The organism is Ensifer adhaerens (assembly GCF_001270265.1).
Lineage (GTDB): Bacteria > Pseudomonadota > Alphaproteobacteria > Rhizobiales > Rhizobiaceae > Ensifer > Ensifer adhaerens_B.
On record NZ_LGAP01000017.1, the window covers coordinates 1 to 57,671 of the forward strand.

Below are 57,671 nucleotides of genomic sequence, written 5' to 3' on the forward strand. Positions count from 1 at the left end.
ATCGGGCTTCGCTTGCGCAAGCGGCCCTGGCGACTGTTCGGGTTCGATGGAACGGCGGGCGAGGACCCAAGCTCTCCCACGGGCTTGCTGTCCCAAAGGTGCTTCGGTCTTTCGCCCGCTACCGCATTGTCCATTACACCTGCGAATGCGGTGATAGGGAAGTTACAAAGGTGGCCGGCAGGCCGGATGAGAGGCAACCGGATACGGCGCGGCTCGCGACCGCCAGCAGATCAGGCGTTGATCAGCGCGAGCTTGGCGCGGGCGTCGAGGATCTGGGCGCAGGCATTGGCAGCCTCTTCGCCCTTGGTGACGAAGTGCTCGCGGAAGAAGGCGATCAGCGGCGCGCTTTCCTGGAAATTGTGCGGGGTCAGCACGGCCGAAAGCACCGGCACGTCGGTGTCGAGCTGGACGCGCATCATGCCGTCGAGCACCGTGCCGGCAACGAAGTCATGGCGGTAGATGCCGCCGTCGACGACGAAGGCGGTGCCGAGGATCGCGGCGTAGCGGCCGGTCTTCGCCAGCTTCTGCGCATGCAGCGGGATTTCCAGCGCGCCCGGCACATCGAAGATCTCGACGTCGGCCGCCGTGCCGCCAAGCTTCGTCCACTGGGCGACGAAGGCATCGACGCAGCGGTCGACGATGTCGGCGTGCCAGCGGGCACGGACGATCGCAACCTTGGCGGTGGGGTGGGAAAGAATAGTCATGGTCTCAAGCCTTCCAGGGTTTGGCGTTTCCAATTTTCCCGTCGGGCGAACATGCATGCGCGCGAAACCCCGGCGCGGGGCCCACGTTCCTGCTTGCTCTCTTCCATCCGGACTGTGACCGTCGGCTCCGGAATCTGACCGGATCTGCTGACCTTCAAAGAAAAACCTCGAAGCGCTCGCGGGCTTCGATCTTTCGATCGCTACCGCCGGTGGGGAGTTTCACCCCGCCCTGAGAACAGGAGCGACTATATAGATCGGCCACGCGTGGTCAAACGCGTGTCGCGACGAAAATATCGGCAATCACGACAGATTTTTCCAAGGTCTGCCGCCGCCGGGCGAAAAGATTCCGGCAGCGGGAGATCCTTTCAGGCCCTTGGCTATTCTCGAATGACCAACAAGTCCTTGGCGGCAAACCGCAGCGTGACGTTGTCGCCGGAGGCCGGCGGCGTCAGACCGGGATCGTTGAACATGTCGAAGGAAATGACGTCGCCGCCAATGCGCAGCTTGGTGCGGATGACCGAGCCGAGGAAGCTGGTCGATACCACCTGACCGGCAAGCGTCGTGTCGCCCTTGGCGCTGTCGGCAATCGAGCCTGCCTCCGGGCGCAGCGCCAGCGAAATGTTGTCGCCACCCTTCATGCCGGCGATCGAATCCCTCAGGGAGACCTGCTGGTTGCCGATGGTGACGGCGCCTGCGGCCGGATCGGCAACCTTGCCCTCGATGATGTTGAGCGTGCCGACGAAGGAGGCGACGAAGCGGGTCGCAGGCGTGTTGTAGACCTCGAACGGCGTGCCGATCTGGTCGGCGCGGCCGGCATTCATGACGACGATGCGATCGGAGATCGACAGCGCCTCTTCCTGGTCATGGGTGACGAACACGGTGGTGATGCCGAGCTGCTGCTGGATCTGGCGGATTTCTTCGCGCAGCGACACGCGGATCTTGGCGTCGAGTGCCGACAGCGGCTCGTCGAGCAGCAGCACCTGCGGCTTGACGGCGAGTGCGCGGGCGAGCGCGACGCGCTGCTGCTGGCCGCCGGAAAGCTGGTAGGGGAAGCGGTCGGCCAGGTGCTCGAGCTTGATCAGGCTCAGCATCTGCTTGACGCGTGTGTCGATCTCCGTCTTCTGCGCGCCGGCGACCTTGAGGCCGAAGGCGACGTTGTCCTGCACGTTCATGTTGGGAAACAGCGCATAGGCCTGGAACACCATGCCGATATTGCGCTGGTTCGGCTTCAGCGTTCCCTGGTCCTTGCCATTGATGACGATGGATCCGCCGGAGGGCGTCTCGAAGCCGGCGATCATGCGCAGGACGGTCGTCTTGCCGCAGCCTGACGGGCCGAGGAAGGACACGAACTCGCCCTTTTCGATCGCCATGTCGAAGCCATGCACGACCTGCACGGGGCCGAAGGATTTCTGGATGTTGGTCAGTGTCAGGAAACTCATGCGGAATGATCCTCAGGCCTTGGGAGGCGCGCTTTTTTGGAAGCGCGAGACGAGTTGGATGAGGCCGAGGCAGCCCCAGGTGATGCCGAAGGCGATCACGGCGAGCGCGGCGGGCTCATAGGCGCGGTTGGCGCCGAGAAGCTGCATATACGGACCGAAGGCTGGCCTGTTCAAAAGCGCTGCCATGGTGAACTCGCCAATAACGATGGCGAAGGTCAGGAAGGCGCCCGAGAGCACCGCGACAAGAACATTCGGCAGGATGATCCGTCCGAGAATGGTGACCCATCCCGCCCCGAGGCTTTGTGCGGCTTCGGTCAGTGTGGCGATGTCGATTGTCCTCAGCCCCGTGTCCACCGCCCGGTACATATAGGGGAGTGCAAGCGTGGCATAGCCGAACATCAGCAGCATGTTGGTGCCGGTGAGCGAGCCGGTCAGCGGCAGCCAGCTCGAGGTGTTGTAGAGCCGGATATAGCCGAAGACGATGACGATCGCCGGGATGACGAGCGGCAGCAGCGTGATGAACTCGACATAGGGACGCAGCCGCGGCAGCTTGAGCCGAACCCAGTAGGTCGTCGGCACGACGAGCAGCACGCCGAAGACGATGGTGAACAGCGCCTGCATGATGGAATAGGTGAAGGTCTCCTGGAAGCGCGGGTCGCCAAAGACCTTCGCGTAGGCGTCGAAGGAATACTCGCCGCGGCGCATCTTCAGCGAGAAGTTGGTCATGCCGATGAGCGGCAGGGTGAAATAGAGGAGCCCGAAAAGGAGGGCGCCCCAGGCCCAGATCTTCTTCATTTCAGCCACCTCTCGCTGCGGGCGCGAAGCCAGATGTAGATCGCGTTGGCGATGCCCGTCACGACGATCATGCCGAAGGCGAGCGCGTAGCCGAGGTTCGGGTTGCCGAGAACATCGCCGCGGATCTGGGCGAAGAGCAGGATAGGCACGATCGAGAGCGACGAACCGGTCAATGCGATGGCGGTCGCGACCGCGCCGAAGGCGTTGGCGAAGAGAAGCGCCAAGGTGCCAAGCAGCGAGGGCAGCAGGATCGGGAAGGCGACCATGCGCCAATATTGCAGGCCGCTGGCGCCGAGGATCTCGGCCGCCTCGCGCCACTCGCGCTTCAGCCCGTCGAGCGCCGGCGTGATGATGAGGATCATCAGGGGAATCTGGAAGAAGAGGTAGGTGACGGTCAGCCCCCAGAAGGACAGGAGGTTGAAGCCGAGCATCCGCAGATCGACACCAAGTTGCGAGCGCAGGAAGATGGTGACAATGCCGACCGGCCCCAGCGTCGCGAGGAAGGCGAAGGCGAGCGGCACGCCGGCAAAGTTGGAGGCAACGCCGGAAAAGGTCAGAAGCGGCCCGCGGATCCCTTTCGGCAGCCCGCCGAAGACGATGGCCGAAGCCATGGCAAAGCCGATCAGGCAGCCGAGGAGCGCCGAGGCGATGCTGATCTTGATGGAGATCCAATAGGCCGCAAGGATCGAAGGCGTGAACAGGCCCCGGATATTGTCGAAGGTGAAGCTGCCGTCCGGTGTCTGAAACGCGCCGACCACGATCTTCATCGTCGGCAGAATGAGAAACAGCGTCACGAACGCGGCAAAGGGCAAAATACCCAGCCAGTGAAGCGGTAGGCGACGCGCAGGCGGACTGGCGTCGGGTTTAGCAGATGACATTCCGTTCGCCCCGAAAAGCCGCGTTGCGGACGCGGTCGTTCATTGAATTTTCTACAGCGCCGCGCGTCTTATCAGACGCGCAAAGGTCGCTGTAGCACTTTGAATTCCTGCATGTTTTTGTCCTTAATTCGGCTGGGATCTAAGGAAACATTCAGCAGTAACGTATCCGTCCCGGCCGGAAAACCGGCCGGGACGGCATGGTTGCGGAAAGGCTTACTGGACGTTCGCGCCGACGACGGAGTCCCAGCCGCCGGTGACGGCAGCCTTGTTGGCGTCGACTTCTTCGAGCGTCGGGAAGTAGGCCTTTTCGTAAGCCGCTGCCGGCGGCAGGGCGTCGATCAGCGCCTGCGGAACCTTGCCGGCCTTGACCATGGCGTTGAAGCGGGCCGGGTGGCAGAAGCCCTTGAGCCAGCCGAGCTGACCTTCGTCGGAGTAGAGGTGCTCCATCCAAAGCTTCGCTGCGTTCGGGTGCGGCGCATAGGCCGAGATGCCCTGAACGTAGACGCCGGCGAGAACGCCGCTTGCAGGAACGACGACTTCGGTCGGCGGGTTGCCGGCCAGCGTCTTGGCCCAGCCGAGTGCGTTGTAGTCCCAGGCGACGATGATCGGGGTCGAGCCCTGGGCCAGCGTGCCTGATTTGCCGATGACCGGAACGAAGTTGCCGGCCTTGTTCAGTTCGGCGAAGTAGCCGAGACCAGCTTCACCGGCTTCCTTGCCCGACTTTGCACCCTTGGCGAGACCGGCAGCGAGAACGCCGAGGATCGCCTGGTTCGAGGCGCGCGGGTCGCCGGCAAGCGCGACCTGGCCGGCATATTCCGGCTTCAGCAGATCGGTCCAGTCCTTCGGTGTATTCTTGACGAGGTCCTTGTTCACGAGGAAGGACATCACGCCGTAATAGTCGCCGTACCAGTAGCCTTCCGCGTCCTTGACGCTATCGGGAATTTCGTCCCAGGTGGATACCTTGTACGGCTGGAGCAGGCCTTCGGCCTTCATCTGCGGACCGAAGGCGAGGCCGACGTCGACAACGTCAGGCGCCTGCGGGCCCTTGTTGTCCTTGTTGGCCTTGACTGCCTCGACTTCGTCGGCAGAGCCGGCGTCGGGGTTCAGTTCGTTGACCTGGATTTCCGGGTACTTGGCCTTGAAGGCGGCGATGACGTCACCGTAGCCGCACCAGTCGTGGGGCAGAGCGACGGTGGTGAGCATGCCTTCCTTCTTGGCGGCTTCGATGAGCTCTGCGCTCGGCTCGGCAGCGGCAATCGCCGTCGTTGCCAGAAGAATGGCGGTGGAAAGCGAGAGCAGGCGTTGAATCTTTGAAATCACTGGCGTTCTCCTTATGGGTTTCAGTCAATTTCGGCGATGCTGTTAATGAGATGCGATGAAGCTTGTGTGACAGCGATCTGTCTGTTCGCGCCGCGCATGTCGTTGGAAGAACAATTCTTTTTCCGACACGGCGACTTCACTGAAACACACGTGCATAAAATTCCGTGAACGTGCCGGCTATTCCTCCTAAACCGGTTTGCGAAAGATGCGGGTCGAATCGAACAGCCCCTCGAGCGTCTTCATCCGGTCGCGGGTCGCGTCCCAGTTGGTGCTCTGAACGGCTTCGATCAGCGCTTCGACCAGAAACAGGATCACCACCGAACTGTCCCAGGCCGAGGGAACCTCGATCTGCGAGCGGAAGACCTTGGAGGCGGACTTTGCCACCGGCGAGCTCCAGCGATCGGTGAAGAGCACGATCTCGACTCCGCGCTCGCGTGCGGATTTCGCCAGCGTCTCCATTTCCTGTTCGTAGCGGCGGATGTCGAAGAGAATCAGCACGTCGCCGGCGCGCATGTCGAGCACGTAATGCGGCCAGGCGCTGGCATTCGACGCGATCTCGGTGACACCAGATCGGATTACCTGCAGATGCGTGAAGAGATAGTCGGCAACGGCACGGGTGATGCGGCCGCCAAGCAGATAGACGTTGCGCTTGCGGTCGGCGACGAGGGCGACTGCCTCGTCGAATTCGCGCGGCTCGATCTGCGCCAGCGTCTCGCGCATGTTGTTCATGGCGGCATCGGCAAAGCGATTGAGCGTGTGGGTGCCGGGCGCGCTCGCGGCCCAGCGGTCATGCTTGCTGATCGGGTTGGAAATCGTGGCTTCCAGCTCCTGGTGCAGCCGCGATTGGAAATCGGGAAAGCCTTTGAAACCAAGCTTTTGCACCATGCGCGCGACGGTCGGCGTCGATACGCCGGCATTCTCGGCGACCGTGGTGATCGAACCGAGTCCCGATACCGGATAATTGTCGAGAAGTGTCTCGGCCAACTGTCTTTCCGCACGGGTCAGTGCGGCGAAGTGGGCATTGATCACATCCGACACCGTCGTGGATGTCGCCTTGCTGGTCAAATTCGTTCCCCTGAACCGGTCTAACGCCAGTTTGTGACAGATTAAACATCGCTGTCACAATTGGAGTCAATCGCAATTTTGAAGAGATCGTTTCAGATTTCGATTGACACTCGCTTATCTCTGAACAAATCTTTTCATTAACGAACGTCTAACGGGGCAAGAGGGGATGCCGGTGTTGACGCGACTTTTGACCGATACAGATGGTGATCCGGTTGCGATCGAGAATGCGGCCGGGAGAGGCGATCTCGTTCTCGTTTGCGAACATGCGTCACGCCGGGTGCCGGAGCGTCTCGGTTCGCTCGGCCTTTCCCAGCAGGCGCTCGAAAGCCACATTGCCTGGGATCCGGGCGCGCTTGCGGTTGCCGAGTTCTTGTCACGCAAACTCGACGCGGCCCTGATCTATCAGCGCTTTTCGCGTCTTGCCTATGATTGCAACCGGCCGCCGGAAGCCGATGGCGCAATGCCGGCTGTCAGCGAAGTCTACGAGGTTCCGGGCAATCGCGACATGACGGAGGAGGAGCGCCGGGCACGGGTCGACGAGATCTACCTGCCGTTTCGCGACGCCGTCAGCCGGTTCGTCACCGAGCGCAAGGCCAAAGGCCGACCGCCGGTGGTCGTCACCATGCATTCGTTCACGCCCGTTTATTTCGGCAAGCCGCGGGCGGTCGAAATCGGCATCCTGCACGATGCCGACAGCCGGCTTGCCGACCGCATGCTGACCTTCGCAACCAAGGGCAAGGTCGCCTACGACATCCGCCGCAACGAGCCCTACGGGCCGGCCGATGGCGTCACGCACAGCCTGATCGAATACGGCGTCCACAACGGACTGCCGAATGTGATGATCGAGATCCGCAACGATCTCATTCGAAACGAGATCGGCCAGAGGGTCATGGCCGATTATCTGGAAGGGCTGCTCGCCCAAGGCGTGGCAGCACTTTCAAAACAATAAAAGACCCTGGGGAGCGGCCTGGCCGCGGTCCTGTTCCGGCTTGCCGGGACAGGTGGTGATGGGACCCTGCCGCAATGGGGCGGTCGGGTCTGAGTAAATCAGGGGAAGAAAAATGTCAGACTACAGTGATCTCGACAAAAAGCAGGACATGCAGGTCCTGCATTCGATGGGCTACGCCCAGGAGCTCGAGCGGCGAATGAGCCAGTTCTCGAACTTCGCGGTGTCGTTCTCCATCATCTGCATTCTCTCGGGCGGCATCAACTCGCTGGCGCAGGCCACCGCCGGCGCGGGCGGGGCGGCAATCGGCATCGGCTGGCCGCTCGGCTGCTTCATTTCGCTCGTCTTTGCCGTTGCCATGGCACAGATCAGCTCGGCCTATCCGACGGCCGGCGGCCTCTATCACTGGGGCTCGATCCTCGGCAACCGCTTCACCGGTTGGCTGACCGCCTGGTTCAACCTGCTCGGCCTTGTCACCGTTCTCGGCGCCATCAACGTCGGCACCTACTACTTCTTCATGGGCTCGTTCGGCACGCCGTATTTCGGCCTTGCAGATACGACGCTGACCCGCATCGTCTTCCTGGCGATCATCACGGGTGCGCAGGCGCTGGTGAACCATATGGGCATCGGTCTGACGGCCAAGCTCACCGACTTCTCGGGCTACCTGATCTTCGCGACGTCGATCCTGCTGGCCCTCGTATGCCTGGTGGCTGCCGACAGCTACGACATCGGCCGGCTCTTCACCTTCTCGAACTACTCGGGCGAAACCGGCGGCAACGTCTGGCCGGCGACCTCGGGCACCTGGGTCTTCCTGCTTGGCCTGCTGCTACCGATCTACACGATCACCGGTTATGACGCATCCGCGCACACCTCTGAAGAAACCGTCAAGGCGGCGGAATCCGTGCCGCGCGGCATGGTCTCTTCGGTACTGTGGTCGGCGCTGTTCGGTTACATCATGCTGTGCTCCTTCGTGCTGATGCTCCCGAACATGGACGAAGCCGCCAAGCAGGGCTGGAACGTGTTCTTCTGGGGGATGGACGCGCAGGTCCATCCGGTGATCAAGGACGTGCTCTATCTCGCCATCCTCGTCAGCCAGTGGCTTTGCGGCCTTGCAACCGTGACCTCGGCGTCGCGCATGATCTTCGCCTTCTCGCGTGACGGCGGCCTGCCGGCCTCCAAGGCGCTTGCCAAGGTGAGCCCGACCTACCGCACGCCGGTCGCGGCGATCTGGACCGGTTCGATCCTCTCCGTGCTCTTCGTCTGGGGTTCGTCGCTGGTTTCGATCGGCGCGACGCCCGTCTACACCATCGTCGTATCGTGCACCGTCATCTTCCTGTTCTTCTCCTTCGCGATCCCGATCACGCTCGGCCTGTTCGCCTGGGGGTCGTCGAAGTGGGACAAGATGGGTCCGTGGAACCTGGGCGAAGGCATGTTCAAGCTCTTCGCGGTACTCTCGATCATCTCGATGGTGCTGATCTTCGTTCTCGGTATCCAGCCGCCGAACGACTGGGCGCTCTACATCACCGTCGGCTTCCTGGTGCTGACCGCAATCATCTGGTTCGGTTTCGAAACGCGCCGCTTCCGCGGCCCGCCGATCGGCGAGGAAGTGGCACGCCGCCAGGCGGAAATCGCCGCTGCCGAAAAGGCGGTCGGCCAAGTCTAACCAATAATAAAATGGGCGGGAGCGCATGGGCTGCTCCCGCTTTCTTTTTGCGGCCACGGGAACGGCCGCTTGCCGAAACATGGGATGAAATTTGATGAGCTATTCGTTCGAGCAATTGAAAGAGGATGTCGCCGCAGGCCGCATCGATACGGTTCTCGCCTGCCAGGTCGACATGCAGGGCCGGCTGATGGGCAAGCGCTTTCACGCGCAGTATTTCGTCGACAGCGCCTGGCAGGAAACGCATAGCTGCAACTACCTGCTGGCGACCGACATGGAGATGGAGACCGTCTCCGGCTACAAGGCGACGAGCTGGGAGAAGGGCTACGGCGACTACACGATGAAGCCGGACCTTTCGACGCTGCGGCGCATCCCGTGGCTCGAAGGCACCGCACTGGTGCTGTGCGACATGCTCGACCATCACACCCACGCCGAAGTGCCGCATTCGCCGCGCGCCATATTGAAGAAGCAGATCGCGCGGCTGGAGGCGATGGGCCTCAAGGCCTTCATGGCAAGCGAGCTTGAATTCTTCCTCTTCGATCAGACCTATGACGATGCGCGCCGGTCCGGCTATCGCAATCTGCAGCTCGTCAGCGGTTACAACGAGGACTACCACATCTTCCAGACCACCAAGGAAGAGGATGTGATGCGGGCGATCCGCAACGGCCTGCAGGGCGCCGACATCCCGGTCGAGAATTCCAAGGGCGAAGCCTCCGCCGGCCAGGAAGAGATCAACGTGCGCTATGCCGACGCCCTGACGATGGCCGACCGGCACGCGATCATCAAAAACGGCTGCAAGGAAATCGCCTGGTCGCGCGGCAAGGCGATCACCTTCCTTGCCAAGTGGAACTATTCGGCGGCCGGCTCGTCCTCGCATGTCCACCAGTCGCTATGGAGTGCCGACGGCAAGACGCCCAAATTCTTCGACCAGGACGGCAAATACGGCATGTCGGAGCAGATGCGCCAATATGTGGCCGGCTTGCTCAGCCACGCCAGCGAGATCACCTATTTCCTTGCGCCCTACATCAATTCCTACAAGCGCTTCATGGCCGGCACGTTCGCGCCGACCAAGGCGGTGTGGAGCAAGGACAACCGCACGGCCGGCTATCGCCTGTGCGGAGAAGACACCAAGGCGATCCGCATCGAGTGCCGCGTCGGCGGCTCCGACCTAAACCCCTATCTCGCTTTCGCGGCTTTGCTCGCAGCCGGCATTTCCGGTATCGAAGGCAAGATGGAACTGGAGGCGCCCTTCGTGGGCGACGCCTATGGCGGCAAGAACGTGCGCGAAATCCCGCACACCCTGCGTGCGGCGACCGAGGCGCTGACGGGCTCCGAGATGCTGCGCGCCGCCTTTGGTGACGACGTCATCGATCACTATGTCCGCGCGGCCGAGTGGGAACAGGAAGAATACGACCGTCGCGTCACCGACTGGGAGGTTGCGCGCGGCTTCGAGCGGGCCTGACATAGGGCCGAAAATTCACACTTCGGTGGCCGGTCCGTAACCAGGGCCGGCCACGCCGTCATTCGAAATGGAAGCAGGAAGACGATCATGAGCATGATCAAGTGCATTTCTCCGGTGAACGGAGAGGTTTATGCCGAACGCCCGGCGATGCCGCTGGAGCTGGCGAAACAGGCTGTCGCCCACGCCCGCCAGGCACAGAAAAGCTGGGCCCGCCGTCCGCTGGACGAGCGCGTCAATCTGGTGTTGGCCGGTGTCGCCCGCCTCAACGAGATGGTCGACGAGGTCGTGCCGGAACTGGCCTGGCAGATGGGCCGGCCGGTGCGCTACGGCGGCGAGTTCAAGGGGTTCAACGAGCGCTCGAACTATGTCGCCTCGATTGCCGCCGACGCGCTGCAGCCGATCCTCGTCGAGGACAGCGACCGCTTCGGCCGTCGTATCGAGCGCGAGCCGCACGGCGTGGTCTTCGTCATTGCGCCTTGGAACTACCCCTATATGACCGCGATCAACACGGTCGCGCCGGCGCTGATGGCCGGTAACACCGTCATCATCAAGCATGCCAGCCAGACCATCCTCGTCGGCGAGCGCATGGTGCGCGCCTTCGTCGAGGCCGGCGTTCCGGCCGACGTGTTCCAGAACGTCTTCTTCGACCACGAGACGACGGCAGCCTTGATCGCGGCCAAGAGCTTCGACTTCATCAATTTCACCGGTTCGGTCGAAGGCGGCCGGTCGATCGAGCGCGCGGCTGCCGGAACCTTTACCGGTCTCGGCCTCGAACTTGGCGGCAAGGATCCGGGCTATGTCATGGAAGACGCCGATCTCGATGCGGCCGTCGATACGCTGATGGATGGCGCTACCTTCAATTCGGGCCAGTGCTGCTGCGGCATCGAGCGCATCTATGTGCATGAATCGCTCTATGACGCCTTCGTCGAGAAGTCGGTCGCCTGGGTGTCGAACTACAAGCTCGGCAATCCGCTCGATCCGGAAACGACGCTGGGGCCGATGGCGCACAAGCGCTTTGCGGCGACCGTGCGGGAGCAGATCGCCGATGCGATCTCGAAGGGCGCCAAGGCGCTGGTCGATCCAAAACTGTTCCCGCAGGACGATGGCGGTGCCTATCTCGCCCCGCAGGTGCTGGTCGATGTCGATCACTCCATGGCCTTCATGCGCGAGGAAACCTTTGGCCCGGCCGTCGGCATCATGAAGGTGAAGAGCGACAGCCAGGCGATCGAGCTGATGAACGATTGCCAATACGGGCTGACCGTGTCGCTGTGGACCCAGGATGCGGACCGCGCCTCGCGCATCGGCCGCGATCTTGAAACCGGCACCGTGTTCATGAACCGCGCCGACTATCTCGATCCGGCATTGTGCTGGACCGGCGTCAAGGAAACCGGCCGCGGCGGCTCGCTTTCGGTCATCGGCTTCCAGAACCTTACCCGCCCGAAATCCTACCATCTGAAGAAAGTCACAGCATGACGATCACCGCGAACTGGAGCTATCCGACCGCCATCAAGTTCGGCGCCGGCCGGATCAAGGAGCTTGCTGACCATTGCAAGGCCGTCGGCATGAAGAAGCCGCTCTTGATCACCGACCGTGGCCTGGCGCCGATGGCGATCACGCAGAACGCGCTCGATATCCTCGAGGCCAACGGGCTTGGCCGGGCGATCTTCGCCGATGTCGATCCGAACCCGAACGACGTCAATCTCGATGCCGGTGTCAAGGCGTTCAAAGACGGCGGCCATGACGGCGTCGTCGCCTTCGGCGGTGGCTCCGGTCTCGACCTCGGCAAGTGCGTGGCCTTCATGGCCGGCCAGAGCCGCCCGGTCTGGGACTTCGAGGATGTCGGCGACTGGTGGACGCGTGCGAGCGTCGAAGGCATCGCGCCGATCGTCGCCGTGCCGACGACAGCAGGCACCGGCTCGGAAGTCGGCCGCGCCAGCGTCATCACCAACTCGGCCAGCCACGTCAAGAAAGTGATCTTTCACCCGAAGTTCCTGCCGGCCGTGACCATCTGCGATCCGGAACTGACGGTCGGCATGCCGAAGGTCATCACCGCCGGCACCGGCATGGACGCCTTCGCCCATTGCCTGGAAGCCTACTCCTCGCCGTTCTATCATCCGATGTCGGCCGGTATCGCGCTCGAAGGCATGCGCCTGGTCAAGGAATACCTGCCGCGCGCCTACAAGGACGGCACCGATATCGAGGCCCGCGCCAACATGATGAGTGCCGCCGCCATGGGTGCCGTCGCCTTCCAGAAGGGGCTCGGCGCCATCCATTCGCTCTCCCATCCGGTCGGCGCGATCTACAACACCCACCATGGCATGACCAATGCCGTGGTGATGCCGCCGGTGTTGCGCTTCAACCGCTCCGCGATCGAGGACAAGATCGTCCGCGCGGCCGCCTATCTCGGCATTTCGGGCGGCTTCGACGGCTTCTACGATTATGTGCTGAAGCTGCGCGAGGAACTCGGCGTTCCCGACAAACTCTCCGCACTTGGCGTCGGCACCGACCGCATCGACGAGATGTCGGAAATGGCGATCGTCGACCCGACGGCCGGCGGCAACCCGGTCGAGCTGACGCTCGATGCGGCCAAGAAGCTGTTTAGGGAATGCATCTGAGCCCAGGCGTATCGCCCAACAACCTCTGAGCGTTAATTTTCTTTGAGCCCGGAAACCCTTGGTTTTCCGGGCTTTTTCGTGGTCCTGCCCGCGGATCGAGCAGGGCGGTGTTAATCTTCGCCAGCGAAAATTTCCGATTCGTTAACCATGTTCTGAAAGGTTCTATTAAGCGGCATTGCCCCGCCGAAGCATCGGTTGGGTGAGCCACGGAACACAGGACAGAATGAGGAATACGATGGCGGTCATCACATTCGCCAATGCAAAGGGCGGCGCAGGCAAGACGACGGCGGCGCTGATCCTGTCGACGGAACTGGCGAGACAGGGACACCGCGTCGTGGTCCTCGATGCCGATCCGCAGCGTTGGATCACCAGCTGGGCGGAAAACTCCGGCCAGATCGCCAAACTCTCCGTCATCTCGCATATCACGCCGGCATCGCTGGAATGTCATATCCGGGAAATGAAGGACGAGGCCGATTACATCATCATCGATCTCGCCGGTGCCAAGGACCAGATCGTCGCCTTGGCGCTCGCACTTTCCGATCAGGTGCTGATCCCGGTGCAGGGCTGTGCCATGGATGCGCGCGGTGCCGTGCAGATCCTCGAGCTCATCCGCCAGATCGAAGACAGGTCCCGCGTGCGCATCAACCATTCCGTCGTTCTGACGCGCGTCAATTCGCTGGTGACGACGCGCGCGCTGCAGACCATCAAGGCCCTGCTTGCCTCGCGCGGCGTTTCCGTTCTCGACACGCCGATCGTCGAGCGCGTTGCCTATCGCGAGATTTTCGACTGCGGCGGAACGCTGCAGTCGATGGATGCGACCCGCGTCAGCAACCTCGACAAGGCCCGCGAAAATGCAGCAGCACTTGCCACGGAAGTGCAGGCCCTGACACCGGTGAAGGCGCGGCGCTCCTGGGCCTCGCGGGCGCCATCCTGGGCGGTGCGGCGCGCAGCCTGATCAAAGGCTAGGCTCGACTTCACCTGATTGAACACCCCTCGCAACCGGAATTGATGTTCGTCAATTCCGGTTGTGTCGCGTTTCAACCTCCCGAAAAGGCTGTCGCCCGTAAGGCTTCCTTTACCATGGGCTTATACCTGTGCTGATGGAAAGTGATTGCACCTCATGGCGGTTTGCCGAGGTGCAGGTAGCCGCCATGATTGCGGCAATGATTGTGGATCTGACCTTTCTCGCTTGGTCTCCCGTCCAGTTTCCATGATCCAGCAAGAGCATGCAGGGAAGTCGCGCATGAAAACGGAACACGTCGCTGCCGGCAAGGAAGACATTGCCGGTCGTCTCAATTTCATGGCGCTTGATGATGCAGCCAAGACGAGCCTGAAGGCGCTGAAGCCGATCCTGGAGAAGGAACTGGCGCCGGCGCTCGACACGTTTTATGCCAGGGTCAAGAAGACGCCGGAGACGAACCGCTTCTTCTCGTCGGATGCGCATATCAACCGCGCCAAGGGCGCGCAGGTCGGCCATTGGGCCAACATCGCCGACGCCAACTTCAACGACGAATATGGCGCGAAGGTCCGCACCATCGGCCAGGTGCACGCCCGCATCGGTCTTGAGCCGCGCTGGTATATCGGTGGCTACGCGCTGATCGCCGAGCACCTCATCACTGAAATCGTTAGGGCGCATTGGCCGAAGGCCGGCCTGTTCTCGCGCCAGACGACGTCGGCGGAAGAGATGAGCGCGATGCTTTCGAGCCTCGTCAAGGGCATGTTCCTCGACATGGACCTGTCGATCTCGGTCTATATGGACGCTTCCGACGTGACGAAGCAGCGCGCAGTTCAGGAAGAGGTGCTGGCGACCGAGCGCAAGCTCGTCAGCCAGACTTTCGGTGTCGCCTTGAAGAAGATCTCCGACGGCGACCTGACGGCGCGCATCGCCGCCGATCTGCCGACTGCCTATGAAGAACTCGGTGAAAACTTCAACCACGCGATCAGCGAGCTTGCCCGCGCGATCGGCGGCATCGAGGCCGGTGCCAGCCAGATCCATATGAGCGCCAAGGAGATTGCGGCCGCGGCCGACGACCTCGCCAAGCGCACCGAGCGCCAGGCGGCAAACCTCGAAGAGACGGCAGCGGCCGTCGAGCAGGTAACGCGCACGGTCAAGCAGACCGCCGAAGGCGCCGACCAGGCGAACTCGACGGTGATTGCCGCCCGCGCCAACGCCGAGCAGAGCGGCGAGATCGTCACCCACGCGATCGAGGTGATGCAGGAAATCCAGACGTCGTCGGCAAGCATTGCCCGCATCGTCGACGTCATCGACGAGATCGCCTTCCAGACCAACCTTTTGGCGCTCAATGCCGGCATCGAGGCGGCGCGTGCCGGCGAGGTGGGCAGGGGCTTTGCCGTTGTCGCCTCGGAAGTGCGGGCACTTGCCCAGCGCTGCGCCGACGCGGCCAAGGACATCCAGGGGTTGATCGCCAAGTCGCGCGGCCAGGTGGATGACGGCGTCAACTCGGTCAACCAGGTCGCCCAGTCGCTGCAGCAGATCGTCTCGCAGGTGGTCGAAGTCAGCTCGGTCTTCGGTTCTATCCGCGCCAGCACGGCCGAGCAGGCAACCGGCCTGCAGGCGGTCAACACGGCAATCGGCCAGATGGACCAGATCACCCAGCAGAACGCCGCCATGGTCGAAGAGGCCAATGCGGCGAGCCAGGCGCTGACGGTGGAATCGGAGCAGATCGCGCTGAAGCTGAAGGCGTTCCAGACCTCCGCTCAGGTTCACGTCGGCACCGCATCCGGCTACCGCCGCGCCGCCTGAGCCAGCATATCGCAGTATGACCAACAGCGCCCCGGATCATCACGGTCCGGGGCGCTGTTTGTTGTAGCCACAGTTTGATGGGAAAGCGTGGATTGCCGACGAAATTCGTGGTGCGTTCCGACCTCAGCACTCGTCATCCTCGGGCTTGGCCTCTCCGCCCGTCATCCTCGGGCTTGGCCCGAGGATGACGGAGAGAATGGGTTGCCACTTGCACATGAACGCGCGCCGCCATTTTGAGCCCGTCTCTCAGACGGCGTGCAAGATCATTGATCTCTGCAATGCAGGCCGCGCCCCAGATGGCCGAAAGCGCTCAGAAGCGGCGGTCGACCGGATGCTTCGCCCGCGCGCCGGCATGGTAGAAGGCGGATTTGACGCTGCGCCAAGTGTCGGGGGTGACAGGCGTTTCTGCCGCCGGGATCGCCGAGGACACAGTCTTATAGAGAGTTTGGATTGCTGGCGAAATTCGGGTTGCGTTGCGACCTCTCCACCCGTCATCCTCGGGCATGACCCGAGGATCCGGCTCTTCGACAAGACATGCCTATTTCGCGTGGGCCACCTTGGATCCTCGGGTCAAGCCCGAGGATGACCGAGAGAATGGGTTGCCACCTGCGCCTTAACGCGCGCCGGCATTTGAGCCTGCCTCTCAGACGGCGTTCAAGATCATTGATCTCTGCAATGCAGGCCGCGCCCAACATGGCCGGAAACGCTCAGAAGCGGAGGTCGACCAGATGCTTCGCCCGCGCGCCGGCATGGCAGAAGGCGGATTTGACGCTGCGCCAGGTGTCAGGGGTGACAGGCGTTTCTGCCAGCGGGATCGCCGAGGACACAGCCTTATAGAGAGTTTGGATTGCCGGCGAAATTCGGGTTGCGTTGCGACCTCTTCACCCGTCATCCTCGGGCTTGACCCGAGGATCCAGCTCTTCAACAACACATGCCTATTTCGCGTGGGCCACCTTGGATCCTCGGGTCAAGCCCGAGGATGACCGAGAGAATAGGTTGCCACCAGGGCCTCAACGCGCGCCGGCATTGAGCCTGCCTCTCAAACGGCGTTCAAGGATCTCTACACCGCAAGCCGCGCCTCACGTGGCCGGAAACGCTTAGAAGCGGCGGTCGACCAGATGCTTCGCCTGCGCGCCGGCATGGTAGAAGGCGGATTTGACGTTGCGCCAGGTGTCGGGGGTGACAGGCGTTTCGGCAAGCGGGATTGCCGAGGCCTGACCGGTGACGTGGTTGGCGAGCGCCTTGCCGAAGACGGTGCCGGGGGCGATGCCGCGGCCGTTGTAGCCGCTGACCGAGACGACGTTCGGCGCCAGCGTATGCATGGCCGGCAGGTTGTTGGTGGTCATGCCGATGCGGCCATCCCACCAGTATTCGAAGCGGAAATCGCCGATATAGGGGAAGAGTTTGCGCACCGAGCGGGCGGCGAAGGCGCGGTGCGTGCCCTCGGCCATCGCATCGAGCCGGCCGATCGAGCCGAAGATCAGGCGGTTCTGCTGGTCCATGCGGAAGGAGGTCATGACAAGGCCGGTATCCCACGTGCCCTGGCGTTCCGGCAGGATGCGGCCCGCGACCTTTTCCGGTAGCGGGTTGGTGGCGAACTGGAAGTAGGGCAGGATCGTCAGTTCCTGCGTGTGTTCCTGCCATGGGGTTTGCGCGAACATACCGCCATAGGCATTTGTCGCGAGGATCACCTGCTTTGCTCTGACTGTGTTCTGCCCGGCCTTGAGCACCCAGGTCTCGCCCTTGCGCTCGGCGCCGACGAGCGGCGTGTCGGTGTAGATCTCGGCACCGGCGGCAAGGGCGGCACGAGCAAGGCCGCGCGCATAGGCAAGCGGCTGGATCGTGCCGGCGCGGCGATCGAGAAGCGCGCCGGAGAAACCTTCGGCGCCCGAAAGCGCGCCCGCCCGCTCGGCCGAGAGAACCTCAACCGGTGCGCCGCGTTTCTTCCACTGGGCTTCGCGGTCGCGGATATCCTTCACCCCCTCGGCGCCGACGGCCATGTGCAGGGTGCCGTTGCGAACCGCTTCGCAGGAAATGCCGTGTTTCTCGACGAGGGCATAGACCATTGCCGGGCCGTCGCCGAGTTCGCCGAGCAGGCGGTTGCCGGCCTCTAGCCCGAGCGTTGCAATCAGGTCGTCCGGCTTCACCCACATGCCGGCATTGACGAGACCGACATTGCGGCCGGAGCCGCCGAACCCGATCATCTTCGCCTCGATCACCGTCGCCTTCACGCCTTTTTCGGCGAGGTGAAGTGCGGCCGAAAGGCCGGTGAAGCCGCCGCCGATGATGGCGACATCGGTCGTAATGTCGCGTGCGAGCGGACGCGTATCCGGCGCTGCCGGTGCCGTCGCATGCCAGAGGTTGGGCAGGGTGCGCTCGGTCGCCATCGCGGACATTCCTTCGGTAAGGGCCTGAAATTTAGAGGTGGCTAAGTGATAGGACCATCGCCTCGAAATTTCTCATGACAATGTTTCATGAGGTCATGAGGGCGATGCGCGCCTTGGCTGGCGCAAGCGTGACGCTCGGGGGCGGCCGCAAAAAGAAGTGACCGCAGCCGGTTCGTGGGCGGCCGCGGTCTGGGTCGTGTCGGTGGAGTAGTCGGATTTAAATGTCTTTGCCGGGACGGTGGTCCGCCGTACCGGCCCTATGGGTTCCGATGAAAATAGCCTGATCAATCACGTCGTTGATCAGACAGGATCATTTTCAGTTGGGGGCGTGCCGGTGTCACTCCCCCAATTGGGGGATGGGACACGCAAAAAGCTGCGATTTCAATGAATTCGACCAAAATTCGCAGCGCTTTGCCGGAGGAGGGCGGCGGCTATGCGGACCTTCGGGCTTCTGATGGCGCCATGCCTAATGCAGGCAGGACGCCAGGTAAGCTCGGAGACGGCCCAAAGTACCTCATTCCTGTGCTTGTCACAGGAATCCAGCCATCCCAAGTCCTTGGGATGAAAAGCCTTTTGACCTGACGGACGTCAGGTTGCTGGATTCCGGCACAAGGCCGGGATGAGGGAGAGGGGGTATGCCTCTTGCTCAAGAGGCATTGTCGGGCTTGTCGGCAACTGGAAGGCCCGCGCATACGCTCGGGCTCTGATCGGCTTCGACATCTGTCAGATACAACGCCTCAGTCGGCGAACTCGACCGTGACGCCGACGCTCACCATTTTGGCGAGTTCCGTGGCGTCCCAGTTGGTCAGGCGAACGCAGCCGTGGCTCTGGGTCTTGCCGATCTTCGAAGGCTCCGGCGTGCCGTGAATGCCGTAGGTCGGCTTCGAGAGCGCGATCCAGACCGTGCCGACCGGGCCGTTCGGGCCCGGCTGCAGCGTCAGGATCTTGTCGTTGTTGCCCTGCTTGAAGTTGATCTTCGGGTTGTAGGTGTAACCGGGATTGAGCGCGATGCGCTCGACATTGACGGTGCCCGACGGCGATGGCGTGTCGGACGAGCCGATCGTTGCTGGGTAGGCGGCGACCAGCTTGCCGGCGGCATCATAGGCCAGAACCTGCTTGCGGGCCTTGTCTGCGATGATCCGCGCGACCTTTTCCTTCCGGTTTTCGCCGGGGTTGATGACCTTGATGATCGTGCCTGGAATGGTGAAGTCGACGCCCGGATTGAGCTCGCGCAGATAGGTCTCGTCCATGTGGAACTTCTCGCCGAGCATTTCCGTCGTCGAGGTGAAGGACATGTGCGGCAGCATCGCCTTGTGGGCGTAATCCTCAGGGATCGAAGCGACATAGGGGCCGGCCGCATCTGCAGCCGTGATCGTGTAGCTGGTGATCGGCAAGCCGCCGTTCATGCGCAGCCGCTCGAGAATGTCTTCGGTGTTGTTCGGATCGAGCGTTTCGCCGGTTGCCTGCTGCCAGGCCTCGATTGCCTTGGTGACGTTCGAGCCCATCTTGCCGTCGATGACGCCAGGCGAGAAGCCCTCGCGGTCGAGGAACACCTGCAACGCGGTGATTTCGGCACGCGACTTGGACTTGACCGACATGGCCGGCGGCATGGTCTGTCTCAGCGGCTGCTCGTATTGCGGGTCGATTGCCGCCTGTTCCTCGCCGTCGATCAGGCCGGGTAGGCTGTTGGGCAGTTCGTTGCGCTCGACCGACGGCGGCACCACGTCGCGATAGTCCGGGTCTCGGTAATCGGGAACGGAGCCGGTGACATCGCCCGGCTCGGAATAGCCGTAGCCGCGATCGCGGCTGCGGCGGGTGGGATAGACGCGACCTCGCCCCGGCCGCGCGACCCGCCCTAGCCGTCGGACGGCACGACGGGTGCGGCCACATTGCCCCCGTTGTCGACCAGCACCGCGCGGCCGCGGTTATCACGCATGGTGCGCACTTCGTCCGAGCCAGGCATATAGTCGAGAATTTCGCCTTCCGGCGTCACCAGCATGACGTCGCCATTGCCACGGCGATTGCGGCCGTAACCTTCCTGAGCAAAGGCGGATGCAAGATCCACGGCGAGGAAGCCGGCTGCGGCGAGAAGCGAGAGGCCGGTGCGGGTCGCTGACGTCACGATAAAACCTGTTCTCATGGTGGTTGATGTGGCGCGGTACATTCGGATTTCGACGTTAATGTGAAAAAAATGAATTCATCATGAATAAGCGGTTAAATTCTATCTAGGCGCCCTCTTAGCAGCTTTCAATCGATGAAAAACAGCCCCTGTCGGCTATCATGTCTTTGTGATCGCTGTGATTCCCGTGGGTTGGGCTGGAGGCCCGTGCATGCGAACGAGATTTGATGCACCAGATGACGCACAGGAAAACCATATCCTGTTCGACCGTTCGTCGGCGCTCGACATCGCTGCCTTCGTCGTCGATGGCGTCGATCTTTCGCCGGGTACCGCGATCCCCTCCGATGGTGATTCGCGCATCGACCGGGCGCTGGCGGGCTTTCTCTTCACCTGCGGACCCGAGCACATTCGCCATCCCGAGCCGATTGCCGGCGGCGAGGGCGCACGCTATCCCTTGCACGGTTCGCTTGCCGGCACGCCGGTCAAGCACACGCACATGTCCGCCGACAGCACGCTCTGCATCGCCACCGTCGAGATCAACCTTGCCGACGGCGGCCATGCGCTCTTGGAGCGGCGCTGGCATGTCGATGCGGACCGATACGAGGTGATGCTGGAGGACCGGCTGACCAACACCGGCGCCGGCGCCTTCCCGCCGATGATGATGTATCACCTGAATATTGCCGGCCGGCTCGTCGGCGACGATACCCGCATAATCAGCCGCTCCTTTGCCGAGGGAGCGCGCGGCTGGCGCTTCGGCGAGGGCGAGAGCGCGCATTTCTGCATTCCGGCTGACGTCGGTGCGGAGGGCTGGTCCGAGGTGGCGCTTTCGCCGCTTGTCGGCGCCGGCGGCAAGCAGCTGACGGTGCGCTTTCGCGCCGATACCCTGCCTTATCTGCAGATGTGGCGCTGTCAGCGCGGCATGGCCGACGTCATCAGCATCGAGCCGGCGTCGCATCGTCTCGCCAAGCGGCCGGAACTTGCCGGGGCCGGTGAACTGCATCTGCTCGAGCCCGGGCAGACGCGGACCTATGCGCTTGCCTTCGGCGTCTCCTGACCCAAGCGTTTGGAATTGACGCCGGCGGGCGTCGCGCCTACATCAGAGGCCAAGGTTTTTTGCAGGGATTAAGCGACCATGGACATCCGCCCGATCAACGATGAATACTCGGTTTCCGGCCAGATCACGGTCGAAGACCTCGACCAGATCAAGGCGCTTGGCTTCAAGTCCATCGTCTGCCACCGCCCCGATTTCGAGACGCCGGACCAGCCGACCTTCGATTCCATTGCAGTGCGCGCGCAGGAACTGGGCATCGAGACCATGCATATTCCCGTCGGTCCGATGGGCGTGACGGCGGACGCGGTTCAAAAGATGGTCGACGCCCTCGACGAATTCCAGCGGCCGATGCTCGGCTATTGCCGCTCCGGTGCCCGCTCGACGGCGGTCTTCCAGCAGACGCAGCATATTCGCGGCTGAGCCGGCTCACCGCAGCATAGGGGCGCACTGCGCCCTATGACGCCTTGCGCTTCCGGGAACGCATACCACCCTCGGGATGCATACCACCCTCGGGATGCGTAGCACCCTAGGGGATGCGTAGCACCCCGGGCTGCCGGCTCGACAGCGGTTCGAACGATCGAGCGGCGGAGGATGCGGCATGGCGGGAATACATCTGATCGAGCGCGAGCAGTGGGCCGAAAAGCCCGATGTCTGGCAGGGCGAATTCCAGGGCGGCGCCTATGGCGCCGACGTCTCGGTGGTGTTCTATACCACCGACAAGATCGGTGGCGGACCGAAGCTGCATCGCCATCCCTATCCCGAGACCTTCATCATCCGCACTGGGCGCGTGCTGTTTACCGTCGGCGACCGCAAGATCGAGGCCGAGGCCGGACAGATCGTCGTGGCGCCGGCCAACGTGCCGCACAAGTTCGAAAACCTCGGACCCGGGCGTCTGGAAACCACCGACCTGCATGTGGCCGGCGCGTTTTCGACGGAGTGGCTGGAGGAGTAGCGTCAGTCACGCCTCCGTCTGTCTCAAATGATCGGCCGTTCGACGTCGACGCTATCGCCGCCAGCGTGACATCTCGTCCCTTAAAGCCTGTTTGAGTGAACATACTAGGTATGTGTCGAATGCCACCGAGGTCTTTCGTAGGTAATGTTTGATTCTGTACAGCTTCTGGTGGCAAATGGACTCTACTAATAATTTTGAGAATATTTGGCATGACGAAAAGACCGCTGATCCAAAAAGGTGTGGCAGAACTTGAAAAGTTATTCGATCAACGGCGCAATGATCCGCAGTTCTTGGACAATCTGATTGAGGAGCTTTCCGAGCGAAAAACTCAGCGCGCGCAAGAACTACGGCGACGGGTGATACAGGCCAGAGGAACAACTGCTCAACGAGCTACATTACGCGTTGATATCCGGGAACCTGCTCGGGAAAGCCTGCCTATTGTTGCTATCGCACCAGCAGAGCGGCCAGCCCCCCCGATTCCAGGACCAGCCGCACCCACGACAAGGACGGATCGTCCCACTCTTGAACGCCCTTCTGTCCGCAACGATCCCGGAAGCATCCTGTCGGCATGGACGGCGATGGAGGTCCTTTCTCCTCCGTCTTTCCGCAAACCCGAGGATTTGGCGAGCGGCGATCGATACCGTATCGCCCGTCTCGACAAGGATGCGCTGCCTTGGGAGAATGGTGGCGAGAAGAGCCTCCCTAATCAGAAGCTTTATTATCAGGTCATTCTCGGCAGCATCGACATGGAAGCCGCCGTTTCGGTGCTGTTGGCGGTTTACACCGACAGCCGGGCCGAGCGCCCTCAAGCGCGCGGAGAGGCGGTGCTTGCCACGATCATGGTGGACCGGGATGGCCGTCCGGTAGAGAGCGAAGCCGTTTCCATTTCCAGTTTCGGGTGGGGAATACCCGTGGCGCTGGGCGGCAAGCTCCGCGATCTCGGGCAATGGTCGCAGGCGGAAAAGGCGCTCGTGAAGGGACTATCGGCAAAGACGGCCATTGCCGACAGAGATGGAAATCCGCTTCCTCTCACCCGCAAGACAATTCAAAACGCTTATGAATGGCTCGTCCAGACCATAGGTCTATCAGCGCAGTTCGCCAAGCCACCGGCGTTTGCAGTTCGGTCATATCAGTATTTCAGGCTGCAAGACCCACCTGAAGCAATTCTGCTCAATTCGTTCTTCCTTGACGACCTGGCGGCGGCACGCGTGCTTGTCACTTCCGGCAAGGCGACGCCAAACCTCAAGCGGTATCTGGGCGTCCTCAAGCCTCGCCACCGCCGTAACCTCATGAAGGACAACGAGGCGCTTTCAGAGGCGCTCGAACCTCAGAAATTTCCATTGGGATCATGGCCGGGCGAGGGAAGGCATCCGCTCGCACTCCTTCAGCAATGTGCGGTCAACCTTGGCCTTCACGACCTGAAAACGGATGGAATTCTGGCGGTGAATGGTCCACCCGGCACGGGGAAAACAACGCTTCTTCGCGATATCATCGCCGCCCTTGTCACTAAGCGGGCGGAAATTCTTTGCAGCTATGACGAGCCTGAAAGTGCGTTCATCCACTCTGGCCAGAAGCTGAAGAAGGGGAAATCCTTCGTTCACCTCTATCGCTTGGACAACAAAATCAGGGGGTATGAAATGATCGTTGCCTCCTCGAACAACAAAGCCGTCGAGAATGTCAGCGCCGAACTACCCGCCATGCAGGCGATAGCGGCAGACGCCGGCGGCCTTCGATATTTCAAGACCGTGTCAGACGCGCTGTTACAGCGTGAGACCTGGGGTGCTGTCGCAGCAGTGCTCGGCAATGGCAAGAACAGGAGCGATTTCCGGCAAACCTTTTGGTGGGACGACGATGTCGGGCTCCAGAGGTATTTGCAGCAGGCTAGCGGCAATCCTCAGCTGATCGCCGAAAAGACCGAGACAGGAACGAAACAAAGACCGCCACATATTATCTCAAGGAAAACGCGCCGGAGGATCATGACGAGGCGCTACGGCGCTGGAAAAAAGCCCGCCAGCATTTCCGCAAGGTGGCGGCATCCTCGAAAGCCGCGTTGGCCGATTTGCAGAAGGCCCACGATCTTTTGAGATCCGTGCGGCAGAAGCAAGAGACGGTTGATGGTCTCACGATCGAAATCCAGGCGATGGGCCCGGTTTTGGCGCAACTGTTGGAGTGCGCCCGGAACGCGGTATCCGCTTTTGAGAGTCAAAAGCAGACCGTAGAAGCGCTGGAACGGAACCAGGTCGCTTCCTTGAAAGCCCGTCCAGGCTTCCTCAGCCGGCTGTTCGGCACGCGGGCTTATCGCTCATGGCGTGAAACATACGATATCCTCTCGAAAAATCTTGCTGTTGAGAAGACGACGCTCTCGCGCTTGTCGAGAGACGCCGAGACGAAAAGGTTGGAACATGCGCGGGCGACCGGCGAGCTGCAAAAAATGCGAGCCTCGATCACCGGACTGACCGAGGCGCTCAAGCGCGAGCGGAGTGCTTGCGAAGACCTTGCCCGCCAATATCCCGGCACGTTCATTTCAGAAGAGTTTTTTGACCAGCGGCATCAGGCGAAGCAGAAAAGCGCGCCTTGGCTGGACACGGCGACAGCGCGTTTGCGCAACGATGTTTTTGAAGCAGCGATGGCCTTGCACAAAGCATTTGTTGACGCCGCCGCAAAGCCGATCCGACATAACCTCAATGCTCTAATGGATGGCTTCGGCACACGCTCGCTGGGAAATTCGGAAAAGGATGCGCTGATCCCGGATTTGTGGTCAACCTTGTTCCTGTTGGTGCCGGTGGTTTCCACCACATTTGCTTCGGTCTCCCGCATGTTTGGTAAAATCGGACCGGGCGCGTTCGGCTGGCTGCTCGTCGACGAAGCAGGCCAGGCTTTACCGCAGGCGGCCGTGGGTGCGTTGATGCGAACTCAACGGGCGATGGTAGTGGGTGATCCGATCCAGATCGAGCCAGTCGTTGTTCTACCTGACCAATTGACCGAAGCGATGTGCGAGCAGTTCGGCATCGATCCGCTGATCTACAATGCGCCCGGAGCTTCGGCGCAAACATTAGCTGACAGCGCCACAGAGTATTACGGGACATTCGAGACGAAGTACGGAACCCGCGAAGTCGGCGTACCTCTTCTTGTACATCGACGCTGCACCGAGCCGATGTTCAGCATTTCCAATTCCATCGCCTATGAAAACCTTATGGTACAGGCAAAATTGGCAAAGCCCTCTGCCATCCGGGATGTGCTTGGCCCGTCTCGATGGATCGATGTCGAAGGGCGCGGGCAGGAAAAATGGTGCCCGCAGGAAGGGGACGCGCTGCTCGCCCAGCTACGCAATCTACGGGCCAAAGGATGCGTTCCCGACTTCTACGTTGTGACGCCGTTCGTGGTGGTGCAGGATCGCATGCGGGAAGCGTTGCGGACGAGCGGCTTGCTCGACGGATGGGTCGAGAACCCATATCAGTGGGCCAGGGATCGCGTCGGGACGGTCCACACTGTTCAGGGCCGTGAGGCGGAAGCTGTCTTTTTCATTTTGGGTGCCCCAGACATACAGCAGCGAGGCGCGCGCGGCTGGGCCGGTGGGCGCCCCAATTTGCTGAACGTCGCGGCAACAAGGGCAAAGGAAGCTCTTTACGTGGTGGGCAACCGGAGTCTCTGGAAAACCGCAGGTGTTTTCCAGTCACTTGATGACTTCCTCGCCTGACCGTGCCTCGTTGCAGATTTTGTAACCTAGATCGATAGCGTTCTCAAACTGACTTAGCGAGGCGATCTATCTCTTTTTTCATGCACTTCATGAGGGGAAGCGGCTTCGCGCTTCCCCTGGAAATGCCCTAGCCCTTCCTGATTTCGCTCAGCGTGCGCGTCGGGGTGATGGCTTCCGGGTCGAGCTTGATCTCGATGATGGCCGGCTTACCGCTGGCGCGGGCGCGAAGAAACGCATCGGCAAACTCTTCGGTCTTTTCCACCGTCTCGCCGTGACCGCCATAGGCGCGGGCGAGGGCTGCGAAATCCGGATTGGTCAGGTCCGTGGCGCTGACGCGGCCGGGATAATCCCGCTCCTGGTGCATGCGGATCGTGCCGTAGATGCCGTTGTTGACGACGACGGTGATGATTGGCAGGCGGTAGCGCACGGCGGTGGCGAACTCCTGGCCGTGCATCAGGAAGCAGCCGTCGCCGGCAAAGCAGATCACTTCACGCTCCGGGTGCAGATGCTTGGCGGCAACGGCTGCCGGCAGGCCGTAGCCCATGGAGCCTGAGGCAGGCGCCGCCTGCGTTGCGTATCTGCGGAAGCGGTGGAACCGATGGACCCAGGTGGCGTAGTTGCCGGCGCCATTGGTGAAGATGGTGTCTTCAGGCGTGTTCGCCTCGATCCAGTTCATGATCGGGCCCATCTGCACCGCGCCGGGCCCGGTTTCCGGCGGCGTCGACCATTTGAGATAGGCGGCGTGCATGGTCTCCGTGCGTGCCGACCAGGCGGGTTCGCCTGCGGGCGCCAGGTCTGCGAGGGCGGCGACGAAATCGCGCGGGCTGGCGGCGATCGGCAGTTCCGGCCGGTAGACGCGGCCGAGTTCGGAAGCATCCGGGTGGACATGCACCAGCGTCTGGCGCGGGTAGGGCGCATCCATCAACGTATAGCCTGACGACGGCATTTCGGAGAAGCGTCCGCCGATCAGCAGCACGAGATCGGCCTCCTTGATCTCCTTGGCGAGCGCCGGGTTGATGCCGATGCCGACATCGCCGGCATAGTTGGGGTGCAGATGATCGAACAGCATCTGGCGGCGGAAGGAGCAGCCGACCGGCAGGCTCCAGCGCTCGGCAAAGCGCTGGAATTCAGCCACGCTTGTCGCCGTCCAGCGCGTGCCGCCGAGGATGGCGATCGGGCGCTTGGCGCCTTCGAGCAACGCGCCGAGCTTGTTGATCTGGGACGGACCGGGATGGCCCTCGACCGGCTGGTAGGGTTTGGCTGCCGGCGCCTCGGCGCTCCGCGTCAGCATGTCCTCGGGCAGCGTCAGCACGACCGGACCCGGCCGGCCAGAGGTCGCGACCGCAAAGGCGCGGGTGACGAATTCGGGAATGCGGGCAGGGTCGTCGATCTCGCCGACCCATTTGGCAACTTCGGTGAAGGCGCGACGATATTCGATCTCCTGGAAGGCTTCACGCTCGCGCGCATCGCTCTGCACCTGGCCGATGAACAGGATCATCGGGATCGAATCCTGCCGGGCGACATGCAGGCCGGCCGAGGCATTGGTGGCGCCGGGGCCACGGGTCACCATGCAGATGCCGGGCTCGCCGCTGAGACGACCCCAGGCATCGGCCATCATCGCAGCGCCCCCCTCTTGGCGGCAGACGACGACATCGATGTCGGTGTCATAGAGCGCATCCAGCACCGCCAGATAGCTTTCCCCAGGTACGCAGGCGATGCGTTTGACGCCGTTGGCGACGAGCGCGTCGACGACGAGCTGACCTCCAGTTTTCATGCTTTACCTCCCGATAGTCTTTCTTTTGTTTTCAGATTGCCTGTGTTCAGATCGCTGGCGAAACCGGAGCGATGCTCGCGGTCTTGTTGACCCGGCGTTCCCGCCAGATGATGTAGAGGCCGGAGCCGATGATGATGGCGATGCCCAGCCATTTCAGCGCGTCGGGCAGATCGCCGAAGACGAGCCAGCCAAAGATCGTCGCCGAGACGATTTCGAGATATTGCAGCGGCGCCAGCACCGAGGCGGGGGCGGAGCGATAGGCATAGACCCCGAGCACGCCCGAAATGGTGGCGGTGACGCCGACGCCGAGCAGGTAGTACCAGGCGTTGCCCTCGGGCCAGACCGGATCGAAGACGCTCGATCCGCTGCCTTCGCCCAGCCAGAGCAGAACGAGACAGAAGAGGCCGCCCCAGATGCCGGCATGGAACTGCATCGACCACGGGTCTTCATTCTGCGCCACCATGCGCGTCACCAGCAGGAACACCGCCAGACCGAAGGCGGCGACGATCGGCAGCAGCGCGATCAGGCCCACTTCCTGCATGCTTGGTTGGATAACGAGAAGCGCTCCGAGGAAGCCGACGGCGCAGGCGGTGTAGCGCCGCCAGCCGATCGTTTCCTTCAAGAAGATGCTGCCGAGGATGGTGAGGATGATCGGCTCGACGAAGAAGATGGCGATGGCGTCGGCCACCTCCATCACCTTCAGCGTGGTGATGAAGGAAAGCATGGTGACGACAAGCAGGCCGCCGCGCAGCGCGTGCAGCCCGGTCTTGCGCCAGGTGAGGTCGAACAGGCTGCCGCGCACGAGCACGATCGGCAGGATGAAGACGACCTGCAGCAGGAAGCGCACGGCGGTGATCTGCGCCGAGGGCACGGTGGAGATGGCAAGCTTGGCGAAGATGTCGATGAGCGGCGACAGCAGCACCGAAAGGACCATCAGCGTCAGGCCGAAGGAGATGCGGTCGTTTGCGGTGGCGATCTTGGGAAGGGACATGTCTGCCATGGTGATTTCGGATCAGGACCTCTTGCCGGCCGCAGCCTTGGCGCATGCGGATTGGCACCAGGCGGCAAAATCCGCCGTCGCCTTCTCCCGGCCGATTTCGTTGAGCGTCTCGTGGCGCATGCCCTCATGGATCGTCACGGACACATCCGTCATGCCGCGCGCCCTCATCCGGTTGCCGAGCCAGCGGATCGCGCCGCCATTTTCAGTCGACGGGTCGGCGCTGCCGCCGACGAGATGGACGGGCAAGCTGGCGGGCAGGCGGGCCAGCCGGTCGGCCCGAGCGCCGGCAAATGCCAAACGCATCAGGTCGAGCCAGAGCGACACCGTCGCGTCGAAGCCGCAGAGCGGATCGGCGATATATTTCGCCACCTCCGCCTCGTCGCGCGACAGCCAGTCGAAATCGGTCTTGCGATCCTTGATCGCCTGGCCCCAGGCGCCGAAGGTGAGCTTGGACAGAAGTGGGCTCGGCACGTCGGAGCCTTTGAGCGCCTTTTCGATCTTCAGGATCATCTGGCCGCCGCGCCCGGCGATACCAGGGCGAAAATTCGAGTTCCAGACGGCAAGCGCATCGTAGAGACCCGGATCGGTCTCGGCGGCATTAAGCGCGATCAGCCCGCCCATGGAGTGGCCGAAGAGGATGATCGGCAGCCCCGGATGGGCCTCGGCGGCGAGGGTGCGCATGGCCTTGATGTCGGCGAACACCTTGTCGAGACCTGAGCTGTTCGAGAACATGGCAAGCGGCGCATCCGGCGCGCGCGTTTTGCCGTGTCCGCGATGATCATGGGCATAGACGTGGAAGCCGTGGGCGGCCATCGCTTCGGCGAAACGGGCGTAGCGGCCGGAATGCTCGGCCAGGCCATGGCTGACAAGAAGAATGCCGCGCGTGTCGGCGGTGGCCGGAAAGTAGCGCCAGCTCAGGTGAGCGCCTGTCGGGCTTTGATGTGTCCTCACCTGCCCGAACATGCCTTCTCCCGGACCAATCGTCAGACTCTGCCGATATCAAATCGATTTGCAGGCGAAAGGCAATCGATGCTTGGTGATCGTTGCGCATGAGGTCACAAGCGATTTCCCGGACCTGTAATTAACAGTTGCAATTTTCCCGTTTTGAGCGATATTTGTTCTCGTTTTGTTTTTGCGGGAGAGTGTCATGGCATGTTGGAGTAAAGCGATTTCAAGTCCAATGACAATTGTTGCGATGGCGCTGGCGATGCTGCTTGCCCCGTCGTCCTTTGCCTTGGCGCAAGAGAAGGTCGACGCCGCGGCGGAAAATGCCTCGGGCCGGACGGAATATGTGCTGGCCGTCAGCTGGCAGCCGGGCTTCTGCGAGACGCGGCCGCAGCGCAAGGAGTGCGCCAGCCAGACGGCCGAGCGTTTCGATGCCACGAACCTGTCGCTGCATGGGCTTTGGCCTTTGCGCAAGAGCTATTGCGGGGTGGCCGCGGACGTGCGCAGCCAGGACCGCAAGGGCGATTGGCTCGATCTGCCGAAGCTCGCCATGGCTGATGATACGGCAGCGCGGCTGCAGGTTGCGATGCCGGGCGTTCAGTCCGGGCTCGACCGCCATCAATGGCTGCGCAGCGGCACCTGCCAGGGTGGCACGGTCGATGATTATTTTGCCGTGCAGCTCCGTATGCTGGACGAACTCAACCGGTCGGCTGTCGGTGCGCTCTTCAGAGGACGCATTGGTTCAGAGCTCGACGAGAAAGCAATCAAGCAGGCATTCGACCAGAGCTTTGGCACTGGTGCCGGAGACCGGGTTCGCATGCGCTGCCAGACGGTCGCGGGACGCAGCGTCATCACCGGGCTGACGATCGGCCTGACGGGGGACGTGTCGGGCAAGTCCAGCCTTGCGCCGCTGATCCAGGCGGCAGGGCCGACCGAGTTCAAATGCGCCAAGGGCATTGCCGACGCGGCAGGTCGCGGATAGCGGCGGACAAGGCCGGCCGGCATGGGATAGGCGGGGCAAGCGCCTTTGGCGATTGCCCCTTCGCACTAATTCGCCTACATAGCGGGCAAATTTCCTTCCCATGCGGAGCATTCCTTTATGGCACGTCAGTTCATCTATCATATGGCCGGACTCAATAAGTCCTATGGCGCTAAGAAGGTCCTGGAGAACGTTCATCTGTCGTTCTACCCGGACGCGAAGATCGGTATCCTCGGCCCGAACGGCGCCGGTAAGTCGACGGTGCTGCGCATCATGGCCGGCCTCGACAAGGAATATACCGGCGAAGCTTGGATCGCCGAGGGTGCTACCATCGGTTACCTGCCGCAGGAGCCGCAGCTCGATCCGACCAAGACCGTGCTCGAAAACGCCATGGAAGGCGTTGCCGCCAAGACGGCGATCGTCGAGCGCTACAACGAACTGATGATGAACTATTCCGACGAGACGGCGGAAGAGGGCGCAAAGCTCCAGGACATCATCGACAGCCAGAACCTGTGGGATCTCGAGAGCCAGGTCGAAATGGCCATGGAAGCGCTGCGCTGCCCGCCGGGCGATGCCGACGTCACCAGCCTTTCGGGCGGTGAAAAGCGCCGTATCGCGCTTTGCAAGCTGTTGCTGTCGCAGCCGGACCTGCTGCTGCTCGACGAGCCGACCAACCACCTCGACGCCGAGACGATCGCCTGGCTCGAAAAGCACCTGCGCGAATATCCCGGCGCCGTGCTGATGATCACCCACGACCGCTACTTCCTCGACAACGTCACCGGCTGGATCCTCGAGCTCGACCGCGGCCGCAGCATTCCCTACGAAGGCAACTATTCCGCCTACCTCGTTGCCAAGGCCAAGCGCATGCAGCAGGAAGGCCGCGAAGAGGCGTCCCGTCAGAAGGCGATCGCCCGCGAGCAGGAATGGATCGCATCCAGCCCGAAGGCCCGCCAGGCCAAGTCCAAGGCGCGTATCCGCTCCTATGACGAACTGGTCAACGCCGCAGAAAACCAGCGTCCGGGCGACGCGCAGATCATCATCCCGGTCGGCGAACGTCTCGGCCAGGTGGTCATCGAGATGGAAGGCGTTACCAAGGGGTATGGCGACCGTCTGCTGATCGACGGCCTGTCGCTGAAGCTGCCGCCGGGCGGCATCGTCGGCATCATCGGCGCCAACGGTGCCGGTAAGACGACGCTGTTCCGCATGATCACCGGCCAGGAGCAGGTCGATAGCGGTTCGATCCGCATCGGCGACACCGTGCATCTGGGCTATGTCGACCAGAGCCGCGACGCGCTCGACGGCAACAAGACCGTCTGGGAAGAAATTTCCGGCGGCGCCGAAGTCATCAAGCTCGGCAAGTACGAAATGAACTCGCGCGCCTACTGCTCGACCTTCAACTTCAAGGGCGGCGACCAGCAACAGAAGGTCGGTAACCTCTCGGGTGGTCAGCGCAACCGCGTTCACCTCGCCAAGATGCTGAAGAACGGCGGCAACGTGCTGCTGCTCGACGAACCGACCAACGACCTCGACACCGAGACGCTGGCGGCGCTGGAAATTGCGCTGGAAAACTTTGCCGGCTGCGCCGTCATCATCAGCCACGATCGCATGTTCCTCGACCGGCTGGCGACCCACATCCTCGCCTTTGAAGGCGACAGCCAGGTCGAATGGTTCGAAGGCAACTTCGAAGACTACGAGAAGGACAAGATCCGCCGCCTCGGCCCGGACTCGGTCAACCCGAAGCGCGTCACCTACAAGCGCCTGACGCGCTAACGTTCTGGCGCGTCGCGTGAGCCGAGGCTTGCGCGACGTGCCTACCGCCTAACGCCTTGGATCGGAAACGATTTGGAGGCGCTATGCCGCAAGTTTATGGAGTTACATTGCCCCTGGCGCCCGGTACTCGACGCGCGGTTCGGTAAGTCTCTTCGCTTGCGCGGCACCTGCGTGCAAACTGAGCGCTGCACGTAGCGCACGATATCTTCATCACTGTCTTCTCGTCGAACGGTCGTTATTTTCACCGTCGTCCGCTCGCCGAGCATTTCCCGGTTTAGACCGAGTTGCGGAGTGTTCTACCTCTCTGTTTCTTGCGCATTTCCGCACGGAGAACCGCTTTGCGCTTCTCCTGCAAATGCTCGCCGCAGCGCTGATATCGCCGGTGTTGGTCGTGTTGACGAAAGATGAGGGTATCGCGGCACATGAGGTGAGCGGCGCTGTAAGCTGAAGGCCCACCCCAGCCGCACCAAGAAGCCGTCGGCATCGGGCGGGGCGCAAGCTTCGCCCGTCGCCTGTCGGAACGGTGGAAATCCCTGTTCCTGGAGCGGCATAGTTTGGTCTCTTCGCGCAAATTTGCTTGCGCTGCATCCGCAAATCACATAAACATATCTTTATGTGTTGATGGGGATTGGTATGGCGGAGCAGAGAGAACTGAATCTCGACGCGCTGGTGGATGTGCTGAAGGCTGCAGGCGAGCCGACGCGCATGCGCCTTCTCGCGCTGCTTGCGGCAGGCGATCTCACCGTCACTGATCTTACCGAAATTCTCGGGCAATCGCAGCCCCGCATTTCAAGGCATCTGAAGCTCTTGGCCGAGGTCGAGCTCGTCGACCGCTATCAAGAGGGTGCGTGGGCCTATTTCCGCCTTCGCCAGGAGGGCGCCCGCGTGGCGCTGGTGCGGGCGATGCTTGCATCCGCCACCACGGACGACGCGGTTCTGTCGCGCGATGCATCCCGGCTCGTCACCTTGAAGAAGGCGCGGGCCGAGAAGGCGCAGGCCTATTTCAGCCGCAACGCGGCCGGCTGGGATGAGCTTCGCCGCCTGCATGTCAGCGAGCGGGACGTGGAAACGGCGCTGCGCGATATGGTCGGCGACGAGCCGGTCGAAAGCCTGCTGGACCTGGGGACCGGCACGGGGCGCATCCTGCAACTGTTCGAAGGGCTCTATAGACGTGGCATCGGCATCGATGCCAGCCGCGACATGCTGGCCGTCGCCCGATCCAATCTCGAGCGCGCCGGCATCACCAAGGCGTCGATCCGCCACGGCGATATCTTCAACCTGCCGCTTGACGGCCAGGTCTTCGATCTCGTCACCATTCATCAGGTGCTGCATTTCCTCGAGCAGCCGGAAGCGGCGATCGCCGAGGCAGCACGCATGCTGACGCCGGGCGGACGGCTGGTGATCATCGATTTTGCCCCGCATGGGCTGGAGCACTTACGCGACGAGCACGCTCATGCGCGGCTTGGCTTCTCGCATCAGGCGATGACCGACTGGCTGGCAAAGGCCGGGCTCGCCCTGGAAAAGACGACCGATCTGTCGCCGGAAGGCACGGACGAAGGAAAACTGACGGTGACGATCTGGCTGGCCCGCGATCAGCGGGCCGTCGAGGAGAGCGAAGCGCCACATCAGCGCATGCAAGCAGGGGGAAATTGAGAATGACCGCACAGACGCTTTATCCCGCCGAGCGCGGCAATCTGCGGCTCTCCTTCGAATATTTCCCACCCAAGACCGACGAAATGGAAGCGCAGCTCTTCCAGACTGCGGAAGACCTCTCCGTCTTTTGTCCCGCCTTCGTGACCGTCACCTATGGAGCAGGCGGCTCGACCAAGGCGCGATCGCTGACAACAGTCAAGCGCATGGTCGAGGAGAAGGGCTTTGCCAACACGGCAGCGCACCTGACCTGCGTTGGTGCGCCGAAGGCCGAGGTGGACACGGTTATCGACGAGTTTCTCACCTTCGGCGTTCGCCACTTCGTCGCGCTGCGCGGCGATCCGCAGGGCGGTATCGGCAGCACCTATCAGCCCTTTCCCGGTGGCTATGAGAGCAGTTCCGATCTCGTGCGGGCGCTGCGCGATCACGGCGACGTCGAGATCTCGGTGTCGTCCTATCCGGAAAAACACCCGGAAAGCCCCGACGTGGCCGCCGACATCGACATGCTGAAGCGCAAGGTGGATGCGGGCGCGACGCGGGCGCTTACCCAGTTCTTCTTCGACAACGACGATTTCGAGCGCTACCTCGAGCGCGTCCGCCGTGCAGGCATCGAGATCCCGATCGTGCCGGGCATCCTGCCGATCAACAATCTGGGGCAAGTGCAGAAGTTCGCCGGCCTTTGCGGCGCCAGCGTGCCGGAGGTGATCGTTACCCGGCTCTCGCATCTGGAAGACCAGCCGGCGGAACGCTTCAAGGAAGCGACGCATATCGCCGCCGAGCAGATCGTCGATCTTGCCCGCCGCGGCGTCAGGGACTTCCATCTCTATACGATGAACCGTTCGCCGCTGATTACCGCGGTCTGCGATCTCGTCGGATTCGAGCGCGCCGACGAAGTGTCGCGGGGAGAGGACGTTTCGCTGAAGGCAGTTGCCGGCGCGGCAGCCTGAACGAAAAACCATTCCGAAAAAGCGAAAGCGCATGAAGGGTGTCCTTCATGCGCTTTCTTTTTTCCTGCAGCGTCGAGGCAGATTGCTCTTGTCGGCCTACCTCAAAGATTTCTGCTGCAAATTGGATTTCCGGAAAATTTAAGTCCCTATTTCGGTTTGGACTCTCAGCGGCCTGACTTCAGATGAAGAGCATTGTGGCCACGAATACGAACGCTGCACTAATCATGAGGACATTCAACGAATGTGTAAGTCCCATCGAAGACCCTCCTTGCGCTGACGGTTAAAACATAGGGCGAATTAACGGCGCTTGAAAGGGAAACTTGTGCTGCAGTGCGAAAGCGCGTGATCACAATTGCCTTATCAACAGGGCTATAATCTTGAAATTGCAGCGGATTTTGTGCTGCCACATTTTTTTCACAATCGCTGCCGGAAGGTTAATGTAAACGTCTGTAACCATGCGTGAGTGCTTCGGAAGGGCACGTTTGCCGCCGCATCCGGCGCTTACGATTCCCGCTGCGCGGCGCGTTTCAGCCGCAATATCCGACCGTCGAGTACGGCAAGGCCGGCGGCAATCAGCGCCATGCCGCCTACATCCGCCGGCTGCAGCGTCTCGCCCAGGAAGAGATAACCGAGCAGGATCGCGCTTGGCGGAACGAGAAGCGTGACCAGAGACGCGTTGGTGGCGCCGGCCTCGCCCATGATGCGGAAGAACAGGATGTAGCCATAGGCTGTCGAGACGAGCGCCAGCGCCAGAATGGCGAGCTTCGCATCGAGCGGCGGCATCGGCAGGGCCCAGGGCGTATCGACGAGCGCTGCCACCGGCAGCATCATCAGCGTCGATGCGGTCAATTGGCCGGCTGCGGTGACTGGCGGAGCAAGGCCGCGAAAGCGCTTGCCGTAGGTTGCCGCCAGGCCATAGCTGACGGCGGCAAGCACCGGCAGCATCAGCGCCCAGAGCGGCACGCTGCCGGCGTTGCCGAAAAGCCCGGCGATCGCGCTCGGACCGATCAGCACCACCGTACCGGCGAGGCCGAGCAGGCAGCCGCCGATCTTGGCGGAGCTCAGTTTCTCGTCATCGGTTGCCATGTTGGCGATGATCACGGTCCAGACCGGGGTGGTTGCGTTCAGGATCGCCGCGAGCCCGGCGCCGATATGGGTCTGCCCGAGGAAGATGAAGGCATGCGGGATGGCGTTGTTGATCAGGCCCATCAGCAGGAATTCGCGCCAGCGGCCGGCGAGTGCCTGATAGATGCCGAAGCACCCGCGGATGTAGAGGTGCAGCGCCAGTGCGGCGAGGCCGAGCCGCAGGAAGACGAGGGTGAAGGGTGGCACGTGCGCGACCGCGACGCGGGCAAAGAAGAACGATCCGCCCCAGATGAGCCCGAGAAGGGCCAGGAGGGCCCAGGTCCGCATGGTCATCTGCTGGCCGCCGGCCGGTGCTGGTGCATTCATGATGCTGCTCGCGCTCTCTGCGCGGCCGTTGCCGATCAAATCGACCGGTCGGGATGCGCAATCCAATTGGGCCGCTTTCACCGCCGCATGCCCATAGGGACTCGAAAGGCTGCGTGAAGAGGCGTCGAGCAGGTCTAGCGCGGCGCGTTGAAGTGCACCACCCACTTCTTGCCATCCGCGGCGCGGTACAGCGCCAAGCGTCGATGTCTATGATCGTTCGATAAGGGAGAACGCCTGTCCGCGTCGACGAATTTCGATCGAAGCGGACAGGCGAAAAGTCGCCCGGCCAAATCCTGGCCGGGGGCGTGCGCTTAGAGCGAGTTCAGCAGTTCCAGCGTCGCCCAGCCGTCGGCCGGGCGGCCAAGACGCAGCTGTTCCTTCTGCAGCGCCGCACGGGTGCCGGAGCCGAGAATGCCATCGACCTTGCCGACGTCATGGCCGAGCGTCTGCAGCTTGGTCTGCAGCGCCTTCATGCCGGTGTCGTCGAGGCCCTGTTCAGGATTGCCGCCCTCATAGGTCGGCGCGCCGCCGAGGCGGGTTGCGAAATAGGCGGCCGAGGTTGTGTAGATGAACGACTGGTTCCACTCGAGATAGACGTTGAAGTTGGGGTAGGTGAGGAAGGCGGCACCCTTGCGGCCCTGCGGCAGCACCAGCGAGGCTTCCAGGTTGCCGAAGGCGGTGTCGCCGTTGCGCGGCTTGACGCCGAGCGCGAACCAGTCGCTGGCCTTCATGCCCGGCTGCAGGCCGGTTTTTTCCCACGGCAGCTGCTCGGGCACGCTGACTTCCTGGATCGCCGGCTGGCCGGCCTTGAAGCCAAGGCTCTGGATGAACTTGGCGGCGGTCAGGATCGCGTCCGGCGAGCTCTTCTTCAGATTGACGTGACCGTCGCCGTCGCCGTCGACGCCATGGGCGATGATGTCTTCGGGCAGCATCTGCACCTGGCCGATTTCACCGGCCCAGGCGCCGGTCGTCGTTGCCGGGTCGAGGTCGCCATGCTGGACCATTTCGATCGCGGCGATCAGCTGCGGGCGGAACATTTCCGGCCGGCGGCAGTCATGGGCGAGCGTCACCAGCGCATTGCGGGTGTTGAAATCGCCCTGAACGGCGCCGAAGTCCGTTTCCATTGCCCAGAATGCGGTGATGACAGGGGCCGGTACGCCGTATTCCTTCTCGGCACGGGCAAAGACGTCGGCATATTCCTTCATCTTCTGCGCGCCGATATCGAGCCGCGACTTGCTGACGGTGCGCTTGGAGAATTCGGTGAAGGTCTGCTTGAACACGCCCTGGGCGCGGTCGCGGCTCAGCACCTTCTGATCGATGGCGGCACCGGCAAGCGCACGGTCGACGACATCGGCCGGAACACCCTTGGCGACCGCTTCGGCCTTGACGCCTTGCAGGAAGGCCCCGAGATCGCCACCGCATGCCGGCGCTTGCTGCGCGAAAACGGGGGAGGCTGTCAGCGCGAGAAGCGCGACGGATGCAAGAGCATGCCGGGCTTTGAGGATCATCATAATTCCTTTCTGTCGCCGCAGGGCGCGATGCGCCGCCGCTGGCGGTCAATGTACCAAAGACGCAATCTGCTGCTGCTCTCTCAGAGCATTATGACGGAATGAAGAAAATGGGTCGGTTTGCCGCGCTTCTGCACAAAACCGTTGCGGCCGTCACTTCGGCTTGGAAACAGCCGCGACCCAGTTCTTCCAGTTCTTTGCCGAGCCGGCAAAGGCGTTGATGTCGGTGGCGCCATCGATGCCCGGTATCACGCCGGTGCTGGTGTACTGCCAAAAGGCCCAGCGGCGTTCGACATAGACTTCGCCTGGATGCTTGGCGACGGAGCGGACCCAGAAGTGGTGCTCCTTGAACTGGTCGACGAGATTGTCGCGGTGGAAGTCGACCGAGGTATAGATGATCGGCCGCTTGCCGTAATGGGCTTCCAGCCGGTCCATGAAACGCTTCATCTCGGCACGGACTTCGTCGGGCGAGGGGCGGTGGCGGCAGGTCTTCGATTCGCCGTTCCACTCGACGTCGAGCACGGGCGGCAGGTAGACGGCGCTCTTCGGCACATTGGCGATGAACCAATCGGCCTGGGCGTCCGCGGTCGAGCAGAAATAGTAGAAATGATAGGGCGCATAGGGAATGCCGGCGGCGCGGGCGCGCTGCCAGTAGTCGTTGAAGCGTGTGTCGACCCTGTCCTTGCCTTCCGTCGCCTTGATGAAGGCGAAGGAGACGCCGGAGTTCTTCACCTTCATCCAGTCGATATCGCCGTTCCATTTGGAAACGTCGATGCCGTGGATATTGTGGTGGTGCGGCGTGCGGCCGCCGAAATCCTGCGGGTCGGTATCGCTGAAGCGCGGCGGGATCGATGCGGTCTGCATCAGATCGTAGTCGGTCGACGAACAGGCGGAAAGGAGGGTGGCAATAGGCAGCAGTGCCAGGAGAAGCCGGCGCATGGAGGTCCTGTTTCGAAACGAACGACGATCCTGCCTCACACGGTGGCTTTCATGATGGTGATGTCCCCCAGCGAGGCGTGAACCTCCTTTTCACCATATCATCGTAAAAATTGAGTTAGCTCAAGCGGGAATTGCGGCAGCAGCCTGGTCGTCAAGCCTTGCCGTGGCCGGATTTGTCACTGACACCGCTGTAGCGGCCGGGCGGTGATAGACCGCAAGCCAGGCATAACCCCGTCCGATGGCCCGGCGCTCGAGCTGGGCGCCGTTGCGTCTTGCCCGCTCAGCCAACACTTCGAACAACGCTTCGCGCGGCGTGACATGGAAGCGCGTGAGCCAGCCGCGCAGCAGGCGACGGAAGCTCGCCGGCAGCCGTTCCTGCTGGCCGAAATCGGCAATATGCAACGAGCCGCCCGGGTTGAGAGCGGCAATTGCCGCGTCGATCGCGCCCTGCCAGTCCGGTATCATCGACAGGGAATAGGAAATGACGATCCGGTCGAAGCCGGTTTCGCCGAAAAGCTGGGGCTCGAAGCTGGTGGCGTCGGCGATGCGCAGCGTGGCCGCCGATCTGCCGCGGCGGCTGAGCTTGGCTTGCGCCGAAGCCAGCATCTCCGAGGAGATGTCGAGGCCGAAAAGCCGGGCGGCGGGGAAACATTCGCCGACGAGCGCAAGGTTGCGCCCCGTACCGCATCCGACTTCGAGCACGGAGGCGCCCGCGCCTGCATTCAGCTCGCGGATCAGCGTATCACGGCCGAAGAGATAGTATTTCCGCGTCAGATCGTAGACGTGCCGTTGATAGCGGTACATGTGGTCCATGCGCCGCTGGTGGCTGATCTCGGAATGCTGCACCCCGCTCATGTCTTTTTCCGGTAAATGTGGAAACCGCCATAGATGGCCGAGCGATCGGCGTTGCCGAGCTTCAGCGATGTCTCGGCATCATAGTGCCACTGTTCCATCAGCACAGGCGAGAGGCGACCGGGAAGGATGCTCTCTTCGGCTGCGGTGCGGAAGATCACGGTCGCGCCCGTATCGGCGGTGCGGGTGATCTCGGTCCACAGATCGTTCAACTGCTGATCGTTCATCCAGTCCTGCGCGTCGAGCAGCACGTAGCGGTCGACCGATCCGGCGGGCTTCTTGGCCAGAAGCTCGGTGAAGCTGGCGTGGTGGACGTCGACGTTTTCGGCGCGATTGCGGATCGTCTCGTAGTTGTCGGCATGGAGGTAGGCCGGCAGTTCGCCCTCGTGCGGCAGGGGATAGCGGCGTGCGAAGGCCTGCCAGGCAAAATAGTTTTCCCTGAGCGGGAAGTGGCAGGTCAGCTTTTCCAGGCGATGGCGAAGCACTGCGGCCAGCGACTTGTCGGCGCTCAGGCTTGCCAGCTCGTCGAACTGCTGCGGCGGGATGCCGAGGCCGAACAGCGAGCTCTTCTGGCTGGTGATCCAGCGAATGAATGGGCGCTCGAACAGCGGCGCCAGCCGCGTGTCGAAGAACTGGCGCTGCTCGCGTATGGAGCGGGCCTGGACGAATTCCTCCGGGTTGACGCCATGCAGACGCGCCAGGATATGGCTGGCAGCGATGAAGCGGCCGAGCAGCCCGGTGCGATAGATGTTGCGGCCGAAGACACCGATGCGCCGGCGCCCGGTGACGTCGCGGCCGTTCCAGTAGCTGCGGGTGGCCTGATCGATTTTCGGGGCGATGAACAGGTCGAAGGCCTGGACATTCGATTGCGTGCCCTGCGTCGCCAGGAACCGCGTGACGTCCTTGTGGCTCGGCAGATGGCGGAAGGCGGCCAGCTTCAGCCGGTTAAGCGCAATGTGGTGCGGATTGAGATCGACCACATCGATACGATCAGGGCCGGCGGAGAGATAGGTCAGCATGTTGCAGCCGCCGGATCCGATGGTGACGATGCGATGTCCGGGGCGAAGCTGCATCGCCTCCATGTCGACGATCGGGTCTTCCCAGATCTGCGGATAAACGAGACCGGAGAAGAGCAGGCCGAACAGGCGCTCGGACAGGCCGGCGAGCGAGAAGGTCTTGTGTTGCAGGAGCGCGTTTTTCAGCTTCGGATTTTTTCTGCCAAAGCCGACATCAGGGGCAAGTTCGGTCATCTCTGCCGCTCATCCAGTTGAAACTTAGCCGCTTCTAAAGTGACTCCGCTACACTTTGATGACGGGTTTTTTCACAAGCCCCGCGCTGCACAAAGATCGCCGACTACGATTTTTCACCCATAAGAATTCATTAAACCCTAGCGTGCTAGCTCCTCCTTATATTCGGGGGGCGTCGACATGATGTTAAGAACGTTTCTGCCGAAGCCCGAGCAGCGATTTGCGGCTGCCGGCGCGGCACTGGGGGCTTTGTTTCCGGCGATCTGGCTGACCACGGAAACGTTGTTCATCGATCGATCTTTTGCACATTGGAATTTTTCCGGAGCGCTTGCGGCGGGCGTCATGCCGTTTTTCGTCGGAGCCTCCTTCTATCGCTGGTCGTATTCACGACGACTGGAGCGCGAGCTCAGGGCGGCCCGTCGCGCCGAGCGGCGGTTGCGCAACGAGGTTCACCGCGACCGGTTGACCGGATTGGAAAACCGCTCGGCGCTGGAGGTGGACGTCCTTCGTGCGCTTCGCTCCGACGGCACGCCGTTCGAGCGCAGGCCGCTGCTCCTCATCGACCTCGACCGGTTCAAGGCAGTCAATGACACAATGGGGCATGACGCCGGCGATCGACTATTGAGCGGCATCGGCACACGGTTGAGGCGCGCATTTGCCGGAGAGGCGACCGTCTATCGGCTCGGCGGCGACGAGTTCGTGCTGGTTGCGCCGGGCTCGCCGTCGGATGCCGAGGTCGCGGCGCTTGCGAACCGCGTGAAAGCACTGTTCGACGTGCCTTTCGATCTGGAGGATGGCCAGGCGGCATCGGGTTGCAGCATTGGCGTCACATTCCTGGAACCGGGCGATTTGTCGACCGGTGCCGTGTTGAAGCGGGCGGATCTGGCACTTTACGAAGCCAAGGAGATGCGCGGCAACAGCCATGTATTTTATGCACCGCACATCGCACAGGCGGCGGAAAGTCGCGCCGAGGCCGAGCGGGACCTGGCCCGCGCGGTTGCGCAGCGGGAGTTCTTCCTGGAATATATGCCGATCGCCGGTGCCGCGAGCGGCGCCATCCGCGGCTTCGAAGCGCTGTTGCGCTGGTTGCACCCCGTGCGCGGCGTTATCGGCACGGAGGCTTTCGCCGAACCGCTCGAACAGGGCGCGCTTGCGCTCTCGGTCGGCAATTGGGCGCTGCGACAGGCCTGCAGGCAGGCGGCGAGCTGGCCGTCTCCGGTGGGTTTGACGGTCGCGCCCTTCGCGCTGCAATTGTGGGACCGCGATTTCATCGGTCACATCAAGACGTGTCTTGGTGAAGCCGGATTGGCACCGGGGCGACTGACGATCGAAGTGCCGGAAGCGTACTCGGCGGGCGACATGGCCCTGATCGGCGAAAATCTGCACGGCTTGCGTGCGCTCGGCGTGCGCATCGCGCTGAGCGGTGGCGTTGCGGCTTCATTGCCGCTCAGCCTCATTGGAGAGCTGCAGCCGGACCAGCTGACGGTGGATCTGCCGGCGATCCGCACGGTGCATGGCAGCGAGCGCAGCGTCGCGCTGCTCGCCTGCCTCGTCAAGACGGGCCAAGTGCTGCGGCTGCCGGTGGCGGTGCGTGGCGTGGCCAGGGAAAGCGAGATGGATTGCGCCCGCACCGCCGGGGCGGTGGAGGCCTGGGGGGTATGGATATCCCCGGCCTTGCCGGCGCGCGATCTGGCGGCCCTCTTGCGTGATGCGGGTGGCGAGGACACCCGTCGGCTGGCGTAGCCGGAAGGCCGCGCGCATCCCCGGCGACGACGCAAGGGCTTTTCCTTTCGCGCAAATGCTGCTTCTCTCTCTCGCGTCAGACGGGAGGATGCGATGGGACGCCTATTGAAAACTGTCGGTACCGCAGTTGTTGTCGCCATTGCCGGTGTCGGCGGATGGCTGGCGCTGGCGCCGCCGGAACTGCTGAAAGTCGGCGATGGCTATGCCGCCAAGATCGTCTGTTCGAATGTCTTCATCGCCGGGCGTGACGGGCAGGCGGTGCTTGCCGACGACGTCCAGGCGCCGGGCAATCCGCTGTTGAAGTTCATCAGCGTTTCCGTCGACCGGCAGAGGCGGCTGGTTTCGACCCGCATCTTCGGCTTCGCCGCCCCGGCCCATGCCGCCTATCGCCCGGGGCTCGGCTGCGCCAACATTTCCGACGAGGATCTCGCAGCCTTTGTGCCGGCGGCGGAGCCGTCGACGCCGCAAGTTGCGCGATCGGCCGACGCCTCCTGGCCGGACGGTGACAAGGCGGACATCGACCCGGCGGTTCAGGCGTTGATCGAGGACGGCAACCTTGCCGGCGCGGGCATGCGGGCGATTGCGGTCGTGCGCGACGGGCATCTGATCGCCGAAACTTACGGCGCCGGCTTTGATCGCTCGACGCCGCTTCTCGGCTGGTCGATGACCAAATCGGTGACCGCCGCGCTGATCGGCATGCGTGTCGCCGAAGGGCGCATGGATGTCACCCGCGCGGGCCTGCTTCCGGAATGGAGCGGCGACGAGCGCGCCAGGATCAGGCTTGCCGACCTCATGGGCATGGAGAGCGGCCTGGAATTCAACGAGGGCTATGGCAATGTCAGCGATGTGACGCGCATGCTTTATCTCGAAAGGGACATGGCGGGCTTTGTCGCAGCCAAACCGGCGACATCTGAGCCGGGTTCGACCTTCAGCTATTCCAGCGGCACGAGCACGCTGTTGTCGCGGCTCTGGATGCAGAGTTTCGACGATCCGGCTGCGGCGCTCGCTTACCCGCGCGACGCCCTGTTCCTGCCGCTCGGGATGACGAGTGCCGTGCTTGAGACCGATGCCAGCGGCACCTTCGTCGGATCGTCCTACATGTATGCGACGGCGCGCGACTGGGCGCGCTTTGCGCAGTTCCTGCTTCAGGACGGCAACTGGAAGGGCAGGGCGCTGTTGCCGAAGGACTATGTCGCCTTCATGCGGACGCCGACGAAAGCGTCCGGCGGCGAATATGGCGCGGGCCAGGTGTGGCTTCAGGAAAATGGGGTTCGTGCCGGCACCGGCGTCTTCCCGGCCGACGCCTTCTGGATGCTCGGGCATGACGGGCAGGCGATCATGCTGGTGCCCTCGCTTCGCCTTGCGGTCGTGCGCCTGGGGTTGACGCCGTCACGCGGCGGCTATGACGTGCAGCAGCTCAACGCCAAAATAATAGAGGCGCTCGATTGAGCGCCTCCTGAAACGTTCACCGAAACGATCCGGCGGGCTTATTTCATGCCGAGTTCTTCGAGCAGGCCCTTGCGCTTTGCGTGGTAGTAGTAGCCGCTGGCATAGAGCTTGACCGCGCCGTCGTGCTTGTTGTCGGCAACCATCCAGGCGCCGTGTAGGTACTTCGTCGCATACATCAGGTTGGTTTCCGCATCGAACAGGCCTTCGGCGGGACCGTCGTAGCCGAGCCCCTTCGCGGTGTTGTAACGGATCTGCATCAGGCCGTAATTGCCCCTGCTGTAGGCGCGCGGGTTGTAGTTGCTCTCGCGCTTGACGACGCGGTGCACGAGCTCGACGGGGATGCCGTTGAGGTCGGCGTAATGCTTGATGAGCTTGTCCAGATCCGGACGCGAACTGGTCGGTGCCTTGGTGAGCTTCATCGAATCGGGAATGACGCTGGCAACGGCGGCGACGCTCGAGCCGATCACGCCCATCTTCGGCTTTTCGGTCGGAACGATCATGCGGTTGGCGACGAGCGTTTCGAGGCCGACGGGTTCGCCAGTGTCGAAGTCCGATTCCATTGCGGCGGCGACCGCCAGCGTGGAGACGGGAAGATCCTGAACGCGGCTGGTCTTCGGCGAGACGAGGGCGGATGCGGTTTGCGGCAGGGCAGCTGCATCGGCCGTTACCGCAGCCGGCGTCGCCATCGCGATGGCCTGGGCTTCGCCTGGCTTGGCGCCGGGAACGGCGACGGCCGTGGGTGCCGGACCAGCGGCCTGCGCCAGGTCGGTGCCGACGGGGTAGGTGGTTGCCATGCCGGCCGTCTGCGCCGACAGCGCAGCGGAGGCCGCGGTTGCCGCGCCATCCGGCGTCGGCAGGGCATAGGCTGTCATTTCAGTGCCGGGTTTTGCAAGCGGGGTAACCGTCTGCACGGCCGTAAGTTCTTCCACCGAGGTATGCTCGACAGTCGAGCACCCCGAGACGAGTGTCGCCGACAGAATAGCTGCCACGCCAAGCGTCTGTTTTGAAAGGGAAATACGGAACTTCGCCATGCTGTCACTTTCGTGCTTCTGGGCCCCGCAGCCCCTGCAAATCAGCGGCTGCCAGCCGCCATGCGTGAATCTCCATTAACCCATGGGGCGTCTCGCAGCAAGCGCGGGCGCGAATTTCAGGCCGATGCCCGCTTCATGGTTGCCGTCAAAAGCCCGGCACCGACGAGCAGCGAACCGCCGGTGCGGTTGACGATCCGCCTGATGTTCGGCTTGGAAATAGTGCTTTTGGCGGCCGAAGCAAGCGTCGCATAAAGGCCTGCATTGAGGATGGCGAGCGTCAGGAACGTCACCTCGAAAATAGCCATTTGGGTAAAGAGCGGTCGAGACAGATCGAGGAACTGCGGCAGGAAAGCGACGAAGAAGACGATGCTCTTGGGGTTGAGCGCGGTGACGGCGTAGGCATGGAAGAAGATGCGCAGTGGCCGTTCCTTGGCGGGCGCCTTTTCATCCGCGCCTTCGCCGCCGGCAACCGGTGCCCGCCAGAGCTGGATGCCGAGCCAGATGAGATAGGCGGCCCCCACCCATTTCAACACGGTGAAGATCGCAGCCGAGGTGGCAAGCAGCGCGCCGAGCCCGAGCATCGATGCGGTCATGGCGGTAAAATCGCCGAGGGCCACGCCGGCAACAGTGGCGCCAGCTGTCTTGCGGCCGTGTCCGAGCGCATAGGATATGACGAGCAGGATGGTTGGGCCGGGGATGGCGAGCAGCACTGCAGAGGCAGCGGCAAAGGCAAACCAGTGTTCGAACGACATGAAAAAGGCTCCGCGCTTGAGGGCTTCTCGAGACTGATCTCGGGAGGGAGCCACCAAGGCGCGGAGCCGTCAATCGTTAACTGAAAGGCTCTGCAGAAATTGCGCCCGAAGCCGAGGTTCAGCTTCGGGCGATACGTCTTAGTCTCCCGCCTGCCACTTCTGGCCGATGACATCCATGACGTCGCCGAACCACTTCGTCGAGGTGTCGAAGTGCTTGCCGCCCTTGATGCGCGGGAACTCGATGGTTCTGAGCTTGCCGCCCTGGTCCTCGTCGTGGCCGGTGACGCCGGAGACCTTGTTGAGCGCGCTTTCGACCGCAAGGTCGACCATGCTCTGGATCAGGCGCAGGTCGTCGCCGTTTGCCGGTGCGGAGCGGGCGTAGTAGCCCGACTTCTGCACCATCGACCGCTCGGCGCCGAGAAGGGCCGCGAACTGCTTGGTGAACCAGTTACCGACATTGATGGTGTCGATCTTCACGTGTCCGAAGGCGTCGCGCTTGACGGTTTCGCCGGCGGCTTCCCGCTCAGCCACGATCGCGTCGAGGCAGGCGCCTTCGCTGACGAACAGCGTGACGAAGCCCGAGCGGTTCATCACCGCGCGCAGGCGCTCGGCTTCGGCCTCGAGGTCGAACTTGATCTCGGGCAGATAGAGACCGTCGATGCTCTTCAGCTGCTTGTCCATCATGAAGCCGTCGACGAACTGCTTGTCCTCGGTCATCTGGACATAGGAGCGAGCGGTTGCCGCCGTCAGCCAGCCGCAGTGGCGGCCCATGACTTCATGGACGACGAGCGTGCGCGGGGCGGCACTCTGTTCGTTGCTGACATGATCGAAGAAGCGGGCGCCGTATTCGGCGGCCGTCCAGGCGCCAAGCGTCTGACGGATCGGCACGACGTCGTTGTCGACCGTCTTCGGCAGGCCGACGACCGTCAGGTTGTAGCCATTGGCGCCGAGATAGGCGGCGAGGTCCGCGGCCGTGGTGTTGGTGTCGTCGCCGCCGATCGTATGCAGGATGCTGATGCCGTCAGCAGCCAGCCTTTCGGCCGCGACGCGCAGCGGATTCTCACCTTCCTTGACCAGGCCGCGCTTGACGCAGTCGGCGGCATTGGTGAGCTTGACGCGGCTGTTGCCGATTGGCGAGCCGCCGTGGCGGTGCAGGATATGCGCATTCTCGCGCATATCCCTGGTGATTTCGATGCGGTCGCCGAGCAATACGCCCTGGTAGCCGGAGCGGTAGGCCACCAGCTCGTAGTCCGGCGCGATGTCGGTGTAGCGTTCGATCAGGCCGCCAACGGCGGATGACAGACAAGGCGCCAGCCCGCCGGCCGTCAGCATTGCGACTTTCTTCTTGGCCATGTTTCCTCCTCGGGGATTCGGCACGCAATTGGGATGGGGGCCTCTCTAGCGTAAAACGGATGGAAGTTAAATGACAGGTCTGTGGATGTCCGATCGGCAAACGCGCCGGATTCGTCGCACTCGTTTCGCATGCGGCCGTGGACATGATGTCGCGCAAGCGAGTGCAGTGAGGGCCAGGGCTTGCATCAACCGGCTGCGGGCCAGGGGTTCCGGCGCCTTTCTCATAGGGCCCAAGTGTTCCCCAGGGAACAGGTGGGAACACTTGCGCTGGCGCAACGTTGGTGTAACGGATTGACAATAGTGAGGGGCCATCACAAATTCGTCATTCCCGTGGTTCGCCGCAGGCCACCGCTTGCAATTTGCCACCACAATAATCCATGCTATAGGCTGGAGAGACAGGAAAATCGTGCATGTCATTCTGGGAAAGCCTCCTCAAGATCGTCACCGCCACGGGCAATGCGCTTGCCGGTGTGGTCGAGGCTGTGCGCACCCTGTTCGAAGGTGACCCGGAAACACGCCGCAAGGTGGCTTTCTCCGTGGCGATGATCGCGCTTTCGGCCAAGATGGCCAAGGCCGATGGCGTCGTGACGGAGGCCGAGGTCTCGGCCTTTCGCGATATCTTCGAATTTCCGGCCGATCAGGCGCAGAACGTCGCCCGTCTCTATAACCTCGCGCGCCAGGACGTTGCCGGCTACGAGGCCTATGCCGAAAAGATGGCGACGCTCTGCTCGTCCTGCGAGAGCAATTGCCCGATCCTGGAAGACATCATCGACGGGTTGTTCCACATCGCCAAGTCCGACGGCGCGGTGCACGAGAAGGAACTCACCTTCCTGATGCGGGTTGCCGAGATCTTCCGCATGGACGAAGCCCATTTCGAACGGATCATGGCGCGTCACGTGGATAGCGAGGGTCGGGATCCCTACCAGGTACTCGGCGTTTCGCCGAAAGACGATTTCGCCAAAATCCGCAAGCACTACCGCGTGCTGGTGTCGGAGAACCATCCGGACATGCTGGTTGCGCGCGGCGTGCCGGAAGAGTTTCATGCGATCGCCAACGACCGCATGGCCGCGCTGAACGCCGCCTATGAGGCGATCGAGAGAGAACGCCGCGCCGCATGACGTCGAAATACTGTGACTACGCGGGTGCACGCTTCATGCCGTCGCCCAACTTTGGCGACCGTGCGGATGCGCGGGTGCCCGATATGATCGTCCTTCACTATACCGGCATGCCGACGGCGAAGTCTGCGCTCGAATGGCTGTGTCGGCAGGAGAGCCAGGTTTCCAGCCATTACTTCGTCCATGAGGACGGCCGGGTGGACCAGCTCGTTCCGGAAACGCTGCGGGCCTGGCACGCGGGCAAGAGCTTCTGGAAGGGTGAGACCGACATCAATTCCTGCTCGATCGGCATCGAGATTGCCAATGCCGGTCACCCCGGCGGGCTTCCCGACTTTCCCGAAAAACAGATTGCCGCGGTCGTCGAATTGTGTCGGGACTGTGGCGATCGGTGGTCGATCGCGCCCGAGAGGGTGCTCGCACACAGCGATATCGCCCCTATTCGCAAGGTCGATCCGGGTGAAAAGTTTCCGTGGCATCGGCTGCACCACGAGGGCGTCGGGCACTGGGTGGAACCGGCGCCGATCGGCGGCGGTCGCTTTTTCCAGCGCGGCGATCGCGGCCAGCCGGTCGAGGCAATCCAGTCGATGCTGTCTCTCTACGGTTACGGCATTGAAGTCACTGGTGAATTCTGTGAAAAGACCGAGGGCGCAGTCGCCGCGTTCCAGCGACATTTTCGCCAGGAAAGGGTCGACGGCATCGCCGATATCTCGACCCTCGATACGTTGCACCGCCTGCTTGCGGAACTACCGCAATTCGGGGCCTGACACGCAAAATTTTTGCGTGCTAAATGAGCTTTTCCGGAGTTTTGTCGCACAAAATTGCTCCGTTGCCACATGTTTACCATGATGCGGCATTCATTTGCCGCTCATTGGAACTGCAGGGAACGTCAGGGCGCAACGCTCATTTCCTGTCAATGAAACGATCGGGAAGTGAGGCTTGAACGGCGGGGTGCGCCGTGCTGCCCAGTCCCCAGACCGGAGACTTCAAACTACATGAGAATATCGTCTGTTGCTGCGGTGGCGGCATGCTTTGGCATGTTCTTCGCCGGGATTGGTACGTCGTATGCGGGGAACGTCGACGAGACCATCAAGACCTCATCCCTCAAGTCAGTTACACGGACGACAGGTTACCCGAAGCCGGACCTCGCAGGGGGCACGCAGTACACGAGCCTCATCCAGTCCTACGCCAAGCAATACGGCGTTCCGGTTGATCTCGCCCATGCGGTGGTGAAGGTCGAAAGCAACTTCAACGCCAAGGCGCGCGGCAGTGCCGGCGAAATCGGCCTGATGCAGCTCAAGCCGGCGACGGCACGCATGATGGGCTATTCCGGCTCTTCCAAGGGCCTCTACGATCCTGAAACGAACATCAAGTTCGGCATGAAATATCTCGCTGTGGCGCATGAGCTTTCCGGCGGCACCACCTGCGGCACCATCCTGAAGTACAATGCCGGCCATGGCGCCAAGCGCATGAACCCGGTCTCCAAGCGTTACTGCGGCAAGGTCCAGAGCATCCTCAACTGAGTGATGCCGACCATACGGCGCGCACCAAACACTGCGCGCACGGCACGCTTTATGGACTTAAACGTGCATCATGACTTCCTCGCTCGATCGGTGTCGATTTGAGGAAGGCGCCCCGATTAAGGGGCATTGTGTCTGCCGAATACCGAGCATCATCCGCCGACCGTCCTCAAGCGGTGGCGGATGCTCCAGCCGGACAGGTCTTGCGTTCCGGCAATCTTCAAAAGGTGATGCAACCGCAGTGCCATATCTGCGCCGGCATGCTAATTCGACCCGATCGTAATGATGGGGGGCGGACATGTCGGAAGGCTTTGATTTCATCGTTGTCGGCAAGGGCATGATGGGGGCGGCGGCAGCGCGGCACCTGGCGCTTTCCGGCGCACGGGTGGCTCTCGTCGGGCCGGACGAGCCCAGCGACTGGGCCATTCACGGCGGCGTCTTTTCCAGCCATTACGACAATGCCCGCATCACCCGCACGATCGACGACGATCCTGTCTGGGCGCGGCTCGCCAAGCGCTCCATCGACCGCTACAGCGAGATTGCCGGGCAAAGCGGCATCGACTTCTATTCCGAGGTCGGCTGCCTGATCGCCGGACCGGCGCCGAGCGGAAGCTACGACTATATCGAGAGGGTCGCCAAGGCTCGCGATGCGCTCGGCGTCGACGCGCCGCTGCTGGACGAAGATGCGCTGTCCAAGCGCTTTCCGTGGTTCCGTTTTCCCCAAGGTTTTGCCGGCATTCACGAGGCGCGTGGTGCCGGCTACATCAATCCGCGTGCGCTCGTTCTGGCGCAGACGATCTGCGCGGAAAGGGCCGGCGCCCGGATCGTGCGCAGCGAAGTGGCTTCCGTATCGCAGGCCGGCGACCGAGTTGTCGTGACGACGGCCGAGGGCGCTACGCTCAATGCGGGACGGGTGATCGTCGCGGCCGGCGGCTTCTCCCTTTCCGAAACCCTTCTTCCCCGGCCGATCGACCTCGTCGTCAAGGCGCGTACCGTATTCTTTGCGGAGGTCGCGGCCAACGATCTGCCGACCTTTGACCACATGCCATCGCTGATCGGCGCGGCACCGGAGCAGGCGAAGAGCTACTATCTGCTGCCGCCGGTCGCCTATGCCGACGGCAAGCACTATATTAAGATTGGCGGCGATCCGACCGATCGCATTCTCGAGAGCGAGCCTGAGGTGCGGGCGTGGTTCCGCGGCAGCGCCGGTGCCGGGGCGGCGGAACACATGGGCCGGCTGCTTGCCGAGGTGATGCCCGGTTTCAAGCCCGTTTCGACGCATTTCCGCCCTTGCGTCACGTCGTTCACCCGCCATGGCTTTCCCTATGTCGGCTTTGCCGGCGGCGACCGCATTGCCGTGGTGACGGGCGGCAACGGCCAGGCGGCGAAAAGCTCCGACGAGATCGGCAGGCTCGGCGCCATGCTGGTGATGGACGGTCGGATCGACGATCCGGCCTATGAAACGGATTTCGCCGTTTCGTTCCGCTAGCGCGTTTCCGGTTTAGACAGAGTTGCAGAAACGCTCCAGCTCTTGGTTTTTACGCATTTCCTGACGGAAAACCGCTTCGCACTTTTCCTGGAAATGCTCTGAGCATGAAAGTGAAAGTGCGGCGGGCCAGCGTCGAAACGTCGAGACTGCCGTTTTTTTCTGGCGCTCGGCGTTCCCGTCGGTTAAGGACCGCCTGCCAGTTGGCCGGGCAGCCGCGCTCCGCAAGTGCCGAAAGGCCGCGGGGGGAGGAAAGTCCGGGCTCCACGGAAATACGGTGCCGGATAACGTCCGGCGAGGGCGACCTCAGGGAAAGTGCCACAGAAAGCAAACCGCTCCGCTTGCGGAGTAAGGGTGAAAGGGTGGGGTAAGAGCCCACCGCGGACATGGCGACATGGACGGCACGGCAAACCCCACCGGGAGCAAGACCGAATAGGGATGACGCGGACGCGCAAGCGTCCAGCCTGTTTCCGGGCCAGTCATCCGGGTGGGTTGCAAGAGGCTGCGTGCAAACGCAGTCCCAGATGAATGGCTGCCACGTTCCGCTGTCTTCGGGCGGCGGGGCCATACAGAACCCGGCTTACAGGCCAACTGGCGATTTTTTCCCTTTTTGCCCGGCGATGTTTTCGGCTGCGACGCGGCTTGAGGCAGCGCATGGTTCGCTCGTCGCCTTCTTGCTTTCAGCACTGGCGAGCGGCGAAAGCGATGCCCGGAGGGGCGTCCGCCCGCTTTGCCGCGACCTTGCTCACATTCCGATTTCCCAACGATTTGAAGCCGTTTGGCCGTCGCATTCCAGGACGACGGGGGTGCTTTCGTAACTCTTCATTAAACTTAACAGCTTATCAATTTTTGATCAGCCCGATGGCTGTTTGAGAGCCAATCCCATTGACGCCCATATGGTCCCATGATATCCCATAATGGTACTGCGCAAGGGCCGCTTCGTGGCCCGTCATCGCAAAATTCCAGGGTCTCCCGGCTTCGGGAGATAAGCGGGCATGTTGGTGTCCGGCAGGGGCGTTTTGTGGGTGTGGTCGAGTGTTCTCGCGGGTCGATGATTATGGCCCGTCAGTCTTGGGCGGCCGTTTCGCGTCATGAACCGCTTCTTGTCAAATGCTACCAATCGGATCGATGCAAAGGGGCGGGTGTCCGTGCCTTCGGCGTTTCGTTCCGTTCTGTCGGATGGGGGCGTTCGAGAGTTATACTGTTTCCAGGATTTCGTCTTTCCGGCGATCAGCGTCGGCGGGCCGGAGCTCCTGGATCGGTTCGAGAGGCAGATGGCGGCCGAGGATCCTTTTTCTCCGGCGGCCCACGAGATGTCGCTGCTCGTTCACGGGGGCGGGGTCTTCGTCAAGCTCGATCCGGAAGGCCGGTTGATGGTGACGGATTTCATCCGCGACTTCACCGGTATCTCGACCGACGTGATGTTCGTCGGGCGGGGCGATTATTTTCAGCTCTGGGAGCCGCAGGCCTTTGCAAAGGCGCAAGCGGCGGCCCGGGAAGGGCGCAAGTCACGGGGGTTGCGTCCGGAATAGAATGGAGAGGCGGAATGGTGACGGAACAAGGCGGAGGAGCTTCTGAAGCCGATGGCGGACCGGTCCGTCACATTCCCGTCCTCCTGAGCGAGGTGCTCGCCGCGCTTGATCCGGCTCCCGGCAAGGTCATTCTCGACGGCACGTTCGGTGCCGGTGGTTATGCCTCAGCCATCCTTGATGCCGGCGCCGAGGTGATCGCGCTCGACCGCGACCCGACGGCGATCGCCGCGGGCCAGCCGATGGTTGCGGCTTCGGGCGGCAAGCTCAAGCTCATTCACTCCCGCTTTTCGCAGCTCGCCGAGCATGCGCCCGCTGGCAGCCTCGATGGCGTGGTGCTCGATATCGGCGTGTCGTCGATGCAGATCGACGAGGCCGAACGCGGCTTCTCCTTCCAGAAGAAGGGTCCGCTCGACATGCGCATGTCGGCAGCCGGCGTCTCTGCCGCCGATGTCGTCAACCGCGCCAAGGTTTCCGACCTCATCCGCATCTTCGGTTTCCTCGGCGAGGAAAAGCAGTCGGGCCGCATCGCCCGCGCCATTGAAAAGCGCCGGGCCGAAACGCCGTTCGAAACCACCCGCGATCTCGCCGGGCTGATCGAAATCGTCACGCCGCGAAAGGCCAAGGACAAGATCCATCCGGCCACGCGTGTCTTCCAGGCGCTGCGCATCTTCGTCAACGACGAACTCGGCGAGCTCGCCCAGGCGCTTTTTGCCGCCGAGCGGGCGCTGAAGCCGGGCGGCCGCCTCGTGGTCGTTACCTTCCATTCGCTCGAAGACCGGATTGTCAAAGCCTTCTTCCAGGATCGCTCGGGCAAGGCGGCGGGTTCGCGGCATCTGCCGCTGGTGACCGCGCGTGCGGCAACCTTCACACCAGTTGGAAAGCCTATGGTGGCTGCCAGCGAGGAAGAAGCGTCCCTCAATCCACGCGCCCGGTCCGCAAAGCTCAGAGCCGGTATCCGCACGGAAGCGCCATCGCCGGGAAACGATCTATCCATTTTCAATCTGCCGGAACTGGCGAGCCTTGCACGGTTGGGGGGCTGAGAGAGATATGCTGCGAACACTCGACATAGTCCTGATCGTCGTCATGACGGCAGCCGCCACGGTCACCTACACGATCAAGCATCGTGCCGAAAACAAGCTGGAAGAGGTGCGCAAGCTCGATGCCGCCATCAAGCTGGAAGAGGACACGATCGACCTTCTGCGCGCCGACTGGGCGCTGCTGACGCAGCCAAACAGACTGGAACGTCTGGTTGGCGCCTTCGGCGCCGATCTGCAGCTGGCGCCGACGCCGTCGACGCAACTCGTCCGCCCGCAGGAATTGCCGATGCTGAAGGCCGACGTGCCGCCGACGGAAGAAGAAAAGAAGCTCGCCGCCGCCAAGGCGTCGGAAAACAAGACCGATAATATCGCAACAGGTTCGGTGGCGCGCTGATGTCGTTTCTCTCCCGCATCATGGTCTTGAAGAGCAAGGCGCATTTCTCCGCAGGCGGCAACAATCTGCCGGCCGAGGCCAAGCTCAACGTCACCTTCCAGGGCACACGCAAGAAGACCACCAATCAGGCGAAGAACCGCGTCGCGATCATCATCGCCAGTTTCGGTCTCGTCTACGCGGTCATCGGCGGCCGTCTGGTGCAATACGGCATGGCGCAGCCGGAGACTGTTTCGAGCATCGGCCGCGCCGACAACCTGATGGCCTCGCGCCCGGATATTCTCGACCGCAACGGCGAGATCCTCGCCACCGACATCCGCACGGTCTCGCTTTATGCCGAGCCGCACAAGATCGTCGATGCGGATGAGGCGGTCGAGCGTCTGGCAACTGTTCTGCCCGATCTCAATGCCCGCGAGATTTACAACAAGCTGAAGTCGAAATCGCGCTTCCAGTGGTTGCGCCGCCAGCTGACCCCGAAGCAGCAGAGTGAGATCCTGGCGCTCGGCATTCCCGGTGTCGGCTTCCGGCCGGAAAAGCGCCGCTTCTATCCCGGCGGCCCGACCGCTGCCCATATCCTCGGCCACGTCAATATCGACAACCGCGGCGTTGCCGGCATGGAGCGCTACATCGACGGGCAGGGGCTCGCCGATCTCGCCGCCATCGGCATGACCAGCGATGCCAAGCTCGAGCCGGTCAAACTGTCGATCGACGTTCGGGTGCAGAACATCGTGCGCGACGTGATCGATGCCGGCATGAAGAACTACCAGGCGCTGGCCGCAGGTGCCGTCGTGCTCGACGTGAACACCGGCGAAGTGCTGGCGATGGCGTCGGTTCCCGATTACGACCCCAACAAGCCGGCCGAAGGTGCGGAAGAGGGCTGGATGAACCGCATGTCGAACGGCACGTTCGAGATGGGCTCCACCTTCAAGACCTTCACCATCGCCATGGGCCTCGATTCCGGCAAGGTGACGCTCAACGACAGCTTCGACGCCTCCGCGCCGATCCGCATCGGCGGCTTCACCATCAAGGACTTTCACGGCAAGCGCCGCGTGCTGACCGTTCCGGAAATCTTCCAGTATTCCTCGAACATCGGCACGGCCAAGATCGCCGACCTGATCGGCATTCCCGGCCACAAGGAATTCCTCACCCGTATCGGCCTCCTGTCGAAGCTGCCGACAGAGTTGCCGGAAGTGAAATCCCCGAGCCAGCCGCGCGAATGGAAGAAGATCAACTCGATCACCATCTCCTTCGGCCACGGCGTTTCGACGACGCCGCTGCAGACGGCTGTCGCCGGCGCAGCGCTCGTCAACGGCGGCAAGCTGATCCCACCGACCTTCCTGCCGCGTTCGGAAGTGCAGGCCGACGAACTGGCAACCAATGTCGTCAAGAAAAGCACCAGCGACGATATGCGCTTCCTGCTGCGCTGGAACGGCATCGCCGGTTCGGGCAAACGCGCGCAGGTGCCGGGCTTCAACGTCGGCGGCAAGACCGGCACGGCTGACAAGGTCGTCAACGGCCGCTATGCCAGCGACCAGAACTTCAATGCCTTTCTCGCAGCCTTTCCGATCGACAATCCGAAGTACATCGTGCTGACTTTCATCGACGCGCCGAAGACCGGCGAAGGCGGCGGACGGACCGCCGGCTCGAATGCCGCGCCCATGGTTCGCGACATCATCAGCCGCTCCGCACCGCTTCTCGGCGTCGAACCAAAGTTCGGAGAAGATGGTTCTGCCATGCTTGTGTCTTATTAGGCATGAAATGAGAATGCGGGACGATTCGCCAGCCGGCGGATTGAGAGCGATGTGAGACGTGCGGTTCATGAAGATAAAAGACCTGGCGGGAACGAGCTTCCCTGAACTTTCTGCGCAACTGGATGGCGCTTCCTCGCAGATCGAGGTTGCCGGCATCACGGCCGACAGTCGGCAGGTGCAGCCAGGGGATCTTTTCGTCGCCGTGTCCGGCACCAAGGCCAACGGCACCAGCTATATCGCCGAGGCGCTCGCTCGCGGCGCCGTCGCCGTCGTTGCCGAAACCGGCGCGAAGCCGGACGGAGCTACCGCACCCGTTCTCTCGCTCGGCAACCCGCGCGCCTTTCTCGCGCGCGCGGCCGCTGCCTTCTACGGTCGCCAGCCCGAGACGATGGTGGCGGTGACGGGCACGGCCGGCAAGACCTCGGTCGCCTCCTTCACCCGGCAGATCTGGGCGCATTCCGGCCTTGCGGCGGCGATGATCGGCACGACGGGCGTGGTTGCGCCCGGCCGCAACGACTACGGCTCGCTGACCACGCCAGACCCGGTTTCCCTGCACAAGCTTCTCGCCGAGCTCACTTACGCCGGCGTCACCCATGCGGCGATGGAGGCTTCGAGCCATGGCCTCGACCAGAGCCGGCTCGACGGTGTGCGCCTTTCTGCAGCCGCCTTTACCAATCTCGGCCGCGACCACATGGACTACCACCCGACGGTTGAGCACTACTTGGCCTCCAAGATGCGGCTGTTCGAAGCGCTGCTGCCGAAGGGCGCGCCGGCGGTAATCTTTGCCGACGACCAGTGGTCGGAACAGGCGATCGCCGCTGCCCGCAAGGCCAAGCTCGACGTTCGCACCGTCGGCCGCAAGGGCGATTTCATCTCGCTGAAGCGGGTCGAGCATTTCCGTCACAAGCAGTCGGCGGAAGTGCATGTCGGTGACGACATCTTCGAAATCCACATTCCGCTTGCCGGCGACTTCCAGGTGGCGAACGCCCTTGTCGCCGCCGCCCTTGCGATCTCCACCGGCATTAGCGCCAAGGCGGCGTTCTCCGCGCTTGAAAAGCTGCAGGGCGCCTCCGGCCGCCTCGAACTGGTCGGCCAGACCAGGGATGGCGCGCTTGCCTATGTCGACTATGCCCACAAGCCCGATGCGCTCGAAAACGTGCTGGCCTCGGTGCGGCCGTTCACGACGGGCCGGGTGATCGTGGTCTTCGGCTGCGGCGGCGACCGCGACAAGGGCAAGAGGCCGATCATGGGCGAGGTTGCCACGCGGCTTGCCGACGTGGTGATCGTCACGGACGACAATCCGCGCTCGGAAGTGCCTGAGGTAATCCGCTCGGAAATCATGGCTGCAGCCCCGGGCGCAACCGAGATCGGCGACCGCGCCGAAGCGATCCGCGCCGCCGTCGGCATGCTGGCAAGCGGCGACACGCTGATCGTCGCGGGCAAGGGACACGAGGAAGGCCAGACGGTCGGTTCCGTCACGCTGCCGTTCTCGGATCATGCGGAAGTCCGCAAGGCACTGGGAGGTCTGTGATTTGAACTGGCTCTGGACAAGCAGCGATCTTCTGGCCGCAATGAACGGCCGTCCGGTTGGAAATCT

The 57,671-nt window shown here is 62.5% G+C and carries 46 protein-coding genes, 1 other RNA gene, 1 pseudogene and 1 riboswitch (1 of these 49 running past the window's edge); of the genes and pseudogenes, 29 read left to right on the forward strand and 19 right to left on the reverse strand.

The features are described from left to right. Positions 1 to 230 precede the first annotated feature (230 nt). From AC244_RS21710 to AC244_RS21735, 6 genes are all read right to left on the reverse strand, one after another. Entirely contained in the window at positions 231 to 704 is a 474-nt protein-coding gene (locus tag AC244_RS21710) for a 6,7-dimethyl-8-ribityllumazine synthase (RefSeq protein ID WP_053250909.1), read from the reverse strand. Between the two features lie 91 nt (positions 705 to 795). Beyond that, positions 796 to 945: riboswitch (FMN riboswitch) on the reverse strand. Positions 946 to 1,081: 136 nt separating this feature from the next. Further along, the gene (locus AC244_RS21715; protein ID WP_053250910.1) at positions 1,082 to 2,143 is read right to left on the reverse strand and encodes an ABC transporter ATP-binding protein; all 1,062 of its coding nucleotides are present in this window, start codon (positions 2,141 to 2,143) and stop codon (positions 1,082 to 1,084) included. Positions 2,144 to 2,155: 12 nt separating this feature from the next. Continuing rightward, positions 2,156 to 2,938, reverse strand: a complete 783-nt coding sequence (locus tag AC244_RS21720) for an ABC transporter permease (RefSeq protein WP_053250911.1) — start codon at positions 2,936 to 2,938, stop codon at positions 2,156 to 2,158. Continuing rightward, positions 2,935 to 3,816: an ABC transporter permease gene (locus AC244_RS21725; RefSeq protein WP_053250912.1), complete on the reverse strand. Its 882-nt coding sequence runs from the start codon at positions 3,814 to 3,816 to the stop codon at positions 2,935 to 2,937. Before AC244_RS21725 ends, AC244_RS21720 begins: the two co-directional genes overlap by 4 nt. Positions 3,817 to 4,029: 213 nt before the next feature. Beyond that, a complete protein-coding gene (locus AC244_RS21730; protein ID WP_053250913.1) occupies positions 4,030 to 5,136 on the reverse strand; it encodes an ABC transporter substrate-binding protein in 1,107 nt (368 codons plus the stop codon). A 186-nt stretch (positions 5,137 to 5,322) separates the two neighbouring features. Then, positions 5,323 to 6,201, reverse strand: a complete 879-nt coding sequence (locus AC244_RS21735) for a MurR/RpiR family transcriptional regulator (RefSeq protein ID WP_053250914.1) — start codon at positions 6,199 to 6,201, stop codon at positions 5,323 to 5,325. Between the two features lie 175 nt (positions 6,202 to 6,376). Between AC244_RS21735 and AC244_RS21740 the strand changes: the two genes are divergently transcribed. The 7 genes from AC244_RS21740 to AC244_RS21770 all read left to right on the forward strand — a co-directional run bounded on the left by AC244_RS21740 (position 6,377) and on the right by AC244_RS21770 (position 15,648). Next, positions 6,377 to 7,150 carry an N-formylglutamate amidohydrolase gene (locus AC244_RS21740; RefSeq protein ID WP_053251005.1) on the forward strand — a complete coding sequence of 258 codons (774 nt, stop codon included), beginning with the start codon at positions 6,377 to 6,379 and terminating at the stop codon, positions 7,148 to 7,150. A gap of 112 nt (positions 7,151 to 7,262) precedes the next feature. Continuing rightward, positions 7,263 to 8,810: an amino acid permease gene (locus AC244_RS21745; RefSeq protein WP_053250915.1), complete on the forward strand. Its 1,548-nt coding sequence runs from the start codon at positions 7,263 to 7,265 to the stop codon at positions 8,808 to 8,810. 94 nt (positions 8,811 to 8,904) lie between these two features. Continuing rightward, complete coding sequence (locus AC244_RS21750) at positions 8,905 to 10,269, forward strand: glutamine synthetase family protein (RefSeq protein WP_053250916.1); 1,365 nt, start codon at positions 8,905 to 8,907, stop codon at positions 10,267 to 10,269. Between the two features lie 87 nt (positions 10,270 to 10,356). Next, on the forward strand, positions 10,357 to 11,742 hold the full coding sequence (locus tag AC244_RS21755; RefSeq protein WP_053250917.1) for an aldehyde dehydrogenase family protein: 1,386 nt from the start codon (positions 10,357 to 10,359) through the stop codon (positions 11,740 to 11,742). Continuing rightward, the gene (locus AC244_RS21760; protein WP_053250918.1) at positions 11,739 to 12,884 is read left to right on the forward strand and encodes an iron-containing alcohol dehydrogenase; all 1,146 of its coding nucleotides are present in this window, start codon (positions 11,739 to 11,741) and stop codon (positions 12,882 to 12,884) included. Before AC244_RS21755 ends, AC244_RS21760 begins: the two co-directional genes overlap by 4 nt. Before the next feature lie 235 nt (positions 12,885 to 13,119). Then, entirely contained in the window at positions 13,120 to 13,839 is a 720-nt protein-coding gene (locus AC244_RS21765) for a ParA family protein (RefSeq protein WP_053250919.1), read from the forward strand. Positions 13,840 to 14,127: 288 nt separating this feature from the next. Further along, entirely contained in the window at positions 14,128 to 15,648 is a 1,521-nt protein-coding gene (locus AC244_RS21770) for a globin-coupled sensor protein (protein ID WP_053250920.1), read from the forward strand. A gap of 1,097 nt (positions 15,649 to 16,745) precedes the next feature. On the opposite strand, the gene AC244_RS21775 is transcribed toward AC244_RS21770, so the two are convergent. Both AC244_RS21775 and AC244_RS21780 read right to left on the reverse strand, forming a co-directional pair. Further along, positions 16,746 to 18,035 carry an NAD(P)/FAD-dependent oxidoreductase gene (locus tag AC244_RS21775; RefSeq protein ID WP_053250921.1) on the reverse strand — a complete coding sequence of 430 codons (1,290 nt, stop codon included), beginning with the start codon at positions 18,033 to 18,035 and terminating at the stop codon, positions 16,746 to 16,748. A 737-nt stretch (positions 18,036 to 18,772) separates the two neighbouring features. Continuing rightward, positions 18,773 to 20,199: pseudogene (locus AC244_RS21780) on the reverse strand (L,D-transpeptidase family protein). A gap of 166 nt (positions 20,200 to 20,365) precedes the next feature. Between AC244_RS21780 and AC244_RS21785 the strand changes: the two are divergent. The 5 genes from AC244_RS21785 (at position 20,366) to AC244_RS35560 (ending at position 25,854) form a co-directional block, all read left to right on the forward strand. Next, on the forward strand, positions 20,366 to 21,208 hold the full coding sequence (locus AC244_RS21785) for a DUF4432 family protein (protein WP_053250922.1): 843 nt from the start codon (positions 20,366 to 20,368) through the stop codon (positions 21,206 to 21,208). A gap of 78 nt (positions 21,209 to 21,286) precedes the next feature. Then, complete coding sequence (locus AC244_RS21790; protein ID WP_053250923.1) at positions 21,287 to 21,625, forward strand: TIGR01244 family sulfur transferase; 339 nt, start codon at positions 21,287 to 21,289, stop codon at positions 21,623 to 21,625. Between the two features lie 178 nt (positions 21,626 to 21,803). Beyond that, positions 21,804 to 22,157, forward strand: a complete 354-nt coding sequence (locus AC244_RS21795; protein ID WP_053250924.1) for a cupin domain-containing protein — start codon at positions 21,804 to 21,806, stop codon at positions 22,155 to 22,157. A 209-nt stretch (positions 22,158 to 22,366) separates the two neighbouring features. Beyond that, positions 22,367 to 24,241: a hypothetical protein gene (locus AC244_RS35555; protein ID WP_152976051.1), complete on the forward strand. Its 1,875-nt coding sequence runs from the start codon at positions 22,367 to 22,369 to the stop codon at positions 24,239 to 24,241. Further along, the gene (locus tag AC244_RS35560) at positions 24,208 to 25,854 is read left to right on the forward strand and encodes a DEAD/DEAH box helicase (RefSeq protein WP_152976052.1); all 1,647 of its coding nucleotides are present in this window, start codon (positions 24,208 to 24,210) and stop codon (positions 25,852 to 25,854) included. The genes AC244_RS35555 and AC244_RS35560 overlap by 34 nt, the downstream gene beginning before the upstream one ends. Before the next feature lie 127 nt (positions 25,855 to 25,981). Here the strand turns inward: AC244_RS35560 and AC244_RS21810 are convergent, their stop codons facing one another. From AC244_RS21810 to AC244_RS21820, 3 genes are read right to left on the reverse strand one after another with little or no spacing between them, the layout of a single operon-like run. Then, positions 25,982 to 27,628 carry a thiamine pyrophosphate-binding protein gene (locus AC244_RS21810; RefSeq protein WP_053250927.1) on the reverse strand — a complete coding sequence of 549 codons (1,647 nt, stop codon included), beginning with the start codon at positions 27,626 to 27,628 and terminating at the stop codon, positions 25,982 to 25,984. A 46-nt stretch (positions 27,629 to 27,674) separates the two neighbouring features. Further along, complete coding sequence (locus tag AC244_RS21815) at positions 27,675 to 28,628, reverse strand: DMT family transporter (protein ID WP_053250928.1); 954 nt, start codon at positions 28,626 to 28,628, stop codon at positions 27,675 to 27,677. 12 nt (positions 28,629 to 28,640) lie between these two features. Beyond that, positions 28,641 to 29,591 carry an alpha/beta hydrolase gene (locus AC244_RS21820; RefSeq protein ID WP_053250929.1) on the reverse strand — a complete coding sequence of 317 codons (951 nt, stop codon included), beginning with the start codon at positions 29,589 to 29,591 and terminating at the stop codon, positions 28,641 to 28,643. Between the two features lie 217 nt (positions 29,592 to 29,808). On the opposite strand from AC244_RS21820, the gene AC244_RS21825 reads away from it, so the two are divergent. From AC244_RS21825 to metF, 4 genes are all read left to right on the forward strand, one after another. Next, on the forward strand, positions 29,809 to 30,555 hold the full coding sequence (locus AC244_RS21825; protein ID WP_082367034.1) for a ribonuclease T2: 747 nt from the start codon (positions 29,809 to 29,811) through the stop codon (positions 30,553 to 30,555). A 117-nt stretch (positions 30,556 to 30,672) separates the two neighbouring features. Then, positions 30,673 to 32,322, forward strand: a complete 1,650-nt coding sequence (ettA, locus tag AC244_RS21830; RefSeq protein WP_053250931.1) for an energy-dependent translational throttle protein EttA — start codon at positions 30,673 to 30,675, stop codon at positions 32,320 to 32,322. A 633-nt stretch (positions 32,323 to 32,955) separates the two neighbouring features. After that, positions 32,956 to 33,975, forward strand: a complete 1,020-nt coding sequence (locus AC244_RS21835) for an ArsR/SmtB family transcription factor (RefSeq protein ID WP_053250932.1) — start codon at positions 32,956 to 32,958, stop codon at positions 33,973 to 33,975. Between the two features lie 2 nt (positions 33,976 to 33,977). Beyond that, positions 33,978 to 34,919, forward strand: a complete 942-nt coding sequence (gene metF, locus AC244_RS21840) for a methylenetetrahydrofolate reductase [NAD(P)H] (RefSeq protein WP_053250933.1) — start codon at positions 33,978 to 33,980, stop codon at positions 34,917 to 34,919. Between the two features lie 501 nt (positions 34,920 to 35,420). Here metF and AC244_RS21845 read toward each other — a convergent pair. The 5 genes from AC244_RS21845 to AC244_RS21865 form a co-directional block, all read right to left on the reverse strand. Further along, on the reverse strand, positions 35,421 to 36,371 hold the full coding sequence (locus AC244_RS21845) for a DMT family transporter (RefSeq protein WP_053251006.1): 951 nt from the start codon (positions 36,369 to 36,371) through the stop codon (positions 35,421 to 35,423). Positions 36,372 to 36,682: 311 nt separating this feature from the next. Then, a complete protein-coding gene (locus tag AC244_RS21850; RefSeq protein ID WP_053251007.1) occupies positions 36,683 to 37,879 on the reverse strand; it encodes a lytic murein transglycosylase in 1,197 nt (398 codons plus the stop codon). A gap of 153 nt (positions 37,880 to 38,032) precedes the next feature. Beyond that, positions 38,033 to 38,818 (reverse strand): GH25 family lysozyme, encoded by a 786-nt coding sequence (locus AC244_RS21855; RefSeq protein ID WP_053250934.1) that lies wholly within the window; start codon positions 38,816 to 38,818, stop codon positions 38,033 to 38,035. A gap of 120 nt (positions 38,819 to 38,938) precedes the next feature. Then, positions 38,939 to 39,673, reverse strand: a complete 735-nt coding sequence (locus AC244_RS21860; RefSeq protein WP_082367036.1) for a class I SAM-dependent methyltransferase — start codon at positions 39,671 to 39,673, stop codon at positions 38,939 to 38,941. Continuing rightward, the gene (locus AC244_RS21865; protein ID WP_053250935.1) at positions 39,670 to 40,920 is read right to left on the reverse strand and encodes a DUF3419 family protein; all 1,251 of its coding nucleotides are present in this window, start codon (positions 40,918 to 40,920) and stop codon (positions 39,670 to 39,672) included. The genes AC244_RS21860 and AC244_RS21865 overlap by 4 nt, the downstream gene beginning before the upstream one ends. 177 nt (positions 40,921 to 41,097) lie before the next feature. On the opposite strand from AC244_RS21865, the gene AC244_RS21870 reads away from it, so the two are divergent. Both AC244_RS21870 and AC244_RS21875 read left to right on the forward strand, forming a co-directional pair. Further along, the gene (locus AC244_RS21870) at positions 41,098 to 42,660 is read left to right on the forward strand and encodes a putative bifunctional diguanylate cyclase/phosphodiesterase (protein ID WP_053250936.1); all 1,563 of its coding nucleotides are present in this window, start codon (positions 41,098 to 41,100) and stop codon (positions 42,658 to 42,660) included. Positions 42,661 to 42,753: 93 nt separating this feature from the next. Continuing rightward, the gene (locus tag AC244_RS21875) at positions 42,754 to 44,109 is read left to right on the forward strand and encodes a serine hydrolase domain-containing protein (protein WP_053250937.1); all 1,356 of its coding nucleotides are present in this window, start codon (positions 42,754 to 42,756) and stop codon (positions 44,107 to 44,109) included. A 38-nt stretch (positions 44,110 to 44,147) separates the two neighbouring features. On the opposite strand, the gene AC244_RS21880 is transcribed toward AC244_RS21875, so the two are convergent. The 3 genes from AC244_RS21880 to AC244_RS21890 form a co-directional block, all read right to left on the reverse strand. Beyond that, positions 44,148 to 45,140 (reverse strand): lytic transglycosylase domain-containing protein, encoded by a 993-nt coding sequence (locus AC244_RS21880; protein WP_053250938.1) that lies wholly within the window; start codon positions 45,138 to 45,140, stop codon positions 44,148 to 44,150. Positions 45,141 to 45,256: 116 nt separating this feature from the next. Then, entirely contained in the window at positions 45,257 to 45,892 is a 636-nt protein-coding gene (locus tag AC244_RS21885) for a LysE family translocator (protein ID WP_053250939.1), read from the reverse strand. Positions 45,893 to 46,030: 138 nt separating this feature from the next. After that, the gene (locus AC244_RS21890) at positions 46,031 to 47,245 is read right to left on the reverse strand and encodes a pyrophosphate--fructose-6-phosphate 1-phosphotransferase (RefSeq protein ID WP_053250940.1); all 1,215 of its coding nucleotides are present in this window, start codon (positions 47,243 to 47,245) and stop codon (positions 46,031 to 46,033) included. A gap of 410 nt (positions 47,246 to 47,655) precedes the next feature. On the opposite strand from AC244_RS21890, the gene AC244_RS21895 reads away from it, so the two are divergent. The 11 genes from AC244_RS21895 to AC244_RS21945 all read left to right on the forward strand — a co-directional run. After that, positions 47,656 to 48,363: a J domain-containing protein gene (locus tag AC244_RS21895; RefSeq protein ID WP_053250941.1), complete on the forward strand. Its 708-nt coding sequence runs from the start codon at positions 47,656 to 47,658 to the stop codon at positions 48,361 to 48,363. After that, entirely contained in the window at positions 48,360 to 49,124 is a 765-nt protein-coding gene (locus AC244_RS21900; RefSeq protein WP_053250942.1) for an N-acetylmuramoyl-L-alanine amidase, read from the forward strand. Before AC244_RS21895 ends, AC244_RS21900 begins: the two co-directional genes overlap by 4 nt. A 228-nt stretch (positions 49,125 to 49,352) precedes the next feature. Then, positions 49,353 to 49,880 (forward strand): lytic transglycosylase domain-containing protein, encoded by a 528-nt coding sequence (locus AC244_RS21905; protein ID WP_053250943.1) that lies wholly within the window; start codon positions 49,353 to 49,355, stop codon positions 49,878 to 49,880. Positions 49,881 to 50,175: 295 nt separating this feature from the next. After that, positions 50,176 to 51,366 carry an NAD(P)/FAD-dependent oxidoreductase gene (locus AC244_RS21910; protein WP_053250944.1) on the forward strand — a complete coding sequence of 397 codons (1,191 nt, stop codon included), beginning with the start codon at positions 50,176 to 50,178 and terminating at the stop codon, positions 51,364 to 51,366. A 196-nt stretch (positions 51,367 to 51,562) separates the two neighbouring features. Further along, positions 51,563 to 51,962, forward strand: an RNA gene (gene rnpB / locus AC244_RS22255) — RNase P RNA component class A. A 492-nt stretch (positions 51,963 to 52,454) separates the two neighbouring features. Continuing rightward, positions 52,455 to 52,895: a division/cell wall cluster transcriptional repressor MraZ gene (gene mraZ / locus AC244_RS21920; protein ID WP_053250946.1), complete on the forward strand. Its 441-nt coding sequence runs from the start codon at positions 52,455 to 52,457 to the stop codon at positions 52,893 to 52,895. 14 nt (positions 52,896 to 52,909) lie between these two features. Then, positions 52,910 to 53,935, forward strand: coding sequence for a 16S rRNA (cytosine(1402)-N(4))-methyltransferase RsmH (gene rsmH, locus AC244_RS21925; protein WP_053250947.1), 1,026 nt, complete (start codon positions 52,910 to 52,912; stop codon positions 53,933 to 53,935). Between the two features lie 7 nt (positions 53,936 to 53,942). Further along, a complete protein-coding gene (locus tag AC244_RS21930; protein WP_053250948.1) occupies positions 53,943 to 54,326 on the forward strand; it encodes a hypothetical protein in 384 nt (127 codons plus the stop codon). Continuing rightward, the gene (locus AC244_RS21935) at positions 54,326 to 56,074 is read left to right on the forward strand and encodes a peptidoglycan D,D-transpeptidase FtsI family protein (protein WP_053250949.1); all 1,749 of its coding nucleotides are present in this window, start codon (positions 54,326 to 54,328) and stop codon (positions 56,072 to 56,074) included. The genes AC244_RS21930 and AC244_RS21935 overlap by 1 nt, the downstream gene beginning before the upstream one ends. 67 nt (positions 56,075 to 56,141) lie before the next feature. After that, positions 56,142 to 57,605, forward strand: coding sequence for a UDP-N-acetylmuramoyl-L-alanyl-D-glutamate--2,6-diaminopimelate ligase (locus AC244_RS21940; RefSeq protein ID WP_053250950.1), 1,464 nt, complete (start codon positions 56,142 to 56,144; stop codon positions 57,603 to 57,605). Between the two features lies 1 nt (position 57,606). Then, positions 57,607 to 57,671 carry the 5' end (the start) of a UDP-N-acetylmuramoylalanyl-D-glutamyl-2,6-diaminopimelate--D-alanyl-D-alanine ligase gene (locus AC244_RS21945; RefSeq protein ID WP_053250951.1) on the forward strand. Its footprint extends 1,375 nt past the window's final position, so 65 of the gene's 1,440 nt are visible here — the first part of the coding sequence; it begins with the start codon at positions 57,607 to 57,609; its stop codon lies off the right edge, out of view.

What these genes read in the sequence shown, in the direction of transcription:
- AC244_RS21855 (WP_053250934.1), bottom strand. Translation starts at nt 38,818, where the DNA reads ATGCGCCGGCTTCTCCTGGCACTGCTGCCTATTGCCACCCTCCTTTCC.
- AC244_RS21820 (WP_053250929.1), bottom strand. Translation starts at nt 29,591, where the DNA reads ATGTTCGGGCAGGTGAGGACACATCAAAGCCCGACAGGCGCTCACCTG.
- ettA (WP_053250931.1), top strand. Translation starts at nt 30,673, where the DNA reads ATGGCACGTCAGTTCATCTATCATATGGCCGGACTCAATAAGTCCTAT.
- AC244_RS21910 (WP_053250944.1), top strand. Translation starts at nt 50,176, where the DNA reads ATGTCGGAAGGCTTTGATTTCATCGTTGTCGGCAAGGGCATGATGGGG.
- AC244_RS21890 (WP_053250940.1), bottom strand. Translation starts at nt 47,245, where the DNA reads ATGGCCAAGAAGAAAGTCGCAATGCTGACGGCCGGCGGGCTGGCGCCT.
- AC244_RS21795 (WP_053250924.1), top strand. Translation starts at nt 21,804, where the DNA reads ATGGCGGGAATACATCTGATCGAGCGCGAGCAGTGGGCCGAAAAGCCC.
- AC244_RS21825 (WP_082367034.1), top strand. Translation starts at nt 29,809, where the DNA reads ATGACAATTGTTGCGATGGCGCTGGCGATGCTGCTTGCCCCGTCGTCC.
- AC244_RS21710 (WP_053250909.1), bottom strand. Translation starts at nt 704, where the DNA reads ATGACTATTCTTTCCCACCCCACCGCCAAGGTTGCGATCGTCCGTGCC.
- AC244_RS21900 (WP_053250942.1), top strand. Translation starts at nt 48,360, where the DNA reads ATGACGTCGAAATACTGTGACTACGCGGGTGCACGCTTCATGCCGTCG.
- AC244_RS21905 (WP_053250943.1), top strand. Translation starts at nt 49,353, where the DNA reads ATGAGAATATCGTCTGTTGCTGCGGTGGCGGCATGCTTTGGCATGTTC.
- AC244_RS21860 (WP_082367036.1), bottom strand. Translation starts at nt 39,673, where the DNA reads ATGAGCGGGGTGCAGCATTCCGAGATCAGCCACCAGCGGCGCATGGAC.
- AC244_RS21765 (WP_053250919.1), top strand. Translation starts at nt 13,120, where the DNA reads ATGGCGGTCATCACATTCGCCAATGCAAAGGGCGGCGCAGGCAAGACG.
- AC244_RS35555 (WP_152976051.1), top strand. Translation starts at nt 22,367, where the DNA reads ATGACGAAAAGACCGCTGATCCAAAAAGGTGTGGCAGAACTTGAAAAG.
- AC244_RS21850 (WP_053251007.1), bottom strand. Translation starts at nt 37,879, where the DNA reads ATGATCCTCAAAGCCCGGCATGCTCTTGCATCCGTCGCGCTTCTCGCG.
- AC244_RS21715 (WP_053250910.1), bottom strand. Translation starts at nt 2,143, where the DNA reads ATGAGTTTCCTGACACTGACCAACATCCAGAAATCCTTCGGCCCCGTG.
- metF (WP_053250933.1), top strand. Translation starts at nt 33,978, where the DNA reads ATGACCGCACAGACGCTTTATCCCGCCGAGCGCGGCAATCTGCGGCTC.
- AC244_RS21935 (WP_053250949.1), top strand. Translation starts at nt 54,326, where the DNA reads ATGTCGTTTCTCTCCCGCATCATGGTCTTGAAGAGCAAGGCGCATTTC.
- AC244_RS21940 (WP_053250950.1), top strand. Translation starts at nt 56,142, where the DNA reads ATGAAGATAAAAGACCTGGCGGGAACGAGCTTCCCTGAACTTTCTGCG.
- AC244_RS21895 (WP_053250941.1), top strand. Translation starts at nt 47,656, where the DNA reads ATGTCATTCTGGGAAAGCCTCCTCAAGATCGTCACCGCCACGGGCAAT.
- mraZ (WP_053250946.1), top strand. Translation starts at nt 52,455, where the DNA reads ATGAACCGCTTCTTGTCAAATGCTACCAATCGGATCGATGCAAAGGGG.
- AC244_RS21845 (WP_053251006.1), bottom strand. Translation starts at nt 36,371, where the DNA reads ATGAATGCACCAGCACCGGCCGGCGGCCAGCAGATGACCATGCGGACC.
- AC244_RS21770 (WP_053250920.1), top strand. Translation starts at nt 14,128, where the DNA reads ATGAAAACGGAACACGTCGCTGCCGGCAAGGAAGACATTGCCGGTCGT.
- AC244_RS21930 (WP_053250948.1), top strand. Translation starts at nt 53,943, where the DNA reads ATGCTGCGAACACTCGACATAGTCCTGATCGTCGTCATGACGGCAGCC.
- AC244_RS21810 (WP_053250927.1), bottom strand. Translation starts at nt 27,628, where the DNA reads ATGAAAACTGGAGGTCAGCTCGTCGTCGACGCGCTCGTCGCCAACGGC.
- AC244_RS21880 (WP_053250938.1), bottom strand. Translation starts at nt 45,140, where the DNA reads ATGGCGAAGTTCCGTATTTCCCTTTCAAAACAGACGCTTGGCGTGGCA.
- AC244_RS21875 (WP_053250937.1), top strand. Translation starts at nt 42,754, where the DNA reads ATGGGACGCCTATTGAAAACTGTCGGTACCGCAGTTGTTGTCGCCATT.
- AC244_RS21775 (WP_053250921.1), bottom strand. Translation starts at nt 18,035, where the DNA reads ATGGCGACCGAGCGCACCCTGCCCAACCTCTGGCATGCGACGGCACCG.
- AC244_RS21745 (WP_053250915.1), top strand. Translation starts at nt 7,263, where the DNA reads ATGTCAGACTACAGTGATCTCGACAAAAAGCAGGACATGCAGGTCCTG.
- AC244_RS21790 (WP_053250923.1), top strand. Translation starts at nt 21,287, where the DNA reads ATGGACATCCGCCCGATCAACGATGAATACTCGGTTTCCGGCCAGATC.
- AC244_RS21725 (WP_053250912.1), bottom strand. Translation starts at nt 3,816, where the DNA reads ATGTCATCTGCTAAACCCGACGCCAGTCCGCCTGCGCGTCGCCTACCG.
- AC244_RS21835 (WP_053250932.1), top strand. Translation starts at nt 32,956, where the DNA reads ATGGCGGAGCAGAGAGAACTGAATCTCGACGCGCTGGTGGATGTGCTG.
- AC244_RS21865 (WP_053250935.1), bottom strand. Translation starts at nt 40,920, where the DNA reads ATGACCGAACTTGCCCCTGATGTCGGCTTTGGCAGAAAAAATCCGAAG.
- AC244_RS21760 (WP_053250918.1), top strand. Translation starts at nt 11,739, where the DNA reads ATGACGATCACCGCGAACTGGAGCTATCCGACCGCCATCAAGTTCGGC.
- AC244_RS21870 (WP_053250936.1), top strand. Translation starts at nt 41,098, where the DNA reads ATGATGTTAAGAACGTTTCTGCCGAAGCCCGAGCAGCGATTTGCGGCT.
- AC244_RS21815 (WP_053250928.1), bottom strand. Translation starts at nt 28,628, where the DNA reads ATGGCAGACATGTCCCTTCCCAAGATCGCCACCGCAAACGACCGCATC.
- rsmH (WP_053250947.1), top strand. Translation starts at nt 52,910, where the DNA reads ATGGTGACGGAACAAGGCGGAGGAGCTTCTGAAGCCGATGGCGGACCG.
- AC244_RS21720 (WP_053250911.1), bottom strand. Translation starts at nt 2,938, where the DNA reads ATGAAGAAGATCTGGGCCTGGGGCGCCCTCCTTTTCGGGCTCCTCTAT.
- AC244_RS21885 (WP_053250939.1), bottom strand. Translation starts at nt 45,892, where the DNA reads ATGTCGTTCGAACACTGGTTTGCCTTTGCCGCTGCCTCTGCAGTGCTG.
- AC244_RS21755 (WP_053250917.1), top strand. Translation starts at nt 10,357, where the DNA reads ATGAGCATGATCAAGTGCATTTCTCCGGTGAACGGAGAGGTTTATGCC.
- AC244_RS21785 (WP_053250922.1), top strand. Translation starts at nt 20,366, where the DNA reads ATGCGAACGAGATTTGATGCACCAGATGACGCACAGGAAAACCATATC.
- AC244_RS21750 (WP_053250916.1), top strand. Translation starts at nt 8,905, where the DNA reads ATGAGCTATTCGTTCGAGCAATTGAAAGAGGATGTCGCCGCAGGCCGC.